The sequence below is a fragment of the Streptomyces sp. AA4 genome, from assembly GCF_000158875.1.
Classification (GTDB): Bacteria; Actinomycetota; Actinomycetes; order Mycobacteriales; family Pseudonocardiaceae; genus Amycolatopsis.
This window is the reverse complement of the sequence record NZ_GG657746.1, coordinates 4,944,763-5,001,816: the sequence shown is the minus strand read 5'-3', so window position 1 is coordinate 5,001,816 and position 57,054 is coordinate 4,944,763. Positions and strand designations below refer to the sequence as shown.

Below are 57,054 nucleotides of genomic sequence, written 5' to 3'. Positions count from 1 at the left end.
TCCCGGCGCGCCGGATTCACGAAGATCGTATAGGTGACGTGGTAAAGCCATTCCCCGATGAACGCGCCGACGTCTCGTGCCGGATCGGCGAGCCGAAAATTCTCCCAGTCGCACAGATACAGCCGTTCGCCGGATGCGATGAACTGGTCGAAGCGGAGATCCCCGTGCACCGGGACGGGCGGCGCGGCGTCTTCCAGCGTCCTCAGTTCGTGCAGCGCGTGCACCGCTTCCTCGTCGTCCTGCAGCAGCTGCCAGGCGGCGAGCTGCGCCGAGGTGTTCTCCTGGACGATTTCCCAGGGAAGTCCGGCAAGCCAGGAAAGCGGAGGGAAGAACAGCGGGGAGGTGTCCAGACCGGCCGGGTCGAGCCCGTGCGCGGTCGCGATCGCTTCTCCGGCGCGGAAACACAGGGCCTCGCTGAATTCGCCGGCGACGGACAGCTCGATGCCGGGCTTCGCGTCGTCAAGCAACGCGAAGACCAGGAGACGGTTCTCCTCGTCGTGGCCGAGCAGCTCCGGCGAAGCCAGCGGACCGCGCGGCTCCAGCAGGGCGGCGGCCCGTTCGAAGGCCAGCGAACGGGCGATCCCGGGATTGACCGCTTCGCCCGTGTCCGGCAGCTGTTTCACGAAGACTTTCGCCCCGTTGCCGGTGGTGCCCGCCCAGTTGTCGTTCCGGCCGCCGAAGGAGGTCGTTCCGGTGCTGCCGAGCGTGCCGAGGCGGAGCCTGTCCAGCAGCCGGTTGACTTCGGCGGCCGGGGCGATGGTGCTGGTCTCGGGCAGCTGCCAGGAAACTGTTTCGCCGATGCCGGTCACGCGGCTTCTCCGCGTGCCGCGCGGCGGCCTTCGTCATCGATCAGCTCAGCCGCGAAATCGACGTAGCCAGTGAACTCGTCGAGCCATCCGGCATAGGCGGCGAAGTCGTGCAGGTGGGTGATCAGCCGCAGGACAGCGCTGCGTCCCACCGCGACCTCGTCGCAACCAGGCCCGTAGCCCCGGCGCAACGCCCGGCGCAGCGTGGGAAAGTCCATCCACGGGTAGACGCCGACCCAGTGCAGCTCGTGCAGTTCGCCGAGCAGCCAGCCGAGGTCGGACTCCGGCCGTCCCGCCGCCAGATCCGATCCGATCAAGAATTCGCCTTGCGGGGCAGCCGTTTCCGGAATGGCCAGCGGTGGCAGCAGGGTGCCCAAGGAGGCGAATCCGTGCAACAGCGTCCTTTCCTCCTTCGGCGGGACGCACCAGTCGCGCAGCCGGGACAGCCTGGTGCGGCCCCACCGCGGCCAAGCGAGGTCGGCGAGCTTGGCCAAGCTCGCCGGGCCGAGGCCGGGTTCGTCCAGCCAGCGGGCGACGCGTCGCGGGCCGGGCGGCGTGCTCGCGGCGTCGGGTCCGCGGAGCTGATGCAGGGCGCGCAGTCCGCGACCGGCGCCTTCCAGGGTCGTGGCCATTAGTTGCTGAGTGCGGGGTTGTTCGAGGTCCAGCCAGCTCATCGCGGACAGCGGGCTGCTGGCCAGGTAGGTCAGCGCCCCGGCGTCGCCGGCGGACGCGGGCACCCAGCGGAGAGCGGGCACCGAGCAGGCGGAGATCGCTTGGGCCAGCGCGCGGTCCGGCGCGGCCATCCGGACCGGGCTGTCAGTGCCTGGCCGGTGTGTCCATTGGAAGGCCCCGCCGGGAAGCAGATGGATCTCCGTCCGGCGCAGGCGACTGCCGTACTCCTCCACGAGCATCGCTTCCGGCTCGTCGTCCGCGCGCGTCATTCCGGCCTCTTATCCGCCGTCAGCTGGCGGTATCGCCGTTCCAGCAAGCCGATCAGCTCGGACAGCGGCGCGACGCTGCCCGCCGCGGACTCGCCGGAGCTGGCGCTCACGGCGGTTTCGGTGGGGCTCACCACGACTCGCGGCCGATCCGCGAACGAACGCAGATGTGCGGCCACCACCGGGTTGCCCGCCGCGCCGGGAGGCAGCGCGGGGGCGATGCCGACGACCGCCTCGGTGCACTGCAGCGCGAGCAGCGCGGGCGAATCCCCGAGGCCCAGCGCGAAACGGGAGATGAAGTTCAACGTCGCGGGATAGACCGCGATCACGTCGGCCCAGTTCGCCAGCGCGACGTGCGGTGCGTCCCGGCCCGGCTCGTCCGGCCATTCGTCGAGCAGGACATCCGTCCGGGACAACGCCGAGAGGGCGTGCCGGGAAACGAAATTCGCGGCGGACCTGGTGAGTGCGACCTTCAGCGAGATCGCCGGCAGCACGGCGTCGATCCAGTTGATCCAGTACGGCAGGAACGCCGCGCTCAGCGCTCCTGAACCGACCAGCAGCAGGCGCTCGAACGTCACCTCGCCGGTGACGACGTCGACCGCTTCGAGGTCGGATGAATAGAGTTCGGGCATAGTCGCTTCCGGATCGCGGGTACTGCCGGGAAAGGACCTCGGGACCGGCGAGAACGCCGGCCCCGAGGCTTGCCGAGCCGCTCGTCGGCGGTCAGCACACCTTCCTGATGGTCCTCCAGATCCCGCCGCCCGCGGCGGCGATCCCCGCCGCGCACTGCTGCGAGGAACGCGCGGCGATGATGCTGGCCCGGATGAGGATCGGAGCCAGGACGGGGGTGGTCGCGGCGGGCGCGGCCTTGCCGTCGAACTGGTCCAGCTCCTCAGCCGTCGTGTAAGCGGTGTAACCGCTCAGCAGATCGGTTTCGGTCATGGTGTGCATCGCGTTCTCCCGTCACTGTCCGCCCGGAGGCGTTCTCTCGCGAATATGGAGCGGCCGAGCATGAGTTCAACGTTTCAGGCACTCGCCCCGCTTTAAGGAAAAGGCAAGATTTTTGGTACGGTGAAACGTTGAACGCAAGGACCCCCATTTGATGAGCGCATCAGCCAACGCCGGTGCGCTCGACCCGAGAATCGGACATTTGCCGCGGCCGTGTCAACCATCGCGGACTTCCGCGCGGAAATATCCCCGCTTCGGGGGGCTGCCGAAGTGCGGCGACGGCACCGCGGGAAACGCGCTGCTCCGGTCACCGGCCGCGTCCTTGCTCCGGGTGCGCGAAAGTCTGGTCGATGGCCCGGATTCCGAATTGCGCGATCCAGTGGGAGTTCAGGTAGTCCGAAGTCGTGTCCCAGTCCTGCGGGCGGGCGACCTCCGCGGTGACCAGTTTGACGAAACCGTTGCGAACGGCGGAGTCGCGAGTGGCCTGGTAGATTTCCCACAGGGCGTTGGCCCGGGAGAAGTTGAGCCCCGCCGAATGCGCCGACCGCGGATCGGTGAGCAGCGACACCGACACGTCCTTGGGCAGTCGCCGCGAAACCCACTCCGCGGCGCCCGGCCCGCCTGCCTTCGCCACCGCGGCCAAACGCATGAGACACGGTGCCAGGAAGCCGTTCTCGGTGATGTCGCTCTTGGGCTCCAGTTCGCCGGAGAGCTCGCCCGGCAACACCTCCGCGCATCGCTGGTCCGCTTCGTCGGTCTTCAGGTACTTCGACACGTCTTCGCGCACCGACGAGAGAAGGGCGTCGTCACCGGTGTACTGCGCCCATCCGGCCAGAGTCTGCAGCGTCCAGGACAGGTTGGAATGCATGTCGTAGAAGAGATTCTGTTCCGCGTTGCCGCCGGTCAGCCACGACTTGATCTGCTTGACCGCCTCGTCGGCCAGCGGCCGGGTCGTGCGGGTTCCCGTGGCCTGCTCGCGCGCCCTCTCCATCTCGAGCAGCCAGGCCATCCCGTACGGGGTGTCCGCCGTGTCCTCGCCGATCGAACCGTCCTGCATGTACTTCAGTTCCCGTGCCACGACGCCGGGATCGCCCGCGGGCTGCATTTGCTTCTCCGCCGCGTCGAGGTACTTCTTGTCGTGCGTGGCCAGATAGGTCGCGTAGAGGGCGTAGTGCCCGTGCACGGCCGAATGCCAGTCGTAACAGCCGTGGAAAATCGGGCTTTCCGCTGCTGTCTCGTCCTTCTTTTTGACACAATTCAGTACCGGCTCCGCCAGCTTCTTCACCATGCCGGTCCGGCTTTTCTCGAACTTAGGCCAGCTGGGCGTGGCGGGGTCGGCGTGCGCCACTCCGGGCAGCGTCAACGCGGCGGCCAGCACCAAGGGAACGAGCGAGCGCCATCGGAGTGGGCGGGAGAATACGACCATGTCACCTGCCTGCTTTCGGAAGAGCGGGACGGGACTGAATGCGAAGAGCGAACTGGCCCGCCGTGGTCACTGTTGCGCACTGCTCACTCTAAGGATCGTTCAACAAATCTACAATAATCTTGTGTGCGGGAATAACTCCCTCGTCGAGCATGAATAATGTCACGCGCAGAAAGGAAAAAATGCACCGTATTTCTTCGGGTGGTGACATGGCGCGTTGCGTCGGGCAAACTGCGGATAAAGCTGCGGCAAGAACGCCTCGCCCCGTTCGGGGCCCGCGCATTCGCGGCGGCAGCAGTTCCTGTTTTCACAGCAGCCCGGTCGGCGTATGCCCGCCCCTCTTGTGCGCCGGCCGGGTGTCCACTCCCGCGCGAAACGGGGAGCTGGCGCGAGGGGAGCGGGCACCCGCCATGGGGTAGGCGGGTGCCCTTCCGGCGCGCGGACCGCGATGCCCGTGCGAACGCATTCGACGACGAAGTGACGGTGCCCGCATGACCCTCCCCCGAGCGGTTCTCCTCGACCTCGACGGAACGCTGATCGACACGGAAGAACTCTATCTCGAGGTCGCCGGAGAACTGCTGGGCGCGCACGGCTTGGCGTTGAGCGAGGAGGCGCGGATCGCGGCCATCGGATCGTCGATGGAGACGCTCGCCGAGCTCGTCCGGGCGGCTGGCCTCGAGGTGCCCGCGGAGGTCGTCATCGAGGACATCGTGGCCGGGGTCGTGGCGAGGCTCGGCGAATCGGTGCCGTGGCGCGACGGCGCTCGCGACCTCCTGGCGGCCCTGGCGGGAGCCGGCATCCGGGTCGGTCTCGTCACGATGTCGTACCGCGTGGTGGTCGACCGGGTGCTGCGCGACGTGGGATCCGGGTTCTTCGCGGTGGTCGTGAGCGGAGACGACGTGGCGGAAGGAAAGCCCGCACCGGAGGCCTATGTGCGCGCGGCCGGCGTGCTCGGCCTCGACCCGGGCGACTGCGTCGCCGTGGAGGACAGCCAGACCGGTGCGGCCGCGGCGCGCCGTGCCGGGATGTGGGTCATCGGGGCTCCGTTCTATCGCCCGCTGCCCGCGGACACGGTCGACGAGGTGTGGGACTCGCTCGTCGGCCGGCGGGCCGAAGACCTGCTCAACAGGCCGCTCCGGGACATGTCCGCGCGCATGGGTTCGGCTCCCTGACGCTCACTGGTGGCGGCGCGGTGGCTCATCCGGACGCGCGCTCGGCCGCGCCCAGGCCCGGGAGTACCGCGCGATTCGTGCTGGACAACGAAGACGCCTCCGGTCGGCCGTCGCCGGAGCGATTTCCCCGGGAAGGCCGGAGCGCGCGGAGTCAGCGCTGGTTCACCCGGCGCCCCACAGCCCGGGTGAACCAGCGCTCCGCCGGTGGCCTGCCGAGCGCGGAACAGGCCTCCGGCGGTCCCTCCGGCAGCACAACCCAGCCAGATCGCTTGCCGCAGGGAATCTGAGTCCCTTCGCGGGGATCACTGTCCATAATGGAGCGACGCAAGTCTACCCTGGAATCTCGCGGAATACCGTCGGCTGCGCACTTTTGGTGAGCATCTCATCTCGGCCGCCGGAATTGGTGCACGAGCACTGGCAGGGTGTTCTCGCCCTCGGTCACAATGTCCTTCTGAAGACGCAGTAGGCGCGCGGGCATCCGGTGTCGTCCAGCGCCGCGGAAAAATCGGAGAGCATCCAGCCCTCCGCCTCCACCGCCTCGATCTGTTCCGCCCACCCGGCGATGGATCCGCTGGCGGTGAACGGGGCGCTGAACATCGCCGCGAACACCGTCCTCCCTCGGCGCGCCGCGCGGGCCGCTTCGGCTCCGACGCTCGCTGCTTGCGCCCTGCGGAACAAACTCGGCATCTTCCGGTCAACACCAGCTTTCTCGAGCGACAGGTCGTCCGGCGCGACCGACTGACTGTGCGGGAACGAGTTCTCGCACCGGACGCTGCCAAGCAAAGACCCGCCGCGGAGGATGGGGGAATCAAGGCCGCGGCGGGACGCCGCAATTCTAACCCGGCATCGCGCCGGGCGGGCGTGCGATTTTCACGTCTTTCCCGTGACAGCGACCAGGGACCGCGCACTGCCCAGGGAGTCCTCGTTCGATCTGCCGGGCGCGCGCGAGCAAACGTGATGAAGATTCATGTTTGATGTGCTTTACTCCCTCGTACCCGAGCGGGACGCCGCGCGCCGCGGCCGGGTTCCGCGTCAGTTTCTCCGAAAGGCGGTGGCCGATGTCGTTCAACCTCGCCGCGATGCTCGTCGAATCGGCTGCGGCGCGGCCGGACAAGCCGTTTCTGCACGCCGGGAGCCACTCGTTCAGCTACGCCGAGGTCGACGGGCTCTCCGGGAGGATCGCCGAGTCTCTCGTGTGGCTCGGGCTCGAACCCGGCGACAAAGTCGCGGTCCAGCTGCCGAACGTGCCGGAGTTCGTCCTCGCCTGCTTCGGCATTCTCAAGGCGGGCTTGGTCATGGTCCCGCTGAATCCGCTGCTGACCGCGCCGGAGATCGCGTATCACCTGCGGGACAGCGATGCCCGCCTGCTGATCGCGTTCGGCCCGCTCGCCGGCGCCGCGCTCAAGGGCGCGGGCCAGCTTCCGGTGTACCTCGTCGGCGAGGCGGGAGAGGCGGGAGAGGCAGGCGGGGCCCGCTCGTTCGACGATCTCCTCGAGTCGCCGGATTCGGGGCTGCTGCGGCCGATGTCGCCCGACGACACCGCGGTGATTCTGTACACCAGCGGCACTACCGGCAGGCCGAAAGGCGCGGAGCTGACGCACTTCCAGCTCTTCATGAACTGCACGGTGTCGGGTGAGCTGTTCGGGGCGACCGCCGAGGACGTCAGCCTCGCCGTGCTGCCGCTGTTCCACGTCTTCGGACTGTCCAGTGTGCTCAATGTCATGACCCGGTTCGGCGGATCCCTGGTGCTCGTACCGAAGTTCGACGCGGCGGCCGTGCTGGACGAGATGGAACGGCACCGCTGCACGCTGTTCTCCGGGGTGCCGACGATGTACGTCGCCCTGCTGCAGCAGGACCTCGCCGGCCGCGACCTGTCGTCGCTGCGTTCCGCGGTGTCCGGGGGCGCGTCGATGCCTGGCGAGGTGCTGCGGGCGTTCGAGAAGAAGTTCGACGGGGTGGTCGTGCTCGAGGGCTACGGCCTGTCCGAGACGGCGAGCGGCACGACGTTCAACATCAGCGCGGAACAGCGGAAAGTGCTTTCGATCGGCAAGCCGATCTGGGGCGTCGAGGTGAAGGTGGTCGACCGCGCAGGAACGGAACTCGGCGCCGGGCCGGACCAGGTCGGCGAAATCGTCGTGCGCGGGCACAACGTGATGAAGGGCTACTACGGTCGCCCGGACGCGACCGCGGAGGCGATCCGAGACGGCTGGTTCCACACCGGAGACCTCGGCTACCGTGACGAGGAGGGCTACTACTTCGTCGTCGATCGGCTCAAGGACCTGGTCATCCGCGGCGGCTACAACGTCTATCCGCGCGAGATCGAAGAAGTGCTGTACGAGCATCCGGGCGTCGCCGAGGCTGCCGTCGTCGGCGAACCGCACGAGCGTCTCGGCGAGGAGGTCGTGGCGTACGTCGTGCTCAGGGCCGGGTCGGACGCCAGCGTCGACGAGTTGGCGGAACACTGCAAGGGACGGCTCGCCGCTTACAAATACCCGCGCACGATCACGCTGCTTGACCGGCTTCCCAAGGGGCCGACCGGGAAGATCCTCAAGCGGGCTTTGTGAGACTGGCGCCCCGGGCCGCGACGGCGTGCGCGCTCCCTCGCCGGTCTGGCCCGGCTTCCCGTTAGGACTTTCGGCGGACCTCTTTGCCGTGCAATGAGTCACGCCGCTGCCGTGAGGATGTCACGAGGTCTCCGTGCGGACGTTCATCACTTGGCGGTTCGGCTTTGAACCGCCGTGCGGTGAGGTTAGCGTCAAATGCCGTGGACCTGGCGCGGAGATCCCGCTCCGGGTGCGAAACGGAGAAGACTCGTGGCACCCTTCCTGTACCGGCTCGGCAGGCTGTCGTTCCGCCGCCGGGCGATCGTCGCGGCGGTGTGGACAGCGGTTCTGATGGCGCTCGGCGGCGGTGCCCTCACCCTGTCTGGCCCGCTGTCCGATGCGATGCCCGTTCCGGGTATCGAGTCGCAGACAGCATGGGACCGGATGATTGAAGCTTTTCCGCAGCCAGGTGCGGGCGGCGGCACCGCGCGGGTGGCGATTGCCGCGCCGGAGGGGCGGAAGGTCACGGATCCGGCGGGTCAGGCGGCGGTCGAGTCGGTGGTGGGGAAGCTGCGGTCGGCGCCGAAGGTGGCGGGGGTGGTGGATCCGTTCCAGGCGAGGTCGGTGTCGCCGGACGGGCGGGTCGCGCTCGCGCAGGTGAGCTATCAGGTCAAGGGTTTCGAACTGTCCGACAGCGACCGGCAGGCGCTGCTGGCGACCGGCGATCACGCGAAGCAGCTGGGGTACCGGGTCGAGTACGGCGGGGACGCGGTGCAGGGGATCCCGGCGACCGGGGCCACCGAAGGACTCGGCGTCGCGGTCGCGGCGGTCGTCCTGATCATCACGTTCGGGTCGTTGCTGGCGGCGGGGATTCCGTTGCTGACCGCGCTGGTCGGGGTCGGGGTCGGGATGGCGGGCATCATGCTGGCTTCGGGGTCGATGGAGCTGAACTCCAACACTCCGGTGCTGGCGTTGATGATCGGTCTCGCGGTCGGCATCGACTACGCCCTGTTCATCGTCTCCCGCTACCGGCACGAACTCGCTGAAGGCCGCGAACCCGAGGAAGCAGCCGGCCGCGCGGTCGGCACCGCCGGTTCCGCCGTGGTGTTCGCCGGGCTCACCGTGGTCATCGCGCTCGCCGGGCTGACGGTGGTCGGGATCCCGTTCCTGGGCCAGATGGGCGTCGCCGCGGCGGCGACGGTCGTGGTCGCGGTGCTGATCGCGTTGACGCTGCTGCCCGCCGTGCTCGGCTTCGCCGGCGCCCGCGTCGCCCGCAGCAAGATCCGGGTGCGCCGCCGCACCGAAGGCCCGACGCACGGCGAACGCTGGGCGCGGTTCGTGGCGCGGCACCGGGTCCCGGTCCTGCTGACCGCGCTCGCCGGGCTGGCGGTGGTCGCGGTCCCGGCGTTGAGCATGCAGCTCGGCCTGCCCAACGACTCGACCGCCGCGCCGGACACCACCCAGCGCAAGGCCTACGACCTGGTCTCCGCGGGTTTCGGCGAGGGCGCGAACGGGCCCCTGCTGGTCGTGGTCGACACCGGCCCGAACCGCAATCCGGACGCGGTGAAGCAGGCCGCCGCGGACATCGGCAGGCTGCCGGACGTCGCCGCGGTGACGCCGCCGCGCGTCAATCCCGCCGGCGACACCGCGCTGCTGACGGTGATCCCGAAAAGCGGCCCGAGCAGCACGCAGACCGAGGACCTCGTGTCCGCGATCCGCGCGCAATCCGCGCCGCTGCAGGACAAAACCGGCGGCAGTCTCGCGGTGACCGGGCAGACCGCGGCCAACATCGACGTCTCGCAGAAACTGTCCGACGCGATGCTGCCCTACCTCGCGTTGATCGTCGGGCTCGCCTTTGTGTTGCTGATGCTGGTGTTCCGGTCCGTCGTGGTGCCGTTGAAGGCGACGCTGGGGTTCCTCGGCTCGGTGGTCGCGACCTTCGGCGCCGTCGTCGCGGTCTTCCAATGGGGCTGGCTCACCGGGCTGCTGGGGGTCGCCTCGACCGGCCCGATCATGAGCATGCTCCCCATTCTGCTGATCGGCGTCCTGTTCGGACTCGCCATGGACTACCAGGTGTTCCTGGTGACCCGGATGCGCGAGGAACACGTCCACGGCGCCGAACCCCAGGAAGCGATGGTCACCGGGTTCCGCCACGGCGCCCGCGTCGTCGTCGCCGCCGCGCTCATCATGATCTCGGTGTTCGCCGGGTTCGTCCTTGCCGAATCGACGCTGATCCAGTCGATCGGGTTCGCGCTGGCCTTCGGCGTCCTGATCGACGCGTTCGTCATCCGGATGACCATCGTGCCCGCCGTCATGTCCCTGCTCGGCCGCCGCGCCTGGTGGCTGCCCACCTGGCTCGACCGGATCCTGCCCAACGTCGACGTCGAAGGCGAAGGCCTCGTCCGCGAACTCGGCACTCCCGGGGACGACCAACGCAAATTCACCCGAATCTGATTTGGGTCCGGCCGGTCTGCCGCAACGTGCTTCCTCTCAAGCCTGAGGCGCTTGGCCCGCACTCGAGCCCGGCTCGGCAGACGATCGGGTTCGCGCGGGCAGTTCATGCGCATCGGTGGGGCGATAAGGCGAGGGGAGACCCGCGAAGGCGCGTTTTTCGTCGCCGGAGGCAGGACCGGCGAAGACCTGCGGAGCGCTGACGGGGCGGCTGATCGGCGTCAACGCGATTCCATGGCATTCCATGAAGCCCGGCTGGTTCGGCCGCTCCCGGTTTCGCGTTGACGAAAACTCAACCGTGCGCGCGGTCTCCGCGTAAAGCGCCTGGATTTTTCGGGCCGTACGCGACGCCCGCGCAGTCGGGCAACGGCAGAGTTCCGCCGCGTGAACCCGATGGGGGCAAGGCCGTCTGCTGCCTTGTTCGCAGGCGTCGGAAAGAAGTTCAGAAATTCATCCGCCATGCGGGACGTCATGCGCCAACGGCTCACGAAAACGGTCGATTTGGTTAATTCGTCCGAGAGTGCGCAGGTTATATAGGACCGTGAATAATTCATTATTTCTCCGCGATTCGCCGATCTCGGCGGGCCGTCCGGCGCGGTCGCTTGTAGTGTCATCGGCACGTTCAGCGGCATTCAGCCTGGCAATCGAGCCCGTCCGACGGCGCGACGAGCAGTCGCCCCCGCAAGGAAACCGCGCGAGTCGGCGACATCGCTTTCGCGGCGGCTGATCGGGACGTCGCCGCGTCGGGACAGAGAGGGAGAACTGCATGTGCGCGGCGATCAGCAGACGCGTGTTGGTGACCGGGGCCGGAAGCGGATTCGGCCTGGGGGTGACCCGCCTGCTCGAGCAGCGCGGGCACCGGGTGGTCGCCGGGGTGCTGAACGAGGTCCAGGCCGATAATCTGCGCAGCGAATTCTCGTCCGCGTCGAGCAGGGTGGAAATCCGCAAACTGGACCTGACCGACCCCGCCGATGTCGCGAGCGCGGGCGAATTGGAGATCGACGTCCTGGTCAACAACGCCGGATTCGGCGCGCAGGGGCCGATCTCCGAGAGCCCGCTCGAACTGGTCCGGCACGTTTTCGAGGTGAATGTTTTCGGAACTCTCGACCTGACGCAGCGGGTGCTCGCCAGATTCCACCGGGACAGCCGGCCCGGCCGGGTCGTGGTGGTCTCCTCGGTCGCCGGGCTTCTGGTGAGCGAGGGCGCGGGCGCGTATTCGATGAGCAAGCACGCGCTCGACGCGATGGCCGTCGAGATGCAGAACGAAACCGAGGGAACCCCGGTTTCCGTGCACATCGTCAACCCGGGGCCGTATGCGACCGGGTTCAACGAACGCCTGGTCGAGAACGCTCCGCAAGCCACGGTCTGGGCAGCGGACCAGGATCACCGCGGACTGCTGGAGGGGCAGCACGACCCGCGCGAGCTGATCGAGGCGCTCGCCGACCTCGCCGACGGCAGCGATTCGTCGCCCCGGCTCATCCTGCCGCGGGAGTTCGTCGCCATCACCGGGCAATTCCAGTTCGCGCAGATTCACGGGGCGTGACCGTGGCCGGATTGGCTGACCCGGCCTGGATCCCGCACCCGAGCGAAGCTGCTTTCGGCTTCGCTGTCGTCGACGGCGGCGTGGACCTCCTTTGCTCCGAAAGGCAGCCGGGAGCGCCGTTGTTCAGTGGTCCGCTTTCCCCGGAGAAGGCGGACACCGCGGCAACGAAAGGGCGGTCGACGGCCGATTGGCCGGACATGGTCGACGAGGACCTCGTGGTGCCCCGCGGCCTTGCGGGCCGTCGCGCGATCGGCCGATGAGGAGAAATCGGCGTCCGGACCGCGCTCAGCCGGTGCTGCCGGCCGCGCTCGCGGCATCGCGCCTTGGCGCTGGAGAGGAGATGTTTGCGCAGTGCTAGCGGATATCGAGATCTGGAGAGACTCGCTTTACCTGGGAGGCTGGTGTCCGGCGAAGACCTCCACGGAGGTGGTCGAACCGGCGACCGGAGCCGTGCTGGGAACCATCGGTTCGGCCTCCGCCGAGGACGTCGGTCAAGCGGTGGCGCTCGCGCGGTCCGCCCAGCCGGGATGGGCGGCGCGTCCCGCGGAGGAGAGAGCACGGGTGCTTCGCTCCGCCGGGGAGCTGCTGGCGGACTGGTCGGACGAGGTGGCCGACTGGCTGATCCGCGAGGCGGGGAGCCCTCGGGAGAAGGCGTCGTTCGAGATCCGCTTGGCGACCGGCGAGTTCTTCGCCGCGGCCGCGTTGGCGGTGCAGCCCTGCGGCGAAGTGCTTGCCCAGCAGGATCCGCGCCAGCAGGGAGTGGCGGTCCGGATTCCGTGCGGAGTCGCCGGAGTGATCGCCCCGTTCAACGCTCCGCTGCAGCTGGCGGCGAGATCGGTGGCGCCCGCGCTGGCGCTGGGCAACGCGGTGGTGCTGAAGCCGGACCCGAGGACCGCGGTTTCCGGAGGCGTGCTTCTCGCCCGGGCGCTTGAGCTGGCCGGTCTGCCGGAGGGCGTGTTCGCGGTCCTGCCGGGAGACGGAAGCATCGGAGCGGCGCTCGTCGCGGACAAGGGCGTGGACGTGGTTTCGTTCACCGGCTCGACGCGGGCCGGGCTGGCGGTGTCCGCCGCGGCGGCGCGGAACCTGACGAGAGCGCACCTGGAGCTCGGCGGGAATTCCGCGCTGCTGGTCTTCCCGGACGTGGACCTGGACTGGCGGCGCGGCTGGGGGCCGCCGGATCGTTCTTCAACCAGGGGCAGATCTGCATGGCGACCGGGCGGCATCTCGTGCACGAGGACGTCGCCGAGGAGTACGTCGCCAAGCTCGCCGCGATCGCCCGGTCGCTTCGCATCGGGGATCCGCGCCTGGACGAGAAGGTCACGATCGGGCCGATCATCGACGCGCGGCAGCGGGACCGGGTGCATTCGCTGGTGAAGCGAAGCGTCGAGGGCGGAGCGACCGTCGTCACCGGCGGCGAGTTCGACCAGCTGTTCTACGAACCGACCGTGCTGACGAACGTCGCCGCGGACACGCCGGCTTACGCGGAAGAGGTCTTCGGCCCGGTGGCCTCGGTGCGGACGTTCGCCGACACCGAAGACGCGATAGCGCTCGCCGCGGATTCGGAATACGGCCTGAGCCTGAGCATTCTCACCGCGGACCTCGCCCGCGGCCGCGCGGTCGCCGACCGGATCCCGACCGGCATCGCGCACATCAACGACCAGACGATCGTCGACTCGCCCCTGGCGCCGATGGCGGGCGTCCGGGCGTCCGGCGCCGGTTCTCCGTTCGGCGGGACGAACAACGCACAAGCCTTCACCGACACGCGCTGGATCAGCTGCGCACCCGCGCCCGCGAGAGGAGCCGCCTCATGACCGCCACCGGTGCCGCCCCGGTTGTCGTCGCCTCGTCGACGGACATCGAGGAGCGCGGGCGGCTGATCGTCGACATCGGCACGACGACGATCGGGATCTTCCGTCTCGACGGCGAGCTGTACGCCTACCACAACGTGTGCCCGCACCAAGGAGGACCGGCCTGCCAAGGACGGATCGTCCCGAGGGTCCGCGAGCGGATCGACCCCGACGGAACCGCGCACGGCATGTACTTCGACGAATCCGAAATGCACGTGGTCTGTCCCTGGCACGGTTCGGAATTCGTCATCAAGACCGGCGAGCACGCGGCACTGCCGAATTTCAGCCTCGCCGCGGTGCCGGTGTACGAAGACGAAGGAACCGTGTATGTCAGCCTGTGAACAAGCGGCGAGCGACGAGTTGACCCGCGCGATCGACGGCCTGCACTCGGCGGTCGAGCGCCTTCGAAACGGCGGAAGCGCGACGATCACCGCCGAGAAGCTGTCCGCCTTGGTAGCTGACGCCACGTCGCTCTACACGGCTTCCGCGCAGTCGGCGAAGAGCCTTCCCCGGCTTGATCCGGGCCTGGCGACCAGCACCGACGCGGTCGTGCTGATCTCGGCGATCATGGCGGCCCACGATTTGAACACGTTCGACCTGGCGCTCTGGCTCTCCCGGGTCCCGGCAATCGAAGGGATCGAACAACAGCATGTCTGGTGACACGAATTCCCCTCGCCCGCGGTCCGGCGGCTCCGGCACGCCCCCGGTCACGGTGCGCTCGACGCAAGAGATCACCATCGCGACCGACTCGCGCGAGATCCTGGCCAACGCCGCCCGCGACACCGAAGCGTTCGGGCTGGCGGACAAGTTCATCGTCGACGTTGACTCGCATCACATCGAACTCGACTCGTGGCCCGACATCCTCGAGGACATCGGCGATCCGGTGCTGCGGGACTACGGCAGGCAGATTTCGAACAACTGGCCGCAGGCAGGGCACCTGGCGCTGTCGAATCATGTCGCGGGCCTGACCTTCCAGGACGTGGCGGGACGGGTGCCGCACCAGGCGACGCTCGCGGAGCCGGTGCCGCCCGGTCCGTACCACCGGGACGTCACGCTCGTGCGGCGGGCGATGGACGCGATGAGCATCGACGTCCAGATCGTCTTCCCGCAGCCGATGCTCGAGATCGGCCTGCATCCGCACCCGGGGATCGCGGCGCAGCTGCAGGTCGCCTACAACAAGTGGTTCGTCGAGAACATCCTCGGCCGGGACCCGCGCATCAAGACGATGCTGGGGCTGCCGTTCGGGGACCCCGGCCTCTCGCTGGACGCCATCCGGGAGTACCACGACCATCCCGACGTCATCGGGTTCCTGGTGACCAGCCAGCGGCACATCAGCGTCCACGACAACAAGTACATGCCGGTCTACGCCGAACTGGAGCGGCTGGGCCTGCCGATCGGGTTCCACGCCGGCCCGTCGTGGGGCGATTCGATGACCTCGACGATGAACCGGTTCACCGCGGTGCACGCGATTTCTTTCGTCACCTGCAATATCACGCACCTGACCAACTGGATTTTCAACGGGATCCCGGAGCGGTTTCCCGGGTTGAAGACCATCTGGATCGAGAGCGGACTGGCGTGGATTCCGTTCCTGATGCAGCGGCTGGACCACGAGTACATCCTGCGCATGTCCGACGCCCGCTGCTGCGCAAGCCGCCGAGCGAGTACATGCGGGAGATGTACTACACGTCGCAGCCGATCGAGATGACCGACCGCGATCTGCTGCTGGGGACGCTGAAGGCGATCGACGCCGAGAACACCTTGATGTACTCGTCCGACTGGCCGCACTGGGATTTCGACACCCCGGGCCGGATCATGTCGATCGAGGGCATTTCCGAGCACGCGAAGGAAAACATTCTCGGCGGAACGGGCGTTGCGCGTCTTCGACAAGCTGGCCGCCGTGCGGAAGGCCGAACCGTCGTGAAACGCGGCGAACAACGGAGGAGAATCCGGTGAAATTGTTGGACGTTCCGGTACGGCGGATTGTCGTCGCCGTCACCGGCGCTTCGGGCGCGATCTACGCGGTGCGCGCGCTGGACGTGCTGCGTGCGGCGGGCATCGAGACCCATCTCGTGGTGACGAAGGCCGGCTCGCTGACCAGTTCGTACGAAACCGGGCTGGACGCCGCGGAACTGGCCGGGCGCGCGGATGTCGCTTACCACCACACGGACGTCGGCGCCCCGATCTCGTCGGGCTCCTTCCTGACCGGGGGAATGCTGATCGCCCCGGCGTCGATGCGGACGCTGGGCGAGATCGCGTCCGGGGTCACCGGTTCGCTGGTTTCGCGGGCCGCGGACGTGACGCTGAAAGAGCGCCGCCGGCTGGTGCTGCTGACGAGAGAAGCGCCGTTGAACCTGGTCCACCTCCGGAACATGGCGACGGTGACCGAGGCGGGCGGGACCGTTTTCCCTCCGGTGCCTGCCTTCTACCACAATCCGTCCTCGCTGGAGGAGATCGTCGACCACACGGTCGGCCGGGCGCTGGACCAGTTCGGTATCCACACGGACGTCTTCCCGCGCTGGGACGCCGGTTTGCGCGCCTCGGTGCATTCCCGGGCGCACGGTTCTGCCGGGGAAGCGCCGGCTCGGTTCGAAGGGTGACACACGATGGCTGACGAAGAACTCGCCGACGGCGCACCGAAGGCTCCCGTCAAGGATCTGCGGGAAGGAATCGAACTCCTGAAGCGGCATGACGGACAGTTCGTTTCGACCGCGGTGGAGGTTTCCCCGCAAGCGGAACTGGCGGGCGTCTACAAAAAAGTGGGCGCCGGCGGCACGGTGTCCCGGCCCACCAGGGTGGGTCCGGCGATGCTGTTCGAGAACGTCAAGGGCTACGACATCCCGGTGGTAGTGGGTGTGCTCGCCTCGCGCAAGCGCGTCGCGCTGTTCCTGGGAGCCGACGAGCGGCGGTTGGGGCAGCACATGCTGTCCGCGATGAAACACGCCAAGACTCCCGTCGTCGTCCCGGAAGCCGCGTGCCAGGAGCAGGTGCTGCTCGCGTCGGACCCGGGCTTCGACCTCAGGAAGATCCTGCCCGCGCCGACCAATACGCCCGAGGACGCCGGTCCGTACTTCTGCATGGCGGTGCTGCGGGGAACGGATCCGGACACCGGGAGCCACGATGTCACGATCCACCGGCTGTGCGTGCAGGGCCGCGACGAGCTTTCGGTGTTCATGCTGCCGGGCAGGCACATCGGCCGCATGTACGAAAAGTACGACGCGCGCGGCGAGCCGATGCCGATCACTGTTTCGATGGGCATCTCGCCGGTCGAGTACCTGGCGGTCTCGTTCGAACCGCCGTCGACCCCGTACGGGTTCGACGAACTGGAGTTCGCCGGCGGTCTCAAGGGCTCCCCGGTGGAGCTGGTGAAGGCGAAGTCGGTGGACGAGTACGCGCTCGCGTCGGCGGAGATCGTCATCGAAGGGCACCTTCTACCCGGGCGCCGGGTCGCGGAGGACCAGAACACCGGGACCGGGTTCGCGATGCCGGAATTCCCCGGATACGACGGCACGGCGAACCCGTCGCTGCCCGTCCTCAAGGTGTCGGCGATCACCACCCGCACCCGGCCCATTCTGCAGACGCTGGTCGGCCCGGGGGAGGAGCACGTCAGCCTGGCGGGGATCCCGACCGAGGGGTCGCTGGCGCAGGCGCTGGAGAACGCGCTTCCGGGACTGGTGAAGGACCTCTACGCACACCCGTCCGGCGGCGGCAAGTACGTCGGGATTCTCCAGATCGCCAAGCGGAGCGCGGCGGACCAGGGCAGGGAGCGGCAGGCCGCGATCGTGGCGTTCGGGGCGTTCCCGGAGATGAAGCACGTCATCCTGGTCGACGACGACGTCGACGTCTTCGACACCGACGACGTCCTCTGGGCGATGACGACGCGTTTCCAGGCCGAACGGTCGGTGATCCCGATTCCCGGGGTCCGGTGCCATGCGCTCGATCCCTCCGCCAGTCCGGACTTCCTGTGGACGAACGCCGAGCCGGGCCTGTCGACGAAGGTCATCTTCGACTGCACCGTGCCGTGGAACCTTCGGGACCGCTTCATCCGGTCGCCGTTCCAGGACGTGGACGTGGAGCGGTTTCTGCCGGGGTGGACCTGACGCGTGTCGCGGCCAGCAGCCGCCGTAGCCGGGCGACAGTGACGCACCGGGGGCGACACCGCATGCGTGGGGACCGAGAGGAGCAAGTGCACCGAGGGCGTTACCGGATCAGTTTCCGGTACCAGGCGAAGGAGTCCTTGGGGGTGCGGCGTTGGGTTTCGTAGTCGACGTGCACGAGCCCGAAGCGGTTGGACCATTCGAGGTTGTCGAGCAGGGACCAGACGAAGTATCCGCGCACGTCGACGCCGGCCTCCATGGCTTCGCGCAGGGCGTGCAGGTGGCTGGCGAGGAATTCGATCCGTTCGGGGTCGGGGACGCTGCCGTCGGCGGCGGGTTCGTCGGCGAAACTGCAGCCGTTTTCGGTGATCTGGATGGGCGGGAGGTGTTCGCGGTAGCGCTCGTGGAAGGACACCAGCAGTTCGCGCAGCGCGTGCGGGACGATCGGCGAGTCGTTGGTGGTCAGCGGATAACCCTCGATCGGGCGTAGTTCGAACGGCAGCGGGTTGCCCTCGCCGGGGGCGGTCGCGCCTTGGGGTTCGTAGTAGTTGACGCCGTAGAAGTCGAGCGGCTGCGCGATGTCGGCGAGGTCGTCGGCGAAGTTGTCCGGCAGGTGCGGGTGGACTTGTTCGGGGTAGCTGCCGAGCAGCATCGGGTCGGCGAAGGTGCGGTTGATCAGCGCGTCGAGCCAGTCGGCGGCCTCGCGGTCGGCGGCGGTGTCGTGTTCGGGCCAGACCGGCGAGTGGTTGTTCGCGGTGCCGATGCCGGTCGCGCCCGCCGCACGCAGCGCCTGCACCGCCAGCCCGTGGGCGAGATTCTGGTGATGCGCCGTCGGGAGGACGACGAACAGCAGGAACTCACTGGTGCCGTGGATCGGCATCACCATCGGCTCGTTGAGCGGGATCCAGAGTTTCGCCCGATCGGCGAAATGCTCGCCCACGATCGTGGCGTATTCGGCGAAGCGGTAGGCGGTGTCACGGGAGAGCCAGCCGCCCTTGTCCTCGATCGGCTGCGGGGTGTCCCAGTGGTACAGGGTGATCGCCGGGGCGATTCCGGCCGCGCAGACCTCGTCGATCAGCTTGTCGTAGTAGGAAAGTCCTTCCGCGTTGGGCTTTCCGGCGCCGTCGGGCTGGATGCGCGGCCAGGCGATCGACATCCGGTAGGCGCCGACGCCGAGGTCGGCCATCAGGGCGACGTCCTCGGAGGAGCGTAACGCCGCGGCCGAGACGCCCCACAGGAAACCGGGCGGGAAGACCGGATAGTCCACGCTGAACAACCTCTCCTCGCGGACGCCCGGGACGCGGGCGTGAGATTCTCGGCTTCCGGATGTGCAATTCTTCATCATCATGCCGGTTTTGCCCGCGAGCGCGGTCCGAGTAGCGAATTCGCCGCCTACACTACGACACCATCGATTGAAACGCGAATATCGTGAATTTGTCGTGGGAACCTTCCAGCGAAGAACAGGTGCCGCAATGACGTGGAGCAACTGGGCCGGAACGGCCAAGGCCACCCCGCAGCGGGTGCACCGGCCGCGCAGCACGGCCGAGATCGCCGAGGTCGTGCACGGGATTTCCGGAGCCGGGCGCCGGGTTCGCGCGTGGGGCAGCGGGCATTCGTTCACCGCGATCGCGGCCGCCGATTCCGACGCGCTGGACCTGACCGGGTGGACCGGAATCGCCCGCGCCGACCTGGAGAACCAGCAGGTCACCGTGCGTTCCGGCACCACTTTGCGCGCTCTCAACGCGGCGCTCGACGCGCTCGGGCTGGCGATGACGAACCTGGGCGACATCGACGCGCAGACGATCGCGGGCGCGATTTCCACCGGCACGCACGGCACCGGCGCGCGGTTCGGCGGGATCTCGACCCAGATCGTCGCGCTGGAACTGGTCCTCGCCGACGGTTCGGTGGTCCGCTGCGCGGCCGACGAGCGTCCGGAGCTGTTCCACGCCGCCCGCGTCGGTCTCGGCGCGGTGGGCGTGATCAGCACGGTGACGCTGCAGTGCGAACCGTCCTTCGTGCTCTCCGCGCAGGAACGCCCGGAGCCGCTGGAACAGGTCCTGGAAGGGTTCGACGACAACGCGGCGGGCAACGACCACTTCGAGTTCTACTGGTTCCCCTACGGCAGCAAGGCGTTGGTGAAGCGCAACAACCGGCTGCCGCTGGACGCCGCGCGGAAACCGTTGTCCCGCCTGCGCCAGTTCGTGGACTACGAACTCACCGAGAACGTCGCGTTCGGCGGCCTGTGCCGGCTCGGGCGCGCGGTGCCGAAACTGGTCCGCCCGCTCGGCGCGTTCGCCTCCCAGGTGTCCTCGCCGCGCGAGTACAGCGACCTGTCGCACCGCGTGTTCGTCACCCACCGCGGGGTGCGGTTCGTGGAATCCGAATACGCGGTCCCGCGCGAATCCGTGCTCGACGTGCTGGCCGAACTGCGCGCGGCGGTGCCGCGGCTGAAAGACCCGGTCGCGTTCCCGGTCGAGGTGCGCGTGGCCGCCGCCGACGACATCTGGCTGTCCACCGCGCACGGCCGCGACTCCGCCTACATCGCGATCCACCAGTTCCTCGGCATGCCCTACCGCGACTACTTCACCGCGTTCGAGAACATCGCGGGCCAGGTCGGCGGACGACCGCACTGGGGCAAAATGCACGACCTCGACGCGTCCGTGCTCCGCACCCGCTACCCGCACTTCGACGACTTCCTCCGCATCCGCAAGGAATGCGACCCGGCCGGGACATTCGCCAACACCTACCTCGACCGGGTCCTGGGAACCGTCTGATCAGTCCGGTTCGAACAGGGAACGGCTGTGCGGGTCGGTTCGGTGAGATTCCGGTCGTCCGCGTGTCTGAGATTTCCCCTTTCGGCGCATTTCAAGCATCTGAACCGAGCGATTCGACGGCTAACCCCTTCGGGAAACACGAGGAGAGTGCGATTGCGGCAAAGTGGACTAAGTGGACGGTGGTGCCGCGGGCACGATCGGGCTCGTGCCGACCTGTTGACGGTCGCGGCGAGGGCCGGCGACGGACCTTGGAACTATGCGCTCGAAGCAACGAAGACCCGGCGAAGAAGCGGAAGGCGGGCAGGTCTGGCAGTCCGGAGCCGCCCGGAACACCGGGCACTGTCCGCTCCGTCGGCACAGCCGCTGTTACCGGGTGAGCTGGTTCGAGGAGCGCCCAGGGGACGCGTTCCCCGCGGCGGCGACTCCGGATGCGCAAACCACCCCGTCGCTCGATCAGAAAGGACAATGGTGTTTTCTTCGGGCCGGCCTTCGTCCGGCGCAGCCCGCCAGGACGGAATCGTGCGCGACCGGGCTCGACGGACGCGGATTTCCGGAGGATTCGGCGCCCCGGCCGTCCTGTCGGCTGATTTCCCGGTGAAGGCGCCCGGGTGCTGACCATGGCTGGACTGAAACGCCCCGATTACCTGTGGATCTCGATCCTGATCGACGTGGCCAAAGCTGAGGCGCGAGACCTGGGGGTCGCGCTCAGTTTCGCCGTTGTCGACGCGGACGCTCATCTTCTCTACTTCGAGCGCCAGCCGGAGGCGCCTTTGTTCAGCTGCGCTCTTTCGCAGGACAAGGCGTTCACCGCGGCGAGAACCGGGCGCTCGACCGCGGATTGGTCGGACCTGCTCGAGGATTGCCTTGTTCTGCCCGGCGACGCGACGACGGTGGAGCGATTCTTGCCCTTGCCCGGAGGAGAGCCGATCGCGCTGAGCGGCCGGACCATGGGGGCGCTCGGCGTGGCCGGCGGAACGTCGCGGCAAGACGCTGCTGTCGCGCTGTCGGCGGTTTCCTCCCTGAAAGTTCTCGACGATGGGGCGTAGCCGCCGGACGGGCCGCTCTCCGGCACCGTCGGCCAGGCGACCTGCCAGCGGCGGCCGCGAGATCCGGCACGATCAGGAAACCGTTGTGCGGGCAGCCCTTCCGGATTTCGCGGGACCAAACTGCGGCCGTCGAACTCCAGTGCTGAGCGGTCTCGCGGCGCCGAGATGCCCGGCCGTCCGCTTCGCCGTAGCCTTCCGGTCATGAAACTGCGCAAGATCTTCGCGGGTTTGGGCCGCAGCAAGGCATTCGCCGCGTTCGGGCGGGCGTTGATGCCCGTCGACCGTCTGCTCCTCCGCATCAGCGGCGGCCGGGTGGGCCTCGGCGCGGCAATCGGGCTGCGGTCGCTCCTGCTCACGACAATCGGCCGCACCACCGGCGAGCCGCGACAGGTTCCGCTGCTGTACGTCGAACGCTCTGGCGGCTACGTCGTGATCGGCTCGAACTGGGGCGGGGAAAACCATCCCGCCTGGACGGCGAACCTCCTGTCTCGCCCCGACGCGACGGTCTCCGTACGCGGCCGCATCGTCCCCGTCCGCGGCCGCCTGCTGAAAGACGCCGAACGACAGGAAATGTGGGACGCCGTCGCCTCGTACTGGCCCGCCTACGACCGTTACGCCGAACGCGCCGCCCGCCGCGAAATCCGGGTATTCCTCCTGGAACGCACAAAATCGCCCGCGTGACCCGGCCAGGGCAAGCCCGCAAGGTCTTCACGCGCAGCCCGTTCCGGAAAGCGAGGCGGGGCCGAGATGAAGCTTTCACGGGCGAGAAATGACCTTGTCCAGGCGGGTGCGGAGCAACTGTTCCCGCGGATAACGGTATGGTGGATTCGCGGGCCGGTCCCTGTCGTTAAAGGCGCTCGCCAGGCAGGATGGCCGAGAGGCTTGCTTCTCATTGGCGAAACCATCAGGACGGCAGCCGTTTCCGTTCTTGAGACAAGCGGGATTTCGACTTGGCCGTTTCGTCCGGCTTGATTGCATGCCGAACTGACGGTCCGGTCCTAGCCCGGGTCTTCTCCTCGAACAAAGCGAGAGGTGCGCGTTCCATGATTCGTCAGCTGACCTTCACCGTGCGGCAGCTTCCGCCCGGGTCGGCTTCGCCCCGCGGCCGCCGCCGCGCGGACTGGGCGGGCGGAGTCGTGCGTGCCGCCGATCCGGACGACGCCGTCGGCGGATGTCCCGAACCGGACGGCGGCATTCACGAGTGCACGCCCGACAGCGCGAAGAACCTTCTCACGGCGTGTTCCAGGCGGGGTTTCCGCGATGTGCTGGACCGCGCGGGGCCGGTCAACGAGAACAGACGGCTGGCGAACGTGACGGCGGCGGAGGCATGACCGCGGGCGTGGCCCCGGCGGCGCGCGGCCGGTCCGCTCTGGACGAGCCAGTGCTCCCGGTCGGGCGCAAGTGGACGGCCACCTGGTCTTTCGCGTACCTGGGCCTGTTCCTCGCCAACTACGGCGCACAGCAGATCGTCCTGCCTCGGCAGGCCAATCTGATCGCGGCCGGCGAGGAAACCGCAGTGGCCGCCCAGAGCTGGGCGAACGCGAGCGCGGCTGTGGTGACGGTGATCGTGTCGATTCTCGTCGGAGCGCTGTCCGACCGCACTTTGCATCGCACGGGCCGGCGGCAGGTGTGGATCGTCTACGGAGGTCTGCTGGCCGCGGTCGCGTTCGTGTTCCAAGGTTTCCAGCACACCGTTGTGGGCGTCGTCATCGCATGGGGCGTATTCACCGCGGGCATGTCCGCCGTCGTCGTCGCGCTGTCCGCGGCGCTTCCCGACGACGTGCCGACCAGCCAGCGGGGCAGAGTCTCGGGTTATCTCGCGGTGGGCACCGCGGTCGGGCCGCTCATCGGCGTCGCGGTGGTGACCTTCTTGCTCACCGGAGTCCTGGACGCTTACGTCGGACTGGCGTTGCTGCTGTTGCTGTGTGTGCTTCCGTTCGGTCTTCGCGTCCGCGGTACGCCGTTGCGGCGAGCGGAACGTCCTCCGCTGGCTCTTCGCGCGATCGCCACCGGGATCTTCACGCCGCTGCGCAGCGCGGATTTCGCTTGGGTGTGCGGACAGCGGGCGCTGATCAATCTGTCGAACGCGCTCGCCCAGGTTTTCCTTTACCAATATCTGAAAGACGAGGTGCACGTCGATCCCGACCTCGGCACCCTTCTGCTGATGGTGTGCTACACGGCGGGCATCGTGGTCATCGCGGTCCCCGTCGGCCGCCACTCGGACCGGACCGGAAAACGCAAGCGAGTCGTCGTGTGGTCGTCGGCCGCACAGGGGGCAGCCGCCCTGATCCTCGCGTTCGTGCCGACTTTCCCGGCGGCGATCGCGGGCGCGTCGCTTCTCGGGTTCGGATACGGCGCGTACCTCTCCGTCGACCAGGCCGTCGTCACGCAGGTGCTGCCGCATGCTGAAGACCGGGGCAAGGACCTCGGCATCCTGCAGCTTTCGAGCGCTCTGCCGATGATCGTCGCCGCGGCGGTCGGCGGCGTCCTTGTCGCGTCGCTGGGTGGATTCCCCGCGCTGTTCGTCGCTTCCGCGGCCACCGGCCTGGCTGCCGCGGTCTGCGTGCTGCCGATCAGAAGCGTGGCGTGACCTGTCCCGCGAGCGGCATCAGCGTATGCCGCCGTGTCGAACTGGCGTCGTCGGACCGCGAGAGCGGGGTCAAAGCCATCCGTAATGCTGGGCGATCCGGATGGCGTCGGTCGCGTTGCGCGCGGACAGTTTGGCGATGATCCGCGTGATGTAGTTCCGCACCGTTCCTTCCGCCAGGTGCAGCTGGCCGGCGATCTGCGGGGGAGGGGTGCCGGTCGCGGCCAGCTGGAGGATGCTGCGTTCGCGGGGGGTGAGGGGGTTTTCCCCCGCGGCCAGCGCGGAGGAGACCAGGTCGGGCGAAACGACCCGTTTGCCGGCGTGCACGTCGCGAATGGCTTCGACGAGTTCGGCGGCCGCGACGCCTTTGGGCAGAAAGCCGTTGACGCCGAGGGTGAGGGCTTCGCGGACGACGCCCGGTTTGTCGAGCGAGGTCAGCATCAGGATCCGGATCGCCGGGAGCCGGGCGCGGACCCGGGAGGCCACGGTGAGGCCGCTGACGTCCGGAAGGCCGATGTCGAGGATCAGCACGTCCGGTTTCACGTTGCCGGCCAGCTGGACGGCCTCCTCGCCCCGTTCGGCCACCCCGACCACCGTGAGGTCGCGCTCCAGCTGAAGCAAGGCGACCAAAGCCTCGCGGAGGACTCGCTGATCTTCGGCGAGCGCTACCCGGATCACCACGCGTCTGTCTCCTGTCGTGACAAGAATTCTGGGATTCCGCCCGAGCCGGACGGCAGCGCGGGCGAGCACACACCGAGGGCGAACCGTTCTCCCGGACGCCCGGTCCCGACCGTGCCGCCGAGCCGGCCGGCGACACGGAGTGCACAGTGGACGTCTGCCACCGTCACCGCGCCGCTGAGCCGCCGAGCGAAACCGGGGTTCAGCCCGCCGCGCGCGACGCGGTGCACCGCGGTGCTGCCCGCCCTGGAGGCGGAAAGCTCGCGGCATCCTCGTTTCCCTCTCGGCGACCCGGATTTCCGGACCGCCGGGCAAGGGCGCGCGGGCAGGCCGGCGACACCGGCCCGGCGGCCGCACCGGAGGAGACACCGTGAATTCGCGCGGCAGCCGGCGATACGGCGACTGGCTGGCGCCGGAGCATCCGCCACGTTCACGAATTCCTTCCTGCGCCGGTCGCTCGCCTCGCGAGCCGACTGGGTGGGGCCGGAGGTACGCGGACAATTTCATACTAGATGCGGGGAACCCTCATTTCGGCACGCCGAACCCACCCGTTCGGATGATCTGTCTTGACACTCACGGGCTACGTCCGGTTCCTGCGCTACCTGCGGTAGTGTTCCGTGGCTTCGGCCGGTCGCCCGCCGTCGACAGCCGCGGGCTCGCCGCCGCGAGGCTGTCGACTTCTTCCGGCACTCGCCGGGAAAATATCACGACCTTGACCGGTTCGGGCCTGGCCCGGTCCGCCGCCGGCTTGCCATCCGCTCACAGCCGGTGCCCGCTGTGCATGCCCGCCGCGTTCGTCTGGTGGCAGTCCGAGGACGGAGATCGGACCGGAATCCGTCCGGGATCGGGACGCGGAATGTGTCACCGTCCCGCGACGGGAGGCGGGCGAAGGGCAGCTGAGACGGGCCAGCGATGCGTTGCTGGGGGAATGCGGAGCCTGGGTTTACCCGGGCGACGACATCTGGCGCGCCGTGCGGTCCGGGGTCGCGCCTCGCCCTAGTGGCGGGCGCCGGGTTCGCCGCGGCGAAATTCCTCCTGGCGGAGACACGGCGGGTGCAGGTGCGCGTCGAGGCGGTAGCCGGGCCGGGATCTTCGGCTCGGTCGTGCGGACGGCCGACTGGTCCCGGGGCAAGCCGTCGACGACGGCGACGGATCGCCGGAGTGGCCCGCGGACCCCGGGCCGGGCGTCGCCGCGATGGCCCGGGCATGGGAGGTCGGGTTCTGCGACGCCGAGTCCAGCGCTTCCCGGACCGCATTTCCGTCCGCCGGGTGAGTATTTCACGGGGCTATTGTTAAAACGGCTATGACCCGGGCGGGCGTTAAGCGCTCGCCTTCTTGATCGGAGTGCGCGGCGCTCGCCATACTCTGCGGAGAAGATTCCCGGAACCGCCAAAGCGCGAATGAAGTGATGCGTTCGCCGGTCGTTTCGAAAGCGCCGCCGAGCACGGGGGGAAGAAGGCCGATGAAGCAAGAACTGACGCTGTTCGCCGGCACCAGGCCGGAAGCCATCAAACTGGCGCCCATCGCGCTCGCGGCCGGGGAATCCGGGTTCCGGGCGCGGATCGTCGCCACCGGGCAGCACCCCGACATGGTCGACCAGGGCCTGGCGCCGTTCGGGATAGCTCCCGACGACCGGATCGTCCTGTCGCGGGCGACCGGCAGCCTGAGCGAATTGTTCACCGGTCTCGTACCCGAGGTCGACCGGGTTCTGGCGGAGCGCCGCCCGGCCGCGGTCGTCGTCCAGGGCGACACAGCCACCACCCTCGCTTGCGCACTGGCCGCGTTCTGGCGCCACATTCCGGTCGTGCATGTCGAGGCGGGCCTGCGCACCGGAGATCTCGCATCGCCGTTTCCCGAGGAAGCCAATCGCCAGCTGGTCTCCCGCATCGCCGCCCTGCACCTCGCTCCCACGCCGGCGGCCGGCGCGGCGCTGCGGGCGGAGGGAGTGCCGGACGAGAAGATCGTCGTGACCGGCAACACCGTCGTCGACGCGGCACTGCACATCGCCGGACGGGGCCTGCCGCCGAAGAACGTCGCGGTCGCGGCCGCTTTCGCCGGGCTCCGGCCGCGGATCCTGGTGACGATGCACCGCCGGGAGTCGTGGCGAAGCGGCATCGGCGAAGTGCTGGGCGCGGTGATGCAGATCGCGCGGGAATTCCCCGGCGCGCGCTTTCTGCTTCCGTCGCACCCGAATCCGAAGGTGCGCCAGATCGTGCACCGGATCCTCGGGACGTGCGACGCGGTGACGGTCACCGAGCCGCTGGACTACCCGGACCTGATCTGGGCGCTGTCGAGGTCCTCGCTGGTGATCACCGACTCCGGCGGCATCCAGGAAGAAGCGCCGACCTTCGGGGTTCCGGTCCTGGTGGCGCGTGACACGACGGAGCGCCGCGAGGCGGTCGACGCCGGCTGGGCGCGGCTGGTCGGCACCGACTTCTCCGAGGTCGTCATCGCCGCGCGCGCGGTGCTGGCCGGACGGGAGAAGGGCCCGGGAACGCCGAATCCGTTCGGCAACGGCGACGCGGCCCGGCTGACCATGGACGCGCTCCGCAGCCGGATCCCGGACCTCGACCGGGATCTGACGGCCGTTGCGAGCCCGGGTGCGCCATGACCGCACGGTGCCTCGATGCGGCAGCGGAACGACGCCCGGGAGACGCCCAGGAACTGCGGCCGCGGTGGACGGCGTCCGGATAATCGGAGAAGCGGTGCTCGTCGTCGGACGGGGTGATGCTGGGCTTCCAGCTCGGCCAGGAACGGAAAACGTTGTGGGGCAACGAGCCGGGCGTCGGCGGCGCACCGGTCGCGGTCCTCGCGATGATCCCGCGGCCGGGTCCGGAGCGGACGGTCGTCGAAGAGCCGGGTCGCAAGACTTCGCGGCACCCGGGTACCCGGGTGCCGCCGCATATTCCGGGATCTCGACACGATCCGGCCCGGCGACTAGATCACGGTGGAGGACTGGTCCGGATGCGAGCGGTGCTGAGGGTCTGCGCCGGTCTGGGGTCCGGCTCGTGCCCCTTGCCGGACGACTGGTTCCCGACGACGAGCCCAGCACCCTGCTGACCGCGTCCCCGCGCTTCCGTGCGGCCGGGTTTCCCCGGCCGCACTTCACGAGGAAATGCTTGGCGTGCGCCAGCACTGGGCGAGGCCGGGTCTCCAGCGCGCTGCGGTTTCAGATGAGTCCCGCTCGGCACCCGATCAGCACCGCGTGGGCCCGGTCGCGCGCTCCGATCGCTCTGAACAGTCCTTTCAGGCTCGACTTGACCGTGTTCTCGGACTTGCCGAGCCGGTCGCCGATCTCGGCGTTCGTCATGCCTCCGGCGATCATGCGCAGTTGAAGCAGGGAGACATCGGTGAGCGTTTCCGTCCGCGTCCGCGCTTCGTCGAACGCGGTGGTCCGGACGAACACCTGCAGCGGGCTCACCGGTCTGCTGATCGAGGTCAGTTCGATGCCCTTGGCTTCCAGGTAGTCCCGGGCACGGGTGACGGCCTCCGGGTCCGCGCCGACGAAAACCGGGCCCTGCCGTTCGGCACGTTCAGCCATGATTCGTTCCTCCTGTTCGGACGGTGGATTGCCAGGTTCGGCGGGCGCCGGTCACCGCGCGGGCGCCGGCGGCGAGGCGTGCGGGCCGATCAGGTTCTCCAGATGGCCGAGCGCGACCGCGTGGGCCCGGTTGCGGGCGCCCAGCTTCCGGTACACGTTCTTGACGTGGCTGCGCACCGTCTCGGCGGACACCGACTGCGCTTCCGCGATCTCGCTGTTCGTCAGCCCGATGCTGATCAGGCCGAGGACCTGCGTTTCGCGCAGGGTGAGTTCGTCGCTGGAGCGGCGGCGGGCCCGCGGGATGCGCGGCTCCGGCGTCGCCGGGAAGAACTGGGCGGAGTGGCCCCAGAGGTGGTACTGGACGATCCGCTCGGCGAGTTTCACCGGGCCGATGGACCGGTCCAGCAGGCAATCGGCGCCGTATTCGGCGAACTTGCCGACCCGGTCGGGAACGAGTTCCGCGGCGCTGACCAGAACGATGACCGTTTCCACGGCGGGGCTCGACGTCACGGCCCGGATGAGAGTGCCCCCGACGTCGAGCCGGGCGTCGAGCAGCAGGATGTCGGGCCGCATCCGGCTGCACAGGCTGAGCGCGCGGGCCCCGTCGTTGATCGCGCCGATCCAGCTGAGCCGGCGCGAGCGGTCGACCACGGCCTTGACGCCGAGCTGGAAAAGGACGTCCTGGTCCGCCGAGCAAATGGTGAACGCCGTCTCCTCGGACCGGCGCGCCCGGCTGGTCCGGGGCGACGGCGGGAGCAGGGGAACCGAAGCCATCAGGTCGTCCTTCCAACGTGCCTCGTGCGCGGTCTCGTGGGCCGCGGGCGGAGCGGGATTCGCCGGACCCGAGGAGAACCTCGCGACGGCGAACCGATTCGCGAGGCGAGAACCGCGGAGGCGGGCAGTGCCATGGTTTCCCGGAAACTCGGGCGAGTGCGGGAAACTTTAGCCGAGAAAACGCGGCGTTCGGTAGCCGACGCGTCACTCAGCGAGGGAAAGATGCGGAAATTCCGGATTCGCGCGTGAATATCTCATGCGGCGGCGTGTCGTCGCCCGCGAGGACGCGGAGATAAGGGCGGGCCGCAGGTGGTTTTTGTGGCGCGGAATGCGCCGAATTGTAGCGGAAATCACGACTGAAGGGTGTGCTCCAGCCTCTCCGAGAGGTCGGAGTCCGGTACCTGGCGGGTGCGGGTGCAGTGCGGGCAATTGAATACGCGGGTGCGTCTTCTGCTATTTCGGCGGGGCGGGGCGCACCTGGCGCGCCAGAACCGCCTCCGCGTCCGCGGCACCGCCCGCCGGCGCGCGGCTGTGCCTGGCTGCGATCCGGGCCGGCTCCGCGAAGGTCATGTCCGCGCCGAGAATCGGCGTTCCAGGCGGGGTGGTGGTCCTATGCGGACAAGGACCGGCGGGTTCAGCTTCCCGGCGGTCGATCGTGCGAGGCTTGTCCGGCGGTCGCGGCGCTGTGGCGAAGCTGTTCCCGGCGGAGACGTTCGGCGCGCCAGGCGACCCAGAGGCAGAGCAGTCCCAGGGGCAGTTCGGCGAACAAGGCCTGTGTCCAGGCGAGCGGGCGGTCGCGACGCGGGCTGATCGTCGTATCGAACCAGGCGTCAACGAAGAGCAGCGCGCTCGTCACGGCGGCGGAAACCTGCACGTGCGGTCGGTGCCGCACCGCAAGCCAGCCGGTGATCAGCAGCATCGCCGCCAATGCGATGTCGAATACGACCCAGGCGAGCGTGTACTGCCGCGCGGAGGTGCTCATAAACGCGCCGCAACGTATCTTCGCTTCCGGGCAACACCCCGGGACGTTCAGGAAATCGGCGACCAGAAAGCCGACCCAAACGAGGGTGACCACTCCAGTGCCCAAGTAGAAAGGCCCCGTCCATCGAGGCAGCTTGCCGAAAGACTTGTCGCTGCTTGGCACCACGCCGAGCTTAGCGCGGCGGTCGCGCGGACGGGGCGCGAAGAATCTTTGGCTGGGCATGAATTTCTCATGCCGGCCAAGCCGGTGGAAGAGGCGGGGGTGCCGGTTCGGCACAACCCGGCGCGGGAGGTGAAGCATCGGGTGGGCTGCGAGCTGGGCAATCGCGGGTCGGTCCGAACTGGTCGCGGCAACCGTTCCCTCCGTGGCCGGTGGTCCGCTCCCGACGGGCGGCAGCGACGGTCCCCGACCCGGACTCGTGATGAAATCACGCCACTTCTCAGCAATTTTCCTCGATCGTCGCGAATCGGCGGTTCGATGCGGCGCGAACGGCTGGCATGTTGTGAACTCAAGAGTGGCAAAGCATGCGCTGTCGTAGCTTGAGGAGCATTCCGTGTCCATCCCTTCCCCTCGATCGGGGCCGTCCGAGCCGTCGGACGGCTCGCCTCGCCACGCTGACCGCACGCCCGCACGGCACAGCCGGCCGAATCCGCGAGCCTGTGCTCCTCGGCATGCCGCGAGTGATCAGCGGCAGGACTCTCCCGAGCCGCAGGTGTCCGCACTCGTGCCGGAACGATCCGCGCCGAGGGGCCTGCGATGGGTGTCGTGGCTGCTCGCCCTGAGTGCGGCCTTGGTCGTCGGCATCGTGGTCGGTTCTTCGAACGTCATCGGCCCGGGGGCCTGCGGTCCCGGCGCGGGCCAGGCGATCAGCAAGGGTTCCGGCTCACCGCACGTTCCTGCCCCCGCCGCGATCGTGTTCGATCAGCCTTGGCCGCTGTTTGCCCGATGACGACGGCGAGGTCCGGATTCGGTGACTGCGGCGAGCAGGCCGGTGTCCTGCGTTGTCGCTTCGAAGCTGGCATTGAACGATTCATTCCCAGGCAGTGACCGGTTGCAGTAGCGCGGAGGCGGTCCGCCGAATTAGCTTGGTCAATCCACGCGGTCAGACGATTGTGCCGCCTTCGGTTCGCGGTGGCGAGCGATCGGCGAAGAGCAGCAGTCGCGCGATCGCCGTTTTCGATGTGCCGCCGTGGTGCGGGCACCGGGTCGTTCAGCTTCCGCGGGAGGGTTCATGGGGCCGTTGTGGTCTACCGGTCAGCAGTGGTCGCTGCTGGCCCCGGTGCTGGTCGCGCTCGTGCTGAGCACCTTCATCGGACTGGAACGGGAATTGAGCATGAAGTCCGCTGGCCTGCGGACGCACGCGCTGGTCGGAGTCGGGTCGGCGGTGTTCATGCTGGTGTCCAAGTACGGCTTCGACGATTTCCTGGCCAACCCGCACGTCTCGCTCGACCCCTCGCGAGTCGCCGCGCAGGTCGTTTCGGGCGTGGGCTTCCTCGGCGGCGGCTTGATCTTCATCCGGAGCAACGCGGTGCAGGGACTGACCACGGCGGCGACGGTCTGGGTCACCGCGGCGATCGGAATGGCGTGCGGAGCGGGGCTCCCCGTGCTCGCCACCGCGGGGACCGCCGGGTTCTTCCTCGCGACCCGGGGGCTGTCGCGTCTCGCGTTGTTCGCCGCGAGACATCGGCGCGAACCGCCGACCCTGCAGCTGAGCTACGACGACGGCCAAGGCGTCCTGCGGTCCGCCCTCGCCGCCTGCACCAGCCGGGGCTGGACAGTGCGGGAGATCGTGGTCGAGCCGGAGACAGTGCACGACGACGGACGGAAGGCCACTGCGGTCGCGCTGCGGCTCGACGGACGGGGCGACCTGTTCGAGCTGACCGCGGAGCTGTCCGAAATGCCCGGAGTCCGCAGCGCGGCGGCCGGGCGGACCCGCCGCATCGAGGGGTGAGGTCTTTCCCGGCCCGCGGTGCGGCGGGCGGGTTCCCGTCCCGCACGGGATTCTCGCTTCGCGGCCGGCTTTGCTTGGCGACGGTTCGCTAGAAGGTCCACATCCAGCCGAGGGAGCTGCTGGCGGATCTGGTGCCTCCCATCAGGAACAGCGACCCGCTCTTGTCGACCGCCGCGATCTCGACCTGTCCGGTGTACTTGCTGTTGGCCGCGTAGGCGATCGGCAAGGCCGTGATGTCCGCGCAGCTGCTGGCATCCACGGTGTGGGTGACGTCGCCGGCGCCTCTGGTCTGGAATGATCCCCAGTTCAGCAACGCGCCGATGCCGCTGAGGTCGACCGGATTCTGCGGACTGTGCGTCCGGACGGTCAGGTCCAGGACTATGACGTATCTTCCGGCAGTTCGCCGGCCGGTCGGACGGCATTTCGGATTGACCTTGATCTTCGTGATCGAGAAGTCGAACAGTGCGCTGCCGTCCGGGTTGGCCACTCTCGCCCGCTCGCCGAATCTCTTGGGGATGAGTCCTTCGGGCGTCAACGCGAGTCTGTTCGCCGGGACTGAGGTGGCGGTGGGCGCGGGCGAGAACGTGGCCGACGAGGCTTGCGGCGCGGATTCCCGCTGACCGCAGGCAACCGCGGCGAAACCGAGGGCGGCGAAACCCAAGGTGGCTGCGGACAGGGCGATGGACACGAGCGTGCGGGATCTCATCTGGACTCCTGTATGCCGGTTATTTCCACCCGCCCTTCGAAACGCGCGCTCCCGTTGTTACCGGAACGGGAATTTGTCATACCCCGTACGGGTGCGGACAGTGAACCGCCGACGGATCGACGCACGGATTCGCTTCCCGTCCCGCGCAGTTCGCAAATACGCAACCCGGCATGAATTATTCACTTGCTGAACAGTTTGCGCTTTGGTTCGCATGACAGCTCGGGTTAAACTGTCGGTGCTTCGCCGGAGAATGCTTCCTTCCTGGCATGCTCCCCCGTGCGAGGTTCCCTCCCCTCCGGCCGGCGGCTCAGGGACTGCGCCACCGGAGGGGAGGGATTCACCTGAGATCACGAGTCGCCGCGTATGAGACCCGGGCGGTTGTTCATCCGGCCGCGCGTTCGCCGGCGAGCGCGGCAAGAAAGTCGTCGGTGGTGCTGACCTCGGCCAGGAGGCTGAGCGACTCCAGAGATGCCTGGTGCGCGGCTTCGGATCCCGCGGAGCAGGCATCGGAAAGCACGATCGTGCGGTAACCCAGTTCCGAGGCGATTCGCGCGGTGCCTTCGACTGAGATATTGGTGGCCACCCCGGCGAAGGCGACGGTGTCGATTCCGCCGGCGCGCAGGACCGCATCCAGTGCGCTGGCGTGGAAGCCGGTGATCCGCGTGTGGGTCACGATCGCGTCCGTATCGGCAGGAGCGGCCGATTCGACGAGCGCCGCGCCCGGCGTGCCGTCGACGAGGCAGTTGTTCGCGGCGACCATGCCCAGCAGCGGCGAGTTCGCGACGAGGTCAGGATGCCCGGGCTTGAACGCGACGCGGGTGTAGACGATCTTCGCCCCCGCCCGGCGCGCACCGGCCAGGACCCGGGCGGACGTGTCGAGCACGCCGGTGCGCTCGACTTCGGCGCGGAAGAACGGTGCGAAGGCACCGTCGGCGCCGACGATGTCGTGCTGCAGGTGGATCGCGATCAAGGCAGTGCGCGCCGGGTCGACAGCAGGCATGGGGGATGGTCCTACCTTCTTTGTTGGGTCTGAACTGGTCATTCGTAGGATCGGTGGGCCCTGGGGCTCCGGGTATGGCTCACATGGCGTCGCCGTTGGCAAGGCTGAAAGGACTTGGCCGCCCGGGCCCCGAGACGGCTCGACCGCTAATTGGGATACGCGTGGATCGCTGTGTAGGACGTCGTCGGCGTGGTCGTCTGTGGGTGAACCCTTGAGCACAACAACGAAAGAGGTGGTCGTGCCCCAGATCTGGGCCGGCGTGGACATCGGCAAGGAACACCACCACTGCGTGGTGATCAACGACATCGGCGAGCGGTTGCTGTCCCGCAGGGTCCAGAACGACGAAACCGAACTGCTGGCCCTGATCGCCGACGTCACGGCCATCGACACCGATGTGCTGTGGGCGATCGACCTGAACAGCGGTGGCGCGGCGCTGCTGATCGGCCTGCTGGTCAACCACGTCCAGGAATTGGTCTATATCACCGGTTTGAAGGTCCACCGGGCTGCCGGAACCTACCGGGGCGAAGGGAAAACCGACGCGAAAGACGCGTTCGTCATCGCCGACCAGGCCCGTGTCCGTCGTGACCTCGGCCCGTTGCGGGCCGGGGACGAGATCGCAGTCGACCTGCGGACCCTGACTAACCGGCGCACCGACCTGGTCTGCGACCGGACCCGGGCGATCAACCGGATCCGCCACCAGCTGCTGGAGTACTTTCCCGCGCTGGAACGCAGCCTCGACCTGTCCCGCAAAGGACACCTGGCGCTGCTGACGGAACACCAGACCCCGGACGGAATCCGGCGACTGGGCAAGCAACGCCTGACCCGCTGGCTGCGCCACCGCAAGGTCCGCAAAGCCGAATCGGTCGCGCACGCGGCCGTTGAGGCCGCTTCCGCGCAGCACGCCACGCTGCCCGGCCAGAAACTCGCCGCCGCGATGGTCGAACGGCTGGCCAAGGGCGTGATCGCCCTCAACACCGAAATCGACGAGCTCGACGCGATGATCGAGGAACGGTTTCGCCGGCACCGACACGCCGAGGTGATCCTCACCCTGCCCGGTTTCGGCCCCACCCTCGCCGCGGAATTTCTCGCTGCCACCGGCGGCGAGATGACCGCGTTCGGCTCGGTCGACCGTCTCGCCGGCTACGCCGGGCTCGCTCCCGTTCCACGCGATTCCGGCCGCATCCGCGGCAACCTCAGACGGCCTCGCCGCTACCACCGCGGCCTGCTGAGGGCCTGCTACCTCGCGGCCTCGGCCAGCCTGCCCAGCTGCCCGATCTCCAAGGCCTACTACCGGCGCAAACGCGCCGAAGGCAAACGACACGAACAAGCCCTGCTCTGCCTCGCCCGCCGACGCCTCAACGTCCTGTGGGCCATGCTCCGCGACAACGCTGGCTACCACGCTTCACCCCCGATCCCGGCGGCTGCATGACTTGACAAACCCCATTGGGAAGTCCTTTCTGGTCGGACTAAGGTCGATTCGTTCGGGGGTAAACCGTGCTGAGGTAGCTATCGCAGCCGAGGTGATCGCCATGAACCGATGCGAGCCGTGCCGAAGCCCGGGTCCGGCGACGGCGGCGAAATCCGTCCTCGCTGTTCATTGGTTGCCGACGCGGAAGACGTAGGCGTGCTGGCTGCTGGTGGCCCGGGCCGGGTCGGCCGCTGGAGTGGTGATGACGAGGCGGCGGCCGTCGCGGCGCCAGGCCAGCGGCTGCCCGTCGGAGCCGAGCAGCGTGATCCGCGTCCGCTCGCTGGCCGGGACTCCGAAGTCGGCGACGAGTTCGCGGCCAGGCCAGGACAGCGCGGTCAGGTAGAGCACGCCGGTGGTCTTGCTGACCGTGCATCGAAGGTTCCCTCTGGTCGGCTGGGTCCACGGTCGCGTGCCGTAGATCGCCTCGCCGTTGAGTTTCAGCCACGCGCCGACGCCGCGCAGCCGCTCGCGCATCGGCTCGGGGATCGTGCCGTCCGCGCGCGGGCCGATGTTGAGCAGCAGGTTCGCGTTGGCCGCGACGGAATCGACGAGCAGGTGCACCAGTTCGCCGGTGCTGCGCAGGGAGTCGCCGGTTTCGCGGACGTCGTAGCCCCAGGACTCCGCCATCGTGCGGCACACTTCGGAGCGTTCGCCGGTGGGCTGCTGGTTCATGCCGGCGCCCTGCTCGACGGTGGCGTAGTCGCGGTGGGTGCGGCCGTCTCCGAAGCGGTCGTTGACGAGGACGCCGTCCGGATTCGCGGCAGCTGCCCGGTTGTAGTAGTACGCGATGGTTTCGTTGCCGCGGAAGTAATCCTCGTCGCCGCCGATGTCGCACCAGATCATCGACGGCCGGTACCGGTCGACGAGTTCGCGCAACTGGGGACGGACGATGCTCCCGGCGTAGTCGTAGACCATTCCCTGGCCGGTATACGGGACGCGCCGGCGCGTGTAGGCGTTGCGCGGCGGCCGCTGGGGGAACATCAGCCGGTTGACGATTCTGCTTTCTCCCCAGGTCGAGCGGCCGCCTCGGTAGGGCGCGGGGTTGAACCACTCGGGCACGGAGTAGTACAGCCCGGGTTTGACGCCGCCGTGCTTGCGGGCCGCGTCGACCAGTTCGCCGACCAGATCGCGTCGCGGCCCCAGCTCGGCAGTGTTGCGGCCCGTGGTGGCAGTCGGCCACAGGGCGAGCCCGTCGTGGTGTTTGGCGGTCAGGACGAAATAGCGTGCGCCGGCCTCGTCGAACAGGCCGACCCAGTCTTCGGGGTCGAACTTTTCCGCGCCGAATTGCTCGAGGAAATGGTCGTAGGGCGCGGCCGTGCCGTAGCGGCGCAGGTGATGCAGCCAGGCCGAAGTGCCCGGGATCTGCTGCAGTCGCGCGTACCATTCGGCCGCGCAGTAATCGCCCAAGGCCTTCGGCAGCCGGGAGCGAATCCGGTCCGTGCCCGGCAGCAACGCGGAACCGAAGGCGGGCACGGAATAAGCGCCCCAATGCACGAAAATGCCGAACTTGCCGTCGTCCCACCACTCGGGCAGCGGATGGCGAGCAAGCGACTCCCGCGTCGGCTCGTACGGCTCGGCCGCGGTGCCGTTGGCTGCGCGCGGTTCCGCTGGGTCACCTGTCATCGTCGTGATCCACGGCCCTTTCGTTCGCGTCCCGGACGGGTCGGAACCCGGAACTCTCGCGAGATTCCGCCGGCCCGCGTGCGAGTGCTGAGTAGTCGGCGCTGGTCCACCCGGCACCTCCGCTGCCGAGCGAACCAGCGCCCCCGTCGGGCTTTCCGGTGCGATGGATGCCCGAGCGGGACCCTCAGGCAGCGCAATCCGGTCCTGACCGCTTGCCATCGGGGAACTCAAGCTCCGCTGCGACCGCGACAGGGAAGGGATCCACGGCGGAGCACGGGCAGTACAATTGAAACGATGCCTGAACATTGATTTCATGTCTAGCTCCAGTGGGGATTGATGAATAGTTCATGGACCCTGGCCGGACATCGTGTCGTCGGGCAATCCTCTGCCGGACTGCGAGGCGTGCTTGGCACCAGGTGGAAGATAGCGAAGTCCCCGGCTTCGGAGTGACTGATCCACTTCGGCAAGATGAAGAAATTCATTGTGCGGAGGGGCGGTTCTGGAACACGCTTGCCGATTCCGCTTCCCTCTTGCGAACATGACGTGAGACCGCTGCGGAGTGAAGTGCCGACTAAGCGACGTTAGAGGTGATTTGGATGCGCCGGAAGTGGATCGTCCTGCTGTCCGCGTTGGGGCTCTTCTGAAATCCGGTCGCGTGGCCTCTGCCGGAGGTCCGCGATCGATGCCCGCGCCGGCATCGGACTCGCCAAGGCAGCGCGGAGTCCTGCCCTGCTCGCGGCTTCCGCGGTGCTCGCTTCATTCACCAGGTTGGCGGGAACTTGACCTGGCCGGGTCTTTGCGGTAGCGCCGTGGCCCGGTCGCGGGAACAGTAGGTTTGGTTGGTCCGCCTTCCCTTTCGCCGAGGAGCCGAGTCATGGATGCCAGGAAGATTGCCATGGCAGGTGCCGTGGTCGCTGCCGCCGTCCTGGTCGGTTTCGCTCCAGCCGCCGCGGCGATCCTGCTGCGACAGCCGACAGTCCAGGCCGCGCAGCAGCAAGCACGGCCCGACGACCTCGCGTCCGTGCAGCCGGAAGCCCTGCTTTTCGAGAGCGCCCTCAACCTGACGGACCGCCAGTTCGAGAACATCCTCAACGATCTCGGCGCCGAAACCGACGATTGAGGGTGGCCGGTCGCGGAGCAGGACAGGAACCGGCAGCCGCCAAGTTGCGACCATTGTTCGTCGGCGGTGCTGAGCGGGTAGGCGACCCAGCCGAGCAGTTCGCGCATGCCCGCAGAAGCCGGACAGTCGGCGGAGGAGACGCAGCGGGCGGCATCGCGACACTGACGGTCCCGCTTCCGGCGGACGAACTTCCCGGCGATCGCGAGTGCCGCGAAAAGGATGACTGAAGCGGCGCCTGCGGGGAGGCACTCCTGAAAACCCCACGGGTCTGTCAGGCTCCTGAGCTTCGGATTTGTGGTGTGGTGGAGTTCGGGACGGAGCGTTGCTGTGGTGGTCGCGCGTCATGGGGGCCGTGGTCGTGGTCGTTGCGTATGCAGTGTGCTGCGACCCGTTTGTGGCGTTGGGTGCGGCGTATGCGTCGTATCAGCATGGCCGGGTGTTCGGAGTTGCGGTTTGGTGCGGATGGGACGACAGCGGCGATGTCGCCGTTGATCGTTGACGGGTTGTTGACGTTGGCGACGGTGGAGTTGTGGCGGGGTCGGCGGGGGAGTGGTTGGTGTGGGCGGCGCTCTTGTTCGGGATTTCGTTGTCGTTGTGCGCGAATATCGGTGCGGCTCCGTCGTCGAGTGTGTTCGGGGTGACGGTGGCGGCTTGCCCTTCCGCTTGCTCTGTTGCTTGCGGTGGAGTTGCTGAACCGCGCGTTGCGGCGGCATCGTCCGGACGTCCGGGCGGCGGGTGTCGAGCCGAGTGGACAGTCGGCTGAAATCGAGCCGGCGGTGGAGCCGTCGTCGGAGGCAGGTGCGGTTGAGGGCGAGTTGACTGCTGAGCAGCGCATGTGGCTGCATTACGAGCAGGAAGCCGCGGTTGGCCGGCGGCCGCCGGGGGCGGAGCTGGATCGGGTGGCGGGGACGCACAACTACGGGCAGCTTCGTGGCGAACAGTTCCCGCGGTCTGTGCGTTCGCGGGCGGGTCTCGGAACTGGGCGCGTCCGTGTCGCGCTTCCCCTGGTTGACAGTGCTCGTGCGCTGCCGCCCCGTCCTCACGCTTCGCAGCAGGCGGGCGAGGCGACGTCCGATTTGAGGGTGATGCCTCAATCATATTCGCTACCCGCTGTGACTCAATTCCCCGAGACGGTCCGTTCGGGTGTTAAACGATCGTGGGTAGCCAGGGTGTACTGGACTGACTTAGCCTCTCGGCGGGGGACTAATTGCGGACTTAGTTTGGTGAGCGAGGGTGTGGGTGAGGCCACGGAGGGGGACGCTGCGCGGCGAGTTCACGGCGCTGTGGGTGGCCGAAGCGCTGTCGACCGCCGGCGATCAGCTCGCGCGGGTCGCGGTGGCCGTGCTCGTGTACGAGCGGACGGGTTCGGCCGTGTGGTCCGGTTTCGCATACGCGATGACGCTGCTGCCGGGCCTGGTCGCGGGTCCCGTGCTCGGGCCTCTGGCCGACCGTCTGCCGCGTCGGGGGCTGATGGTGGTGTGCTGCCTGCAGCAGGCGGTGCTGGTCGCGGGGATGGCGGTTCCAGGAGTTCCGCTCGGCGTGCTCGTGGTCGCGGTCGCCGCGGTCGCCGCGATCGCGGCGCCGTTCAAAGCCGCCCAGAGCGGGGTCGTCCTGGACATCCTCGAGAGCCCGCAGGCGAACAAGGCGGGCAACGCGCGCCTCGGGATCGTCCGAGAGACCGGGCAGCTCGCCGGCCTGGCGGGCGGTGCCGCGGTCGTCGCGACCGTGGGCACGACGCTCGCGCTGTCCCTGGACGCGGCGAGTTTCGTCGCGGCCGCGATCATCCTGGGGCTCGGGTTGCGGCAGCGGCCCGCAGCGCGTGATTCGGCGAGGCCGCACGCGGACGCCGGCGGGGCTCTGAGGATCGTCGCCGCGAACCCTCCGGTCCGCCTGTTGTGCGGGCTGGTCTTGCTGTGCAGTGTCACCGCCGTTCCGGACGGCGTGATCGCCCCGCTGGTCGAGCAGGCCGACGGGCCGCCGTGGGCAGTCACGCTGATGCTGGCCGCTGACTGCCTGGGGTTCATCGTCGGGGCACGATTTGCCTCCCGGGCCGGCGAACGGCTCCAGCGGGACCTCATCGCGGTCCTCGCGGTCCTGTCGCTGGTGCCGCTCGCCTTGTTCGCCGTCCGGCCGGGCCTCGTCCCGATGGCGGTATTGCTGGTCCTCTCCGGGATCGGCGCGGCCTACCTGCCGTTGATCAGGGGCGAGATCGCCGAGCGAGTCCCCCGGGACCGGGTCGGGGCGGTGACCGGCCTGGTCGGATCCGCGCTCCGGGCCGGGCAGGGCCTGGCCGTGGTCGGCGCGGGAGTGCTCGCGCAGTACCTCAGGTCGGCCGCGATGGCGGTCGCGGTGACCGGCGCGGCCGGAGCGTGCCTGTCCTGGTGGTGCGCGGTGCGGTGGATCAGGACGCTCCAAGCCGAACGGGCCATCGGATGAGCTGCTCAGAAGTCGCGGTCGCCGCGCATCGCGCACCTCCTTGAACGACGGTCGACTGGGGAATTGCCTGCACCACCGGGATCAGAAGTCACGGTCGCCACGCATGTGCGGCCACCTCCAACGGGTCGCGTGAACGGGAGGGCATGTGAAAGAGCCGAGGGCCAGGCTCGAGCTCAGAAGTCGCGGTCGCCGGGAATCTGCACGCGAATCACCTCCGGGGGCTGCCGGTCCCACGGCACGGCGACATGGCGGCGCGGTGGAGGGGGGCCACCTGCCGCGTGCGCGAGGGATCATTCGTTTCGTCCGGCACAGTGTCTCGCGCGAAGGCCGGATTTATACCGCCGGTTGCCGTTTCGTCGCCCGCGCGGCGGGTTTCGCCATGTGGCGGTTTCCCCGCAGCGCGCTGGCCTGGCTGCTGTTCACCGATGCGTGGGTCCTGGTCTGGGCGTGCTGGTCGGCTTCCCGCTCACCGGTGGGCTGGAGGGACTTGCTGAGTTTCGGCGTGCTGGGCGCGTGCGCGGCCGTGCACGTGGCCTGCACCGCGGCCACCGAGGAACGCAGCTTCGGCCGGCAACCGCGCGGCCACGTCGACCAGACCAGCATCTGGATCTTCACCGGCGGCCTGACATTGCCGGTGCCTCTGCTGGTCGCGCTAGTCGCACTCGTCCGGTTCCAGCGCTACCGCATCGCCCGCAAGGCCCCGTACCGGTTCATCTTCAGCTCGGCGGGGATCCTCGCCAGCGCGCTCACGGTGCACGCGATCTCCGAGGCCACGCCGCTGCGGTCGTGGCTCACCGGGCAACGCGCCCTCCCGCACGCTGTGCTCGACATCGTCGTCCTCCTCGGCGGCGTCGCGGCGGCGGTGGCGTCGTACTTCCTCGTCCAAGCCGTGATCGTCGGGATGGCCAACGGGCTGACGGACTCGGCCGAGGCGCGGGCCCGCGCGCGACGGCCGTCGCCCAGCTCGGCGCCGCAGGTTCCCGCTCCGGTCTGGACTCTGGAGAATCTGTTCGGCGACCGCGCGAGCAACGTGTTCATCCTCGTGACGCTGGCCGTGGCTGTGGGCGCGTCCCTCGCGCACGCGGTGAGCCCGTTCTTCGTCATCGCGTTCGTCCCGGTGGCGGTGCGGTTCACGCGCACGGAGCAGAACCTCAAGTCCGCGCACTCCAAGGCGCACCACGACCCGCTCACCGGACTGCCCAACCGCGCCGGGTTCGACCCCGCGGCCGAGCTGGAACTGCTGGCCGGGGCGAGGTCCGGTCGGCCGACGGCCCTGCTGTTCCTGGACATCGATCACTTCAAGAGCTGGAACGAGGAGCTGGGGCATCTCGGCGGAGACCAGGTTTTGCAGACCGTGGCCCGCGTCATCGAAAGCCAGATACGCGCAGGCGACATGGCGGCACGGTGGGGCGGGGAGGAATTCGCCATCCTGCTGCCTGCCGCCGGCCGGGCCGAGGCGCAGACGGTCGCGGAACGCATCCGGTGCGCCTTCGCGACGCTGCGGCTGGTCGTGACGAAACCAGCGGGCGGCGAGGAAGTGCTGATCAACCCCGAGAAACTCGACGGCCACGGACTCACCTGCTCCATCGGGATCGCCCTTTCGCCCGAGCACGGCATCGGGCTCAAAGCACTGGAGGACGTCGCCAGCCAGACGATGCGAGCTGCCAAACAGCGCGGTCGCAACCGGGTGGAGATCACGCCGGCCCCGTCGGGGCCAGCCCGGATTTCCGGCGAGGTGGCCGCGGGCTAGCCCAGCCGTCACCGGACGAGTCCGACGCAGCGGCCGTGAAGGACGCCGCTAGCAAAGCTCTCGACAGCGGACCGGCCCGCAGTGGCGGAATTCCTGCCGCACGGTCAGTACCGCGCTCGCGAACGCGACGACGACCTGCAGACCACGCAGGGTCATGGCCGCCGGCGGCGCCGAAGTCAAAACCGACGCGCAAACCGCGCTCGAAGGCCCCGCTGACGCGCCACGACTTCCTCGCGACCGGACAGCACCGCGCCCGCCTGCGCGACCAAGCCCGCGACGCCCCACCGCGCGGGCATCGACCGCCTCGTGGCCGACGCGGCCCAGTCCGCCGCGCTCGCGACAACAAGCCGGTGAACCGTCCAAGCCGCCGCGATTGCACGCAACGCCGCCCAGGAAGCCGCCGGATACGCCCGACAAACACGCCAGGCAGCCGACCGGGCACGCGGTTATGCCAACGACGCCGCCCGCTTCGCGGACGCCGCCGCAAATCAGCTGCCGCGGCCGCTGAATCCGCCCGGGTCGCCCGCGACGCCGCCAACCAGGCCGCGGCTGACGTCAAGACTGCCGCGGATGCCGGCTGGCAAGCGGCGGCATCCGCCGCCCGTGCCCACCGCTCCGCGCTCGACGCCGGCAAAGACGCCGCCGCTCAGAAGGCCGCCGATGAGGCTATCGGGGCATTCCTCGATCGGTTCAACCAGGAACAAGGGCGTACCGTCCCGCTCGGTCCGGCCACTGGGGACAGTGTCGGCATTACTCAGTGGGAGACCGGCACCTACCTGCTGATGATCGGCGACGTCTGCTTCCTCAACGGCGTCCAGTCGCCGAGCAAAGCCCAGCTCGGCACCAAATCCTGCGACGGTCTCGGTCACTTACAACGAACGAGAGGCGGAGAAAGAAGCGGTCGTGGAGCAAATAGCGAGCTGTACACTGAGGCGCAAAGCCAGCCGAAACCGCCAGGCCCTGACGAGGCAGCTCTGCTTGACGCTTTGCCCGTGCTTGCCGGGTCTGTCCCGTGATCGGTGTTTCCGGCGGTTCGGTCAGCAGCGTTCGGCTCCGGCCAGCGGTCACCGAATGTGATGGCGAACGCGTTGATCACGGACTTCCAGCGCATCGTCCATCGGGCGCGGCCGGTCCCGGTCGGGTCCAGGCTGCGGGTCACAAGATACAGGCGCTTCTTGGCTGTTTGCTCGGGCAGGAAGTGCCCACGTGCGCGGATCGCTCGCGGGTATCGGGCGTTCAGCTCGCGCAATCAACCTTGGTTCGTTTCCTGTCATTCGGATTCTAGGTCGACTAGTAGTGCCAGCGCGCTCAATTGACAAGACGGAGAACGCAGCCCTGTTCCGCGACGAGGCAGTCGACGCCGCCGAATTAAGTTGATGCAATCTGATACCGACGAATGCGTGGTCGGATCGGGCCATATGAAGTTTCCGCGGATAACGCATGTACTTCGTGTTTCATATGCGCGAAACCGAACGGGCAGATCGGGGAGTAAGTTTCATTCAGAGTTCGCTTGTGATGACCGTCATTATCACCATGCGACTACCGCCGATAACGACGTCCGGCTCGATGCTCCGCTCGCGAACCGCCCCATCGCTTCCCCAGTGGTTGGTCGAATAGCGTAGGTGCGCAGTGAAAGCAACTGTGCGAACGATCCCGGCACGGCCGGTCATGACCGCGAACTCGCGGCATTCAGACAGGCGCCAGAGGGCGGCTGTCTGAATGCCGTTCGCGGTGGCTGCTCTTTTCGCTTCCAGCCTGGCGCGATCCTGAATACTGCCCATCTCACCAGTCGCCTGTCGTAGGCCCTCCCGCGTCAGATAGTCCGCATTCGCGGAGGCACGTGCTTGACGTCGAGAGCACCGCAGGCGGTCTCCAGCCATTCAACGCTCTGCGCGTAGTCGACGGCGACCTCGTGAGCCGGCACCTCGGCGAACGCGAGGAACAGCACGACGATGAGGCCATGCGAATGACTGGACGACATCCACGTGGAAGGTGTTTCGAAACCCGGTGGCGTGGTCGGGTGTTAGCTGTGATAACGGCGCGGCGGGGCGTTAACCGGGCGGTTGCGTGCAAGCTGCCGCTTAACACGCGGATTCAGCGACTGACCACGCGGGTTTCACAACACCCTCTGAGCTTGTTGTTTAAGGACCTGGTTGCTGGTGTGGACCCCAGTTGATCATGAGAGCAGCCCTTGGTCGATGATTCCTCTTGCGACGGAAAGAATATCGATCCAAGGGCTGCGTGGTCAGTGTGCATGATGTCGATCGGGGCCGGGCGCTCGGGGACCTGGACCGGTTCCGGCAGGAGTTCTACGGCTGCCTGGCCGCGCGGGCGGATGGGTTGTTCGAGCTGGCGGACGCGGTGTTGTGCACCGAGGGGCCGGTCCGGTCGTTGGTCGGGTTGTCCCTGGCGCCGGAGCACCGGCGCGGTCACGGCGGCTTGTACGACGCGATCAACAACGGCCGAATCGACTGCGACCGGCTGCGGACGGCGCTGTCCGGGCTGCCGCTTCCCCGCGCCGCCGACGGCCGGCTGGTGCTGGCGGCGGACGTCTCGCCATGGCTGCGGCCCGACGGCGCGACCTGCCCGGACCGATCGTTCTGCCACACCTACGGGCGGGGCAAGGACGAGCACCGGATGATTCCTGGCTGGCCGTATTCCGTCGTCGCGGCCCTGGAGACCGGCCGGACCTCGTGGACGGCGGTGCTCGACGCGATCCGGCTGCTGCCCGGAGCGGATGTCGCCGCGGTGACCACCGGGCAGATCCGCGACGTGGTGGAACGGCTGATCGCCGCGGGCCAGTGGCACGAGGGCGATCCGGAGATCCTGGTGGTCCTGGACGCGGGCTACGACGCGCCGCGCATCGCGCACCTGCTCGCTGATCTGCCGGTGCAGATCCTCGGGCGGATGCGCTCGGACCGCGTGCTGCGCCGGCCTGTCCCGCCCCGGGTTCCCGGCGCCAACGGCCGGCCGCCCAGGCACGGCGGCGAGTTCGTGTTCGGCGATCCCGCGACCTGGGGTGTTGAACACGCAGTGACCAGCACCGGCACCCGCCTCTACGGGACAGCGACCGCGCAGGCCTGGAACCGGTTGCACCCCAGGCTGACCAGCAGAGCCGCCTGGACCGGCCACGACGGGCCGTTGCCGGTTATCGAGGGCACCGTCATCCGGCTGAGGGTCGAGCGCCTGCCCAGCGGCGGGGTGAACAAACCGGTCTGGCTGTGGTTCTCCGGCGTCGACGCCACTCCCGCCGAGGTCGACCGCTGCTGGCACATGTTCCTGCGCCGCTTCGACATCGAGCACACCTTTCGCCTGCTGAAGCAGACGCTTGGCCGGACACGGCCCCGGCTGCGCAACCCGGAAGCCGCCGACCGCTGGACCTGGCTGCTGATCGCTGTCCACGCCCAGCTCCGGCTGGCCCGTTCCCTGGTCGCCGACCTTCGTCGTCCCTGGGAACGCCCCGCCGAACCCGCCAGGCTGACCCCGGCCCGGGTCCGGCGCGGGTTCCGCAACATCCGCACGAAGACGGCACGTCCAGCGGCGGCACCGAAACCCAGCCGGCCGGGACCAGGACGTCCCGCCGGGTCGAAAAACTCCGTTGCCGCGCAACGCTTCGACGTCGGACGCGTCCTGGCAACCGGCCAGGCGCACACCCGACCAGCCCACCACAAGAAAGGCACCAAACCCCGCCGCACCACTTAAACAACAAGCTAAGGAAGACGATATGAAACTGACGGAGAACACCGCGTACCGACCAGTGTTGGCTGCCTCGAGCTGCTGGACCGCTACGCGGCGGTGGCCGGGAAGCCCCGCGCGCCGAGGTCACACCGATGCTAGTGGAGGGGATGGTGCCGAAGACGTGGCGGGAGGCCGCGGTCGACCAGCGTGGCCGGCTCGAGCGGGTTCCGTACGATCTGTGCGCGCTGGTTGCGCTGCGGGATGCGGTGCGCCGCAGGGAGGTCTGGGTCGCAGATGGGAACCGGTAATGCAATCTCGAGGACGGCCCGCCCGGCGATTCGAGGCGTCGCGGGAGGTGCGCAACGCCGCTCCGTGCCAGCCGGCCGGTCTGACAGCGTTCATCGCCGGGCTTCCGCAGCGGATGCGCGGGGCCTCGGCCGGCTTGGACGCCTCGCTGGGCGAGGGGAGGGGTCCGGATCACGTGCCGCCGAGGGGAGCCGTGGATCACAGTGCCGAAGGTGGAGCCGCTGTCCGAACTGTCGCGACTGGGCGCGATCAAGGACGAGGTCGTGCGCCACTTGGACACAGACGGAGCGCGTCGGTCGCCGACCTCGGTTCGCCGCTATCACGCTACGAATTGACGTGAATAAGGCAGGGGCGGATCACCCGATAGGGCGTTGTGCGATGCGCTTTAGTCGTTGTTTACTTCGATCGTCACTCAAGCAGGCGGTGTCCAATTTCTTCGGAACAGCAGCAGGTGGAGGAGGCATCGGTTAACCGGAATATGCTCATGAAATTAACGACAGGAGCAGCGCCTGCGGCTGCTGCGGTTGCATCCGTCGAAACCATGGCTGCGTACGCGGCAGATCCGGTCAAGGAAACCTCGCCCTGAAATCGGGCGGCACCAGCCCGATCAACGTGGTAGCCGCGGGTGCCCCAGTCCACGAGGAAGCCCCTCATCGAAGGCGGGGATCCAGACCCTGTCAAGGTCTTATAAGCGCTCCCTTGCGCGCACCAGTCAAAATCAAGAGCAAGACACCGAGAGAGAATCTCAAAGTATTCTCATCTATGAATAGGCTAACGGCTCAAGCGTTTTGCTGCCGCTATTGCAACTGTTGCAATAGCTGGCGGCGTCGTGATGAATAGCAGTCCGAGAGCTAGTGCGGGCTAATACTGTTCCTTGTGGCAGGCAAGAAGTGACTGCAGGAGAATTTTCCGAACTTGAATATAACGGTAACGATGCAGTAATCGATCCGGACGTCAGCGAGGAAGAGAGGTGCATCTGGCAGTATGGTCAAGAACTGGACAGAATCATTGCGCCTCGAAGCTGGACGATCGTCGAAGTTCGATACGTGAATGCAAATGGAGGAGGTCGGCCTCGTTGCTCTTCGGGTCGTGAATTACCTTACCGTAGACTTAGCGTGATCCCTGTCGCGTCAGCAAATTATCGAGGCAATGAATAGGTTTATCCCGGGCGGGGTGCGCAGGATTGATGATGAAATCGTCTTTGCGGATGTCGCTTTCAGTGAAGACGGTCGAGGCCCGTAGTGGCTGGAGTGAATCATGAAATCTTGGGTTTCGTGATCGGTCAGCCACGCGGCGAACTATGATCTGTTTGCTTTTATTCGCGACAGGGGTGCCCAATCGAACTGGGTCCACGGAAGTCGGCCTGGCACGGTAGGGGTCAAAGTCGCGAGGGTCGTGTTGAGATGATAATCCAGAAGAACATGGGAGTGGTCATGAAAACGCCTAGAATTTTCACCTATGTTGGGCTTTCGGCGGTGATCGTCGGTTCCCTGATCGGGTTCGGGGCACAGAGCGCAAGTGCGGGAGGTATTGATAACCTTGCCTGCCCGTCGGTAGCACAGGTCTCGCAAGACGTGCGCCTGCGAGAACTCAGGCAGGATTGCGAGTGGGGATTTACCCCTGAATCTCAGACGCTCGGGGTCGCTATTTTGGACAGAACTGCCGCGATCTTTAGGGTCTTTATCGAGTCCAACGGAACGACATCCGATTACTTTATCAGAGTTTCGAATTATGACGATAGGACAAGGTATCAGGCATACACTCGCGACAGAATAATTCAAACGCTGCTTGACGCCAGGCGGCCAGTAGCTGTGAATGGCACGATCCGCAGTGTGCAACTCGCGGGAATCGACGAGATCTCCGACGATGATGCGCGAATATTTGGACCTGGCATGCGGCTCAACGTAAACGAGGGAGAGCTTCCCGGATAAGTTGAGCCGGGCGCACGCATCATTTGCGTCTTCGTCCGTTCCGTGTGAAACCGGCTCATCGTAAGTGAAGGTGCAGCAGGGGTCTGAATCCGCCGGTTTCCAGTAGCGAGCGGGCGAAGGCGTTGATCACTGGTTTTGCAGCGCATCGTCCACCGGGCGCGGCCGGCCGCGCCCGGGTTGCAGGCTTCGGGTCACCAGGTACAGGCACTCCATTGCGGCCTGCTCAGCCGGGAAAGTCCTCGTGCGCGGACCGCCCGCCGGGCAGCGGGCGTCCAGTGATTCGATCGCATTGGTGGAGCAGGTCATGCGCCTGATCTCGATGTCGTAGTCGAGGAACGGCACGATCGGCCGTTCCCGTGGCGGCTGGCGCACAAAAGTGCACCACCTTGTCGACGGAAACGGCCGGCCGCTGGTCGGTCCCGGCCTGGCCGGTGACACGCCGATGGTCCCGCGCGAACTTGGTGGTGTCGGACCGCGCCGGGTCGTCAACCGCGGCGATCTGATGCAGGTCGGCAGGGTTTCCGTGGTCGCGCAGGTGCGTGCGCAGCTCGGTGCGGACACCGGCTGCGGTCGCGGCGGCATCATCGTTGAGCAGCGGGCTCCGACGGGGGGCTGGTCATCGTAGCCCAGGCGCATCTGTGCGGCGTCTCCTTCGAAGGTGTTGCCCACGAGCAGGGGCGCGAGGTAGCTGCTCTGGTCCCATGCGGCGACCTCGGAGGATGCCGGGTCTGCTTCGGCGGCCAGGTCCCGCAGATCACTCAGTCGCACCACCTGCTGCGCCTCGCGCTCGCCCCGCTCGTCGAGCTGGTAAAGCTCCGGAGTCGCGGAGACCGCCCACTCCTCCAGCCGCTGATCCGGATCCTTGGACACAGCCAGGTCGTCATAGCGCAACGCAACCTTGGCCAGCGCCCAAGTCGCCGCCAGGCAGGACGCTGCGGCATGGACTTTCCCCGTGGAGCCCAAGGCCACCCCGACGCCGAACCTGGCGGCGTGCAGGAGCTCGTGGTACAGGACGTTCTCGGGCATCGCCACCCTGAGGCCGGGGACGAGCCTCCCGTCGGCCAGGGCTTCCTCAAAAGAGAAGGCGTAAGCCCGAAACCAGTCAATCACAGTGGTCGACCCGGGCCCTTGTACGAGTTCGGGAGCGGGGCGAGCCCCGGCTTTGCCGCCCGGCAGGAGCCGTCCGCCTGCCTGGGCACGAAGTCCGCGCAGTCCAGGATCGCGTTGCCGCGCGTGCATATTTTAGAGTTGATTTTACTGTCGATGAAATCGATGAGCGTGTTGTATGAGGACGCCTTGCATGCAGATTTCTTCGTGTTCGGGTCACCTGAGACGATTTCGGTATTCGACGTAAAGTACAGAGCCTGTTCTTTAAAGCTGCCCTGGGTTCCGGAGACGTTGGCCTTGCAGTTTACGGTGTCGGGCCGCGCGGACCGGCGTACCGGAGGCCGTCTGGGTTTTTCCGAGTATCTGCAGAAGCTTGGCGCGACGCAAATCCTTCTCAACAGCCGAATAGCCCAGCGGGTACCCGAAGGCGCGACGTACGTACCTGTTCCGAGGCAGGGTGCTCTGCCCATACGGGCGGAGGATGGTCGTCGACCTGCGCCACGGGCGTGCCTATTACCTCTGTCGGCCGGGCAACAACAACCGCGGCAGGCCGGATAACTACGCAGGCCATCCCAAGACGTTGTACCTGCGGGAGGACGCGATTCTTGCGTCCGTCGGACGTTTCCTGTCCGACCGCCTATTCGGCCAGACCAGCGCAGCATCCTCGAGAGCCAGCTGGCCGGTGCGGAAGACCGGCAGGCGCAGCGCCGAGCAGACGAACTCAAGCGGCTTCGCCGAGCACTTGATCAGCTGGCGAAGAAACAGGGCTCTTTGCTGGAGCAAGCCGCAGACGGTGAACCGGACGATCCGTTCACGACGGCACTCCGCGGCCGGTACAACGAACTCGAACGAGAGCGCACTCAGCTGGTTGCCGAGTTCGACGCACGGCGCGAGGCAGAAGCCGCCGCGCCCAAACGGCCGAAGGCGGAGGACATCGGCCTTCTCGACGCCTTGCCCCGCCTGAACGTCGATTTCGAAGGCTCCCGAGCATCTGCTCGAAGCACTCTTTGAGGCGGTCCAGCTCGTGATCCAGGTTCACGAAGGCGGGGATCAGGCGACACTGACCAGCACCCTTCCAGCAGACGAGCTGCCCGCGATCGCGAGTGCGGCGGAGAGGATGACTGAAGCGACGAATCGAACCGGGACCGGCTTGGCCGGATCTCGTGGGGTTTTCGACGGTGCCCCCGGTGAGATTCGAACTCACACTGGACGGGTTTTGAATCCGTTGCCTCTGCCAGTTGGGCTACGGGGGCGCAGTGCCGGAAACTCTACGGGACCCGCCCTCCCCGTCAGCGACCGGGTCCGGTGATCGACTTGGGGCCCGGGCTGGGTGTCGCCCGCCACTTCGTGGCGAACGCCATCGTGGGATCTGGATCGGTCCCGGTACGCTGGGCTCTCGCGGGTGACCGCGTGTCGAAGACGTCCCGCCGAGCCTTCAGGAGGACACCGGTGACCGAACAGGCTGCCGAGTCGAACGGCGCCGCCGCCGGCGTGCCGCAGCGACGGGTGCTCGTCGCGGAAGACGAGGCGCTCATCCGGCTCGACCTGGTGGAAATGCTGCGCGAAGAGGGCTACGAGGTCGTCGGCGAGGCCGGCGACGGCGAGGAGGCCATCGCGCTGGCCACCGACCTCAAGCCGGACCTCGTGATCCTCGACGTCAAGATGCCCAAGCTCGACGGCATCGAGGCGGCCGCGCGCATCACCGGCGACCGGATCGCGCCGGTCGTCATTCTCACCGCGTTCAGCCAGCGCGACCTCGTCGAACGGGCCCGCGACGCGGGCACCATGGCGTACCTGGTGAAACCGTTCGCCAAACGCGACCTCGTGCCCGCCATCGAGCTGGCCGTCAGCCGGTTCTCCGAGCTGCAGGCCCTCGAGGCCGAGGTCGCCGGGCTCACCGACCGGCTCGAGACCCGCAAGGTCATCGACCGGGCGAAGGGCCTGCTGATGAGCCGCCAGGGGCTCACCGAACCGGACGCGTTCCGCTGGATCCAGCGCACCGCGATGGACCGGCGCACCACGATGAAGGCCGTCGCCGAGGCGGTCGTGGAAAGCATCGGCTGACGAAGCCCCGGGAAGCGGGCGCGACCAGGGGGTCGCGCCCGCTTTTTGCGTTTCCCGGCCCGGGCAACCTCGGAGAGTCACCGGCCGGTCCCGCAGCGCGCTCCCGCCCAGCGGGACTCCGTCCGGTTCGCCCGTTGCGTCCCGGCGCGCCGTGTCGCGCCGAAATCTGGCTGCCGGCCAGGGAAAACCCTTCCGCCGCACCGATCCCGGACCCACCCGTGCGGGTTGCTCTGCCCTGCGCGAAAGGGCAAGGTTGCTACCTTGGAGGCCGGGGAATCGTGGTGACGGTCACGATGGCAGAGGGGATGTTCCTACACTGCCCCCATCGATCGGACGTCTGGTCAAGGTCCGTTCGAGGGGTGCTCGGACACGAAGAGTCATTCACTCGGTCGTTGCAATAAGACGATCGAGTGTAAATCGTCCGTTAATTCTCGTGACGACCGTCACGATGTGGATACAAGACTCGCTGTGACTCTGTGCAACACCTCACCCGGCGGCTACGTTCAGCGCCCAGTCGAAGTCCCACGCAGGGACCCGCCGTTCCGCAGGAGCGTGTCGGGTGGCATTTGGAGGAACGAGTGCAGAGAGCACGACTCACTAAGGTCATCGTGCTGGCCGCGGCGGGAGTCATCTCCCTGGGCGCCTGCTCGGCGCGGACCGGCGGTGACTCGGGTGGCGACAGCGGCGCGCCGCAGGCCGCGGCCCCGTCGGCGGCGGCGAACGCGGCGGACCCGGCGGGAGACGGCAAGGCGCAGTGCGCGCCGACCTCGATCGCCTACGCCGGCACGATCAACGGCGCGAACGCGGCCCTGGGGCAGAACATCCTCAAGGGCGCGAAGCTGGCGGTCGACCAGCACAACAAGGCGAACCCGGGCTGCCAGGTCAAGCTCGCGGAGTTCGACACCGAGGGCACCCCGGACAAGGCGCCGGGCATCGTGACCCAGATCGTCAACACCCCGGGCATCATCGGCGTCATCGGCCTCCCGTTCTCGGGCGAGTCGAAGGCCGCGGGCAACATCTTCAACTCCGCGGGCCTCGTCGCCGTGACCCCGTCGGCGACCAACCCGTCGCTCGCCCAGAACGGCTGGAAGACCTTCTTCCGCGCACTGGGCAACGACAACGCGCAGGGCCCGGCCGCCGCGAAGTTCATCACCGGCGAGCTCAAGGCGAACAAGGTCTGCGTGATCGAGGACGACTCCGAGTACGGCACCGGCCTCGCCGCCTCGACGATCAAGGCCCTCGGCGACAAGGCGAGCTGCCAGGACAAGGTCAAGACGAAGCAGACCGACTTCTCCGCGGTGGTCAACAAGATCAAGGGCGAGAAGCCGGACGCGATCTTCTACTCGGGCTACTACCAGGAAGCCGCTCCGTTCGCGCAGCAGCTGAACGACGCGGGCGTCAAGGCGAAGTTCGTCGGCCCGGACGGCGTGAAGGACGACCTGTTCGTCAAGGGCGCCGGCGACGCCGCGGCCAACGCGTACTTCACCTGCCCCTGTGTCCCGGCTGACCAGTTCACCAAGTTCACCGACGCCTACAAGGCGGCGACCGGCGTCGACCCGGGCACCTACTCGCCCGAGGCCTACGACGTCGCGACGATCCTGCTGAAGGGCATCGACGCGGGCAAGAAGGACCGCGCCGGGCTGCTGGACTTCGTGAAGACCTACGACGGCCAGGGCATCACGAAGCACTTCAAGTGGGACGACCACGGCGAGCTGTCCGCGACCACCGTGTGGACCTACAAGGTGGAGAACGGGAAGATCGTCCGCAACACCGAGATCAAGTAGCTCACCGCTTTCGGTTCCAGTACCGGGGTGCGGGCCAGGCGGCTGATCCCGCCTCGCCCGTACCCCGGACCCACATGGAGAACTAGTGTGCCGATGACCCCTGACCTCAGTTCGCTCGTCCTCGCGCAGGGCGGCGGCAGCTGGATCACCTTCGACGTGAATTCGTTCCTGAACCAGTTCTGGGACAACACGATCGACGGTCTTTCCTACGGCAGCATCTACGCGCTCGTGGCGCTGGGCTACACCCTCGTCTACGGCGTGCTCAAACTCATCAACTTCGCCCACTCCGAGGTGTTCATCTACGGCGCCTTCGCGACGTGGTTCACCTTCTACGGCTTGGGTTTCCGTCCCGGCGCGACGCCTGACCTGCCGATCTTCGAGCTGATCGGCTTCCTGCTGCTCGCGCTCATCGCGTCGATGGCGGTCTCCGGCGGGACCGCGGTCGTGCTGGAGCGCGTCGCCTACCGGCCATTGCGGAAACGCAAAGCGCCCCGGCTGGTCTTCCTGATCACCGCCATCGGCGCCTCGTTCGTGCTGCAGCAGATCCTGTTCATCTGGCGCGGCGGCAACCCGGAGAACAGCATCCGCTTGCTGCGCAACGACGAGGTGTTCACGATCTTCGGCGGCAGCGTCACGATCGTCACCATCATCACCGTGGTGGCGTCGATCCTGCTGATGATCGGCACGGACATGTTCGTCAACCGGACCAAGTTCGGCCGCGGCATCCGCGCGGTGGCGCAGGATCCGGACACCGCGACGCTGATGGGCGTCAACAAGGAACGCGTCATCACGCTGACGTTCCTCATCGGCGGCCTGCTGGCCGGCGCGGCGGCGCTGTTCTACATGATGAAGATCCCGCAGGGCGCCTCGTACCAGGGCGGCTTCATCCTCGGGATCAAGGCGTTCACCGCCGCGGTGCTCGGCGGCATCGGCAACCTGCGCGGCGCGCTGCTCGGCGGCCTGCTGCTCGGGGTCGTGGAGAACTACGGGCAGTCGCTGTTCGGCGGCGCGTGGCGCGACGTCGTCGCGTTCGCCCTGCTGGTGCTGATCCTGATGTTCCGCCCGACCGGCATTCTCGGCGAATCGCTCGGAAAGGCACGGGTATGACGACGACTACGACGCCGCCCGCCGCTCCGGCGAAGGCGCGCCGCCGTCCCGTTTCGGACTGGTGGAACCGGCTGTCCCGCGTCCAGCAGTGGGGCGTGCTGATCCCGCTGGTGGCGCTGGTCTACCTGCTGCCGGTGCTGAACCCGCCGCTGATCACCACGCAGCCCGGGTACGACTTCCCGATCGCGATGTTCGAGGTGGCCCGCTACGCGCTGGTCGCCATCGGGCTCAACATCGTGGTCGGCCAAGCGGGTCTGCTCGACCTCGGCTACGTCGGGTTCTTCGCGATCGGCGCGTACGTGATGGCGCTCTTCACGAGCCCGGACTCGTCGCTGGCGAAGCTGCCGTTCCTCGTCGTGCTGCCGATCGCGATGGTGGTCACGATGATCTTCGGGGTCATCCTCGGGACGCCGACGCTGCGGTTGCGCGGCGACTACCTGGCGATCGTCACGCTCGGCTTCGGCGAGATCGTCCGCCTGCTCGCGGACAACATCGACCCGCTGCGCGGCAACCGCGGTTTCCAGGGCGTCGGGCATCCGCCGGGCACGAAGGCGGACGGCAACCCGCTTTTCAACAACACCGACGGCATCCCGTGGTACTGGCTCTGCGTCACGATCATCATCGTGATCCTGTTCGTGGTCGGGAACCTGGAGCGCAGCCGCGTCGGCCGCGCGTGGGTCGCGATCCGCGACGACGAGGACGCGGCCGAGATCATGGGCGTGCCGACGTTCAAGTTCAAGATCTGGGCGTTCGTCGGCGGCGCCGCGGTCGGCGGCCTCTCCGGCGCGCTGTACGCGGGGCAATTGGGCTTCGTGAACAACCAGAAGTTCGACGTGGTCACGTCGATGCTGTTCCTGGCCGCGGTGATTCTCGGCGGCGCGGGCAACAAGGTCGGCGTGCTGCTGGGCGCGATCGTGGTGGCGTACGTGCCGCTGCGGTTCCAGGCGATCGCGGAGTACAAGTACCTGATCTTCGGCCTGGCGCTGATCATCCTGATGATCTTTCGCCCGCAGGGCCTGCTGGGCGCCCGGCAGCGGCTGCTCGCCTATGGCAGGCAGGCGTACCAGCGGCTGCTCGGCAAGGGCGAGCAGGTCAGCAGCGACGGTTCGCTGGTCACCGACAACCCGGGGGAGAAGGCATGACGGTCCCTGGCAACGGAAACGGGCCCGAGGTCCCGGCCGAGGGCGGCCTCGTGGCCGAGGTCGCGAACATGACCGCCGAACAGCTCGCCGAGCACGAGGCCGAGGTCGCCGAGGTCGTCGCGCCGGACCGGGAGATCCAGGCCGACTACGGGCAGACGCTGCTCAAGGTCGACGACGTCACCGTCCGCTTCGGCGGCCTGGTGGCGCTGGACTCGGTGTCGTTCGAGATCCGGCGCGGCGAGATCCTCGGCCTGATCGGGCCGAACGGCGCGGGCAAGACCACCTGCTTCAACGCGATGACCGGGGTCTACCGGCCGTCGTCGGGGCAGGTGCTGCTCGAAGGCAAACCGCTCGCGAAGACGTCGCGGCACGGGATCACCCAGCTCGGCATCGCCAGGACGTTCCAGAACATCCGGCTGTTTTCCGAGATGACCGCGCTCGAGAACGTCGTCGTCGGCACCGACGCGCGGCACAAGACGAGCCTGCTCGGCGCCCTCCTGCGGCTCCCTCGGCACCACCGCGAGGAGAAGCAGGCGGTCGAGAAGGCCATGGCGCTGCTAGAATTCGTCGGCATCGCCGACCGGGCCGCGGACCGCGCGAAGAACCTGCCCTACGGTTATCAGCGGCGGCTGGAGATCGCGCGGGCGCTCGCCACCGAGCCGAAGCTGCTCTGCCTCGACGAGCCCGCCGCCGGGTTCAACCCGGCGGAGAAGGAAGAGCTCATGGGGCTGATCCGGACGATCCGCGACGACGGCTACACCGTCCTGCTGATCGAACACGACATGAAGCTCGTCATGGGCGTGACCGACCGGATCGTGGTGCTGGAGTTCGGCAAGAAGATCGCCGACGGGCTTCCCGCCGAGATCCGGGAGAACCCCGCCGTGATCGCCGCTTACCTGGGAGTTCCCGACGATGACGCTGCTTGAGCTTTCCGACGTTTCCGTCCACTACGGGCGGATCCAGGCCGTGTCCGGGCTGTCCATCACGGTCAACGAGGGCGAAATCGTCACCCTCATCGGGGCGAACGGGGCCGGCAAATCGACCACGATGCGGGCGATCTCCGGCATCCGGCCGATTTCCGGCGGGGCTATCCGGTTCGCCGGCGAGGACATTTCGCGGCTGCGCGGTGATTTGCGCGTGGTGCGCGGGATTTCCCAGGCGCCGGAGGGGCGGGGGATTTTCCCCGGCATGACGGTGCTGGAGAATCTGGACATGGGCGCTTACGCGCGCAAGGACCGGAAGAACCTGCAGCCTGATTTTGATCGGGTGTTCGAGTTGTTTCCGCGGCTGGCTGAGCGGAAGACTCAGGTCGGCGGGACGATGTCCGGGGGTGAGCAGCAGATGCTCGCCATTGGGCGGGCGTTGATGGCCAAGCCTCGGTTGTTGTTGCTCGACGAGCCTTCGATGGGGCTGGCGCCGCAGTTCATTCAGCAGATTTTCCGGATTATCACGGAGATCAATCGGCAGGGGACGACCGTGTTGCTGGTTGAGCAGAATGCGCAGCAGGCGTTGTCCCGGGCGCATCGGGCTTATGTGCTGGAGACCGGGCGGATCACCAAGACTGGTACTGGGCAGGAGTTGCTGGCCGATACCAGTATCAAGGAGGCTTATCTCGGGGTGGGATAAGGGTTTCGGCTCGTCGCCTGGCGGCGGCATTGCTCCCTTTGAGTTGAGTGGGCACCCCGATTTTTCAGTATGACTACGGCGCGGGGGGGCTTGTCAAGGCGGGAAAGA

51 protein-coding genes, 1 tRNA gene and 3 pseudogenes (1 of these 55 only partly in view) are annotated in these 57,054 nt (G+C 67.7%); 35 read left to right on the top strand and 20 right to left on the bottom strand.

The features are described from left to right. From lxmK to SSMG_RS22865, 5 genes are all read right to left on the bottom strand, one after another. Positions 1–809: the 5' portion of a class V lanthionine synthetase subunit LxmK gene (lxmK, locus tag SSMG_RS22885; protein ID WP_009079851.1), read on the bottom strand. 328 nt of this gene lie to the left of the window's left edge; 809 of the gene's 1,137 nt are visible here — the first part of the coding sequence; it begins with the start codon at positions 807–809; the stop codon falls past the left edge of the window. Continuing rightward, a complete protein-coding gene (locus SSMG_RS22880) occupies positions 806–1,747 on the bottom strand; it encodes a hypothetical protein (RefSeq protein ID WP_009079849.1) in 942 nt (313 codons plus the stop codon). Before SSMG_RS22880 ends, lxmK begins: the two co-directional genes overlap by 4 nt. Beyond that, complete coding sequence (locus SSMG_RS22875; protein WP_009079846.1) at positions 1,744–2,376, bottom strand: flavoprotein; 633 nt, start codon at positions 2,374–2,376, stop codon at positions 1,744–1,746. Before SSMG_RS22875 ends, SSMG_RS22880 begins: the two co-directional genes overlap by 4 nt. Positions 2,377–2,467: 91 nt before the next feature. Further along, positions 2,468–2,695, bottom strand: a complete 228-nt coding sequence (locus tag SSMG_RS22870) for an LxmA leader domain family RiPP (RefSeq protein WP_009079844.1) — start codon at positions 2,693–2,695, stop codon at positions 2,468–2,470. A 304-nt stretch (positions 2,696–2,999) separates the two neighbouring features. Next, on the bottom strand, positions 3,000–4,118 hold the full coding sequence (locus SSMG_RS22865; protein ID WP_009079842.1) for a DUF2891 family protein: 1,119 nt from the start codon (positions 4,116–4,118) through the stop codon (positions 3,000–3,002). A gap of 488 nt (positions 4,119–4,606) precedes the next feature. Here SSMG_RS22865 and SSMG_RS22860 point away from each other — a divergent pair, with 488 nt between their 5' ends. Then, a complete protein-coding gene (locus tag SSMG_RS22860; RefSeq protein ID WP_009079840.1) occupies positions 4,607–5,287 on the top strand; it encodes an HAD family phosphatase in 681 nt (226 codons plus the stop codon). A gap of 438 nt (positions 5,288–5,725) precedes the next feature. Here SSMG_RS22860 and SSMG_RS45510 read toward each other — a convergent pair whose 3' ends face one another. After that, positions 5,726–5,896 carry a hypothetical protein gene (locus SSMG_RS45510; protein ID WP_158688065.1) on the bottom strand — a complete coding sequence of 57 codons (171 nt, stop codon included), beginning with the start codon at positions 5,894–5,896 and terminating at the stop codon, positions 5,726–5,728. Between the two features lie 449 nt (positions 5,897–6,345). On the opposite strand from SSMG_RS45510, the gene SSMG_RS22850 reads away from it, so the two are divergent. From SSMG_RS22850 to SSMG_RS22805, 12 genes and pseudogenes are all read left to right on the top strand, one after another. Then, the gene (locus SSMG_RS22850; protein WP_009079834.1) at positions 6,346–7,851 is read left to right on the top strand and encodes a long-chain fatty acid--CoA ligase; all 1,506 of its coding nucleotides are present in this window, start codon (positions 6,346–6,348) and stop codon (positions 7,849–7,851) included. Between the two features lie 249 nt (positions 7,852–8,100). Next, entirely contained in the window at positions 8,101–10,284 is a 2,184-nt protein-coding gene (locus SSMG_RS22845) for an MMPL family transporter (protein ID WP_037714558.1), read from the top strand. Positions 10,285–11,047: 763 nt separating this feature from the next. Further along, positions 11,048–11,824, top strand: a complete 777-nt coding sequence (locus SSMG_RS22840; RefSeq protein ID WP_009079831.1) for an SDR family NAD(P)-dependent oxidoreductase — start codon at positions 11,048–11,050, stop codon at positions 11,822–11,824. Continuing rightward, on the top strand, positions 11,821–12,084 hold the full coding sequence (locus SSMG_RS22835; protein WP_009079829.1) for a heme-binding protein: 264 nt from the start codon (positions 11,821–11,823) through the stop codon (positions 12,082–12,084). The genes SSMG_RS22840 and SSMG_RS22835 overlap by 4 nt, the downstream gene beginning before the upstream one ends. Before the next feature lie 91 nt (positions 12,085–12,175). After that, positions 12,176–12,916, top strand: a pseudogene (locus SSMG_RS47720) (aldehyde dehydrogenase family protein); the annotation flags it as partial. Positions 12,917–13,029: 113 nt separating this feature from the next. Beyond that, complete coding sequence (locus SSMG_RS47715; protein ID WP_255409765.1) at positions 13,030–13,635, top strand: aldehyde dehydrogenase family protein; 606 nt, start codon at positions 13,030–13,032, stop codon at positions 13,633–13,635. Next, positions 13,632–14,012, top strand: a complete 381-nt coding sequence (locus tag SSMG_RS22825) for a Rieske (2Fe-2S) protein (protein WP_009079825.1) — start codon at positions 13,632–13,634, stop codon at positions 14,010–14,012. Before SSMG_RS47715 ends, SSMG_RS22825 begins: the two co-directional genes overlap by 4 nt. After that, positions 13,999–14,331 (top strand): hypothetical protein, encoded by a 333-nt coding sequence (locus SSMG_RS22820; RefSeq protein ID WP_009079824.1) that lies wholly within the window; start codon positions 13,999–14,001, stop codon positions 14,329–14,331. Before SSMG_RS22825 ends, SSMG_RS22820 begins: the two co-directional genes overlap by 14 nt. After that, entirely contained in the window at positions 14,321–15,376 is a 1,056-nt protein-coding gene (locus SSMG_RS22815; protein WP_199785961.1) for an amidohydrolase family protein, read from the top strand. The genes SSMG_RS22820 and SSMG_RS22815 overlap by 11 nt, the downstream gene beginning before the upstream one ends. After that, positions 15,346–15,624, top strand: coding sequence for a hypothetical protein (locus tag SSMG_RS46305; RefSeq protein WP_199785960.1), 279 nt, complete (start codon positions 15,346–15,348; stop codon positions 15,622–15,624). Before SSMG_RS22815 ends, SSMG_RS46305 begins: the two co-directional genes overlap by 31 nt. Then, positions 15,621–16,268, top strand: a complete 648-nt coding sequence (locus tag SSMG_RS22810) for a UbiX family flavin prenyltransferase (protein ID WP_009079821.1) — start codon at positions 15,621–15,623, stop codon at positions 16,266–16,268. The genes SSMG_RS46305 and SSMG_RS22810 overlap by 4 nt, the downstream gene beginning before the upstream one ends. A gap of 6 nt (positions 16,269–16,274) precedes the next feature. Beyond that, positions 16,275–17,768 (top strand): UbiD family decarboxylase, encoded by a 1,494-nt coding sequence (locus tag SSMG_RS22805; protein ID WP_009079818.1) that lies wholly within the window; start codon positions 16,275–16,277, stop codon positions 17,766–17,768. A gap of 100 nt (positions 17,769–17,868) precedes the next feature. Here SSMG_RS22805 and SSMG_RS22800 read toward each other — a convergent pair whose 3' ends face one another. After that, on the bottom strand, positions 17,869–19,032 hold the full coding sequence (locus tag SSMG_RS22800; protein ID WP_078560841.1) for a glycoside hydrolase family 1 protein: 1,164 nt from the start codon (positions 19,030–19,032) through the stop codon (positions 17,869–17,871). A 205-nt stretch (positions 19,033–19,237) separates the two neighbouring features. Between SSMG_RS22800 and SSMG_RS22795 the strand changes: the two genes are divergently transcribed. The 5 genes from SSMG_RS22795 (at position 19,238) to SSMG_RS22775 (ending at position 24,175) form a co-directional block, all read left to right on the top strand. Then, complete coding sequence (locus SSMG_RS22795; RefSeq protein WP_009079813.1) at positions 19,238–20,539, top strand: D-arabinono-1,4-lactone oxidase; 1,302 nt, start codon at positions 19,238–19,240, stop codon at positions 20,537–20,539. 617 nt (positions 20,540–21,156) lie between these two features. Then, positions 21,157–21,585, top strand: a complete 429-nt coding sequence (locus SSMG_RS22790) for a heme-binding protein (protein ID WP_234392885.1) — start codon at positions 21,157–21,159, stop codon at positions 21,583–21,585. 201 nt (positions 21,586–21,786) lie between these two features. After that, positions 21,787–22,266: a nitroreductase family deazaflavin-dependent oxidoreductase gene (locus tag SSMG_RS22785; RefSeq protein WP_009079809.1), complete on the top strand. Its 480-nt coding sequence runs from the start codon at positions 21,787–21,789 to the stop codon at positions 22,264–22,266. Positions 22,267–22,628: 362 nt separating this feature from the next. Beyond that, a complete protein-coding gene (locus SSMG_RS44870) occupies positions 22,629–22,916 on the top strand; it encodes a hypothetical protein (protein ID WP_037714554.1) in 288 nt (95 codons plus the stop codon). Next, positions 22,913–24,175 (top strand): MFS transporter, encoded by a 1,263-nt coding sequence (locus tag SSMG_RS22775; RefSeq protein WP_050788256.1) that lies wholly within the window; start codon positions 22,913–22,915, stop codon positions 24,173–24,175. Before SSMG_RS44870 ends, SSMG_RS22775 begins: the two co-directional genes overlap by 4 nt. Positions 24,176–24,244: 69 nt before the next feature. Here the strand turns inward: SSMG_RS22775 and SSMG_RS22770 are convergent, their stop codons facing one another. Further along, positions 24,245–24,853: a response regulator transcription factor gene (locus tag SSMG_RS22770; protein ID WP_009079803.1), complete on the bottom strand. Its 609-nt coding sequence runs from the start codon at positions 24,851–24,853 to the stop codon at positions 24,245–24,247. A 1,459-nt stretch (positions 24,854–26,312) separates the two neighbouring features. Between SSMG_RS22770 and wecB the strand changes: the two genes are divergently transcribed. Next, entirely contained in the window at positions 26,313–27,461 is a 1,149-nt protein-coding gene (gene wecB, locus SSMG_RS22765; RefSeq protein ID WP_009079799.1) for a non-hydrolyzing UDP-N-acetylglucosamine 2-epimerase, read from the top strand. Positions 27,462–28,019: 558 nt separating this feature from the next. On the opposite strand, the gene SSMG_RS22760 is transcribed toward wecB, so the two are convergent. From SSMG_RS22760 to SSMG_RS22750, 3 genes are all read right to left on the bottom strand, one after another. Beyond that, entirely contained in the window at positions 28,020–28,391 is a 372-nt protein-coding gene (locus tag SSMG_RS22760; RefSeq protein WP_009079794.1) for a helix-turn-helix transcriptional regulator, read from the bottom strand. 51 nt (positions 28,392–28,442) lie between these two features. After that, positions 28,443–29,165 (bottom strand): response regulator transcription factor, encoded by a 723-nt coding sequence (locus tag SSMG_RS22755; RefSeq protein ID WP_009079792.1) that lies wholly within the window; start codon positions 29,163–29,165, stop codon positions 28,443–28,445. Between the two features lie 634 nt (positions 29,166–29,799). Beyond that, positions 29,800–30,309: a hypothetical protein gene (locus tag SSMG_RS22750; RefSeq protein ID WP_158688064.1), complete on the bottom strand. Its 510-nt coding sequence runs from the start codon at positions 30,307–30,309 to the stop codon at positions 29,800–29,802. A gap of 598 nt (positions 30,310–30,907) precedes the next feature. On the opposite strand from SSMG_RS22750, the gene SSMG_RS22745 reads away from it, so the two are divergent. Both SSMG_RS22745 and SSMG_RS22740 read left to right on the top strand, forming a co-directional pair. Continuing rightward, complete coding sequence (locus tag SSMG_RS22745) at positions 30,908–31,096, top strand: hypothetical protein (protein WP_009079789.1); 189 nt, start codon at positions 30,908–30,910, stop codon at positions 31,094–31,096. A 282-nt stretch (positions 31,097–31,378) separates the two neighbouring features. Further along, positions 31,379–32,098 carry an MgtC/SapB family protein gene (locus SSMG_RS22740; RefSeq protein ID WP_009079787.1) on the top strand — a complete coding sequence of 240 codons (720 nt, stop codon included), beginning with the start codon at positions 31,379–31,381 and terminating at the stop codon, positions 32,096–32,098. 88 nt (positions 32,099–32,186) lie between these two features. On the opposite strand, the gene SSMG_RS22735 is transcribed toward SSMG_RS22740, so the two are convergent. Next, positions 32,187–32,804, bottom strand: coding sequence for a hypothetical protein (locus SSMG_RS22735; protein ID WP_009079784.1), 618 nt, complete (start codon positions 32,802–32,804; stop codon positions 32,187–32,189). A 382-nt stretch (positions 32,805–33,186) separates the two neighbouring features. Then, positions 33,187–33,804 (bottom strand): cysteine hydrolase family protein, encoded by a 618-nt coding sequence (locus tag SSMG_RS22730; protein ID WP_009079783.1) that lies wholly within the window; start codon positions 33,802–33,804, stop codon positions 33,187–33,189. 232 nt (positions 33,805–34,036) lie between these two features. On the opposite strand from SSMG_RS22730, the gene SSMG_RS22725 reads away from it, so the two are divergent. Continuing rightward, positions 34,037–35,233: an IS110 family transposase gene (locus SSMG_RS22725; RefSeq protein ID WP_199786311.1), complete on the top strand. Its 1,197-nt coding sequence runs from the start codon at positions 34,037–34,039 to the stop codon at positions 35,231–35,233. A gap of 165 nt (positions 35,234–35,398) precedes the next feature. Here SSMG_RS22725 and SSMG_RS22720 read toward each other — a convergent pair whose 3' ends face one another. Then, on the bottom strand, positions 35,399–36,895 hold the full coding sequence (locus tag SSMG_RS22720) for an alpha-L-fucosidase (RefSeq protein WP_050788254.1): 1,497 nt from the start codon (positions 36,893–36,895) through the stop codon (positions 35,399–35,401). An 874-nt stretch (positions 36,896–37,769) separates the two neighbouring features. Here SSMG_RS22720 and SSMG_RS22715 point away from each other — a divergent pair. From SSMG_RS22715 to SSMG_RS22705, 3 genes are all read left to right on the top strand, one after another. Beyond that, positions 37,770–38,015 carry a hypothetical protein gene (locus tag SSMG_RS22715; protein WP_009079778.1) on the top strand — a complete coding sequence of 82 codons (246 nt, stop codon included), beginning with the start codon at positions 37,770–37,772 and terminating at the stop codon, positions 38,013–38,015. Between the two features lie 1,239 nt (positions 38,016–39,254). Next, positions 39,255–40,451: an MFS transporter gene (locus SSMG_RS22710; RefSeq protein ID WP_037717742.1), complete on the top strand. Its 1,197-nt coding sequence runs from the start codon at positions 39,255–39,257 to the stop codon at positions 40,449–40,451. Positions 40,452–40,830: 379 nt separating this feature from the next. Next, positions 40,831–42,201: a diguanylate cyclase gene (locus SSMG_RS22705; protein WP_063631960.1), complete on the top strand. Its 1,371-nt coding sequence runs from the start codon at positions 40,831–40,833 to the stop codon at positions 42,199–42,201. 488 nt (positions 42,202–42,689) lie between these two features. Here SSMG_RS22705 and SSMG_RS45505 read toward each other — a convergent pair whose 3' ends face one another. The 4 genes and pseudogenes from SSMG_RS45505 to SSMG_RS45500 form a co-directional block, all read right to left on the bottom strand. Next, entirely contained in the window at positions 42,690–43,070 is a 381-nt protein-coding gene (locus SSMG_RS45505; protein WP_009079773.1) for a hypothetical protein, read from the bottom strand. Positions 43,071–43,255: 185 nt separating this feature from the next. After that, a pseudogene (locus SSMG_RS43695) lies at positions 43,256–43,441 on the bottom strand (IS256 family transposase); the annotation flags it as partial. A gap of 259 nt (positions 43,442–43,700) precedes the next feature. Then, the gene (locus SSMG_RS22695; RefSeq protein WP_009079770.1) at positions 43,701–43,982 is read right to left on the bottom strand and encodes a hypothetical protein; all 282 of its coding nucleotides are present in this window, start codon (positions 43,980–43,982) and stop codon (positions 43,701–43,703) included. A 32-nt stretch (positions 43,983–44,014) separates the two neighbouring features. Further along, positions 44,015–44,182, bottom strand: coding sequence for a hypothetical protein (locus SSMG_RS45500; RefSeq protein WP_009079768.1), 168 nt, complete (start codon positions 44,180–44,182; stop codon positions 44,015–44,017). A 269-nt stretch (positions 44,183–44,451) separates the two neighbouring features. On the opposite strand from SSMG_RS45500, the gene SSMG_RS22690 reads away from it, so the two are divergent. Both SSMG_RS22690 and SSMG_RS45495 read left to right on the top strand, forming a co-directional pair. Then, the gene (locus tag SSMG_RS22690) at positions 44,452–45,903 is read left to right on the top strand and encodes an NF041680 family putative transposase (RefSeq protein WP_009079767.1); all 1,452 of its coding nucleotides are present in this window, start codon (positions 44,452–44,454) and stop codon (positions 45,901–45,903) included. 1,703 nt (positions 45,904–47,606) lie between these two features. After that, complete coding sequence (locus SSMG_RS45495; RefSeq protein WP_158688063.1) at positions 47,607–48,116, top strand: hypothetical protein; 510 nt, start codon at positions 47,607–47,609, stop codon at positions 48,114–48,116. 156 nt (positions 48,117–48,272) lie between these two features. Here the strand turns inward: SSMG_RS45495 and SSMG_RS47095 are convergent. After that, positions 48,273–48,461 (bottom strand): annotated as a pseudogene (locus SSMG_RS47095) (transposase); the annotation flags it as partial. A gap of 783 nt (positions 48,462–49,244) precedes the next feature. On the opposite strand from SSMG_RS47095, the gene SSMG_RS45485 reads away from it, so the two are divergent. Then, positions 49,245–49,781: a hypothetical protein gene (locus tag SSMG_RS45485; RefSeq protein WP_158688061.1), complete on the top strand. Its 537-nt coding sequence runs from the start codon at positions 49,245–49,247 to the stop codon at positions 49,779–49,781. Positions 49,782–49,994: 213 nt separating this feature from the next. After that, positions 49,995–50,234, top strand: coding sequence for a hypothetical protein (locus tag SSMG_RS22680; protein WP_009079763.1), 240 nt, complete (start codon positions 49,995–49,997; stop codon positions 50,232–50,234). 168 nt (positions 50,235–50,402) lie between these two features. Here the strand turns inward: SSMG_RS22680 and SSMG_RS22675 are convergent. After that, positions 50,403–50,476 (bottom strand) — tRNA-Leu (locus tag SSMG_RS22675). Positions 50,477–50,672: 196 nt separating this feature from the next. Between SSMG_RS22675 and SSMG_RS22670 the strand changes: the two genes are divergently transcribed. The 6 genes from SSMG_RS22670 (at position 50,673) to SSMG_RS22645 (ending at position 56,946) form a co-directional block, all read left to right on the top strand. After that, entirely contained in the window at positions 50,673–51,287 is a 615-nt protein-coding gene (locus tag SSMG_RS22670; protein ID WP_009079762.1) for an ANTAR domain-containing response regulator, read from the top strand. Positions 51,288–51,865: 578 nt separating this feature from the next. After that, on the top strand, positions 51,866–53,071 hold the full coding sequence (locus tag SSMG_RS22665; RefSeq protein ID WP_234392730.1) for a branched-chain amino acid ABC transporter substrate-binding protein: 1,206 nt from the start codon (positions 51,866–51,868) through the stop codon (positions 53,069–53,071). A 93-nt stretch (positions 53,072–53,164) separates the two neighbouring features. Next, positions 53,165–54,178, top strand: a complete 1,014-nt coding sequence (locus SSMG_RS22660) for a branched-chain amino acid ABC transporter permease (protein WP_037717740.1) — start codon at positions 53,165–53,167, stop codon at positions 54,176–54,178. Continuing rightward, entirely contained in the window at positions 54,175–55,320 is a 1,146-nt protein-coding gene (locus SSMG_RS22655) for a branched-chain amino acid ABC transporter permease (RefSeq protein ID WP_037714540.1), read from the top strand. Before SSMG_RS22660 ends, SSMG_RS22655 begins: the two co-directional genes overlap by 4 nt. Beyond that, positions 55,317–56,246 (top strand): ABC transporter ATP-binding protein, encoded by a 930-nt coding sequence (locus tag SSMG_RS22650; protein ID WP_037714538.1) that lies wholly within the window; start codon positions 55,317–55,319, stop codon positions 56,244–56,246. The genes SSMG_RS22655 and SSMG_RS22650 overlap by 4 nt, the downstream gene beginning before the upstream one ends. Further along, positions 56,239–56,946, top strand: coding sequence for an ABC transporter ATP-binding protein (locus SSMG_RS22645; RefSeq protein ID WP_353611801.1), 708 nt, complete (start codon positions 56,239–56,241; stop codon positions 56,944–56,946). The genes SSMG_RS22650 and SSMG_RS22645 overlap by 8 nt, the downstream gene beginning before the upstream one ends. Positions 56,947–57,054 lie beyond the last annotated feature (108 nt).

Bases quoted from the DNA above. Each gene is read 5' to 3' on its own strand.
- SSMG_RS46305 (WP_199785960.1), top strand. From the start codon at position 15,346: ATGTACTACACGTCGCAGCCGATCGAGATGACCGACCGCGATCTGCTG.
- SSMG_RS45495 (WP_158688063.1), top strand. From the start codon at position 47,607: ATGGGAGTGGTCATGAAAACGCCTAGAATTTTCACCTATGTTGGGCTT.
- SSMG_RS22785 (WP_009079809.1), top strand. From the start codon at position 21,787: ATGAAACTGCGCAAGATCTTCGCGGGTTTGGGCCGCAGCAAGGCATTC.
- SSMG_RS22865 (WP_009079842.1), bottom strand. From the start codon at position 4,118: ATGGTCGTATTCTCCCGCCCACTCCGATGGCGCTCGCTCGTTCCCTTG.
- SSMG_RS44870 (WP_037714554.1), top strand. From the start codon at position 22,629: ATGATTCGTCAGCTGACCTTCACCGTGCGGCAGCTTCCGCCCGGGTCG.
- SSMG_RS22860 (WP_009079840.1), top strand. From the start codon at position 4,607: ATGACCCTCCCCCGAGCGGTTCTCCTCGACCTCGACGGAACGCTGATC.
- SSMG_RS22720 (WP_050788254.1), bottom strand. From the start codon at position 36,895: ATGACAGGTGACCCAGCGGAACCGCGCGCAGCCAACGGCACCGCGGCC.
- SSMG_RS22875 (WP_009079846.1), bottom strand. From the start codon at position 2,376: ATGCCCGAACTCTATTCATCCGACCTCGAAGCGGTCGACGTCGTCACC.
- SSMG_RS22805 (WP_009079818.1), top strand. From the start codon at position 16,275: ATGGCTGACGAAGAACTCGCCGACGGCGCACCGAAGGCTCCCGTCAAG.
- SSMG_RS22795 (WP_009079813.1), top strand. From the start codon at position 19,238: ATGACGTGGAGCAACTGGGCCGGAACGGCCAAGGCCACCCCGCAGCGG.
- SSMG_RS47715 (WP_255409765.1), top strand. From the start codon at position 13,030: ATGGCGACCGGGCGGCATCTCGTGCACGAGGACGTCGCCGAGGAGTAC.
- SSMG_RS22850 (WP_009079834.1), top strand. From the start codon at position 6,346: ATGTCGTTCAACCTCGCCGCGATGCTCGTCGAATCGGCTGCGGCGCGG.
- SSMG_RS22870 (WP_009079844.1), bottom strand. From the start codon at position 2,695: ATGCACACCATGACCGAAACCGATCTGCTGAGCGGTTACACCGCTTAC.
- SSMG_RS22880 (WP_009079849.1), bottom strand. From the start codon at position 1,747: ATGACGCGCGCGGACGACGAGCCGGAAGCGATGCTCGTGGAGGAGTAC.
- SSMG_RS22825 (WP_009079825.1), top strand. From the start codon at position 13,632: ATGACCGCCACCGGTGCCGCCCCGGTTGTCGTCGCCTCGTCGACGGAC.
- SSMG_RS22735 (WP_009079784.1), bottom strand. From the start codon at position 32,804: ATGAGATCCCGCACGCTCGTGTCCATCGCCCTGTCCGCAGCCACCTTG.
- SSMG_RS22740 (WP_009079787.1), top strand. From the start codon at position 31,379: ATGGGGCCGTTGTGGTCTACCGGTCAGCAGTGGTCGCTGCTGGCCCCG.
- SSMG_RS22695 (WP_009079770.1), bottom strand. From the start codon at position 43,982: ATGGGCAGTATTCAGGATCGCGCCAGGCTGGAAGCGAAAAGAGCAGCC.
- SSMG_RS22760 (WP_009079794.1), bottom strand. From the start codon at position 28,391: ATGGCTGAACGTGCCGAACGGCAGGGCCCGGTTTTCGTCGGCGCGGAC.
- SSMG_RS22820 (WP_009079824.1), top strand. From the start codon at position 13,999: ATGTCAGCCTGTGAACAAGCGGCGAGCGACGAGTTGACCCGCGCGATC.
- SSMG_RS22840 (WP_009079831.1), top strand. From the start codon at position 11,048: ATGTGCGCGGCGATCAGCAGACGCGTGTTGGTGACCGGGGCCGGAAGC.
- SSMG_RS45500 (WP_009079768.1), bottom strand. From the start codon at position 44,182: ATGTCGTCCAGTCATTCGCATGGCCTCATCGTCGTGCTGTTCCTCGCG.
- SSMG_RS22715 (WP_009079778.1), top strand. From the start codon at position 37,770: ATGGATGCCAGGAAGATTGCCATGGCAGGTGCCGTGGTCGCTGCCGCC.
- wecB (WP_009079799.1), top strand. From the start codon at position 26,313: ATGAAGCAAGAACTGACGCTGTTCGCCGGCACCAGGCCGGAAGCCATC.
- SSMG_RS22790 (WP_234392885.1), top strand. From the start codon at position 21,157: ATGGCTGGACTGAAACGCCCCGATTACCTGTGGATCTCGATCCTGATC.
- SSMG_RS22650 (WP_037714538.1), top strand. From the start codon at position 55,317: ATGACGGTCCCTGGCAACGGAAACGGGCCCGAGGTCCCGGCCGAGGGC.
- SSMG_RS22655 (WP_037714540.1), top strand. From the start codon at position 54,175: ATGACGACGACTACGACGCCGCCCGCCGCTCCGGCGAAGGCGCGCCGC.
- SSMG_RS22755 (WP_009079792.1), bottom strand. From the start codon at position 29,165: ATGGCTTCGGTTCCCCTGCTCCCGCCGTCGCCCCGGACCAGCCGGGCG.
- SSMG_RS22775 (WP_050788256.1), top strand. From the start codon at position 22,913: ATGACCGCGGGCGTGGCCCCGGCGGCGCGCGGCCGGTCCGCTCTGGAC.
- SSMG_RS22730 (WP_009079783.1), bottom strand. From the start codon at position 33,804: ATGCCTGCTGTCGACCCGGCGCGCACTGCCTTGATCGCGATCCACCTG.
- SSMG_RS22815 (WP_199785961.1), top strand. From the start codon at position 14,321: ATGTCTGGTGACACGAATTCCCCTCGCCCGCGGTCCGGCGGCTCCGGC.
- SSMG_RS22705 (WP_063631960.1), top strand. From the start codon at position 40,831: ATGTGGCGGTTTCCCCGCAGCGCGCTGGCCTGGCTGCTGTTCACCGAT.
- SSMG_RS22660 (WP_037717740.1), top strand. From the start codon at position 53,165: ATGACCCCTGACCTCAGTTCGCTCGTCCTCGCGCAGGGCGGCGGCAGC.